Here is a 52,820-nt window from a genome sequence, read left to right on the forward strand (position 1 = left end):
TACTTCCAGTTGTCGGGGGAGTTCCACACGTGGGGGTCGTGGCCCTCGATCTTGCCGTCCTCCTCCCAGGGGAGCAGATCAGACTTGGGGATGGATTCAGCGGCGGGGACCTGCTTGTTTCCGAGCTTGTCGAAGTGGTCCATCATGTGGTGTTCCATGTCATGGCCGGTCCAGACCACGGCGTCGGCCTTCTCGATGGCCTCGATGTCACCGGTGGAGAGCTCCTGGGTGTGGGGGTCGCCGCCGGGCTTGACGAGCACCTTGACCTTGGCGTCAGGGGCGATGTTGTGGACGGCGTCTCCGAGGTATCCGGTGGAGGCAACGACGTTGAGAGCCTTCTTGCTGGAATCGCCGGATCCAGAGTCGGACTTCTCGGTGGAACAACCACCGATGCCGGCGGCCATGGTCAATGCTGCGACGACGGCAGCCGCCGATCGAAGGATGGAGGACTTCATGAGCCTGGCTCCTAGGTTGTGTGAAATGTCTGCTCGTGCGTTTACATGAGCAGACGAGACCCTAGCAAAGGTGAGCCTTACCTAATAGCAAGGGGTGGGGGTTTCGTCAGGTAAGCCTCGGTTGTCGTTCGCGCTCGATGTCGTGGTGAGGGTGGACAATGGACCCGCGGCGACGACAGGAGGCCAGGTCAGTGACGGTTCCAGAGCTTTTCGGAGATCCGGATCAATGGCCTGACGATGACCTCATCGCGATCACCGGGGCTCTCAGTCCCCACCTGGTGCTGGCGGCACTCCATGAGGGTGTCTTTCCCATGCCCATCACTGACGAGGAGGTGCCCCGGGAGTTCCAGGGGGCGACAGCGTGGTGGTCTCCCATGTATCGAGGTGTTCTGATTCCCGGTCATCTCAAGGTCGCTCGCAGTTTGCGCAAGACGACCAAGCACCAGACGACGACCGTCGATCGCGCCTTTGGTGACGTCATCACACGATGCGCTGACCCGGATCGCCCCTACGCCTGGATCGATGACCGCGTCATCGAGGCGTATGGCTACCTCCATGAGCGAGGCTGGGCTCATTCGGTGGAAACCTGGGACGACAAGGGCCGCCTCGTGGGCGGGCTCTACGGCGTCAGTGTGGGCGGATTGTTCAGTGGGGAATCGATGTTCCACGACCCTCGACACGGGCGCGACGCCTCAAAGACTGCTCTGTTGAGGTTGGTGTGTGAACTCGGTTCGAGATTGCTGGACGTGCAATGGAGCACCCCGCACTTGGCCAGTCTCGGCGTCACCGAGGTTGACCGGGCGGAATACCTTGACCTTCTTGATGATGCCCTGGATCGTCCGGCTCCGCAGTGGACGAGTCCCGATGATCCGGCGTGGAATGGCGTCCAGCTCCTCGATCGGCTGCGCGAAATGCCCGCCTGACGGAGTCGGGGCCACTGTGACGACCACGTGGATAGTCTGACGGCGTGTACGGATATTTCGGCCCCGCAGGCACTTTCACCCATCAGGCCCTCAAGACTCTCGGCCGCGTCGACGCTCGCCCGTATGCGACGGTTGGCGCCGCATTGCAGGGCGTTGTCGATGGCGACGTCGAGGCGTCGTTGGTTCCCATTGAGAACTCCGTCGAGGGTGGTGTGAGTGCGACCCTGGACACTCTCGCTGCTCTGGGTGGTTTGCAAATCGTTCGCGAGGTCGTCATTCCGGTGCAATTTAATCTTTACGTTCGACCTGGGACGTCGTTGTCGTCGATCCGTCGCGTCGTGACCCACCCTCATGCCGCGAATCAGTGCCGGGACTGGCTTGCCGCCAACCTCCCGGAGCACGCCGAAATCACCCAGGGTGGGTCGACTGCCTCCGCGGCGAAGGAGGTGTCGGATCCACGGTCCCGTTTCGATGCCGCCGTCTGCGCCGAAGTTGCCGGAACGATGTACGGATTGACAGCTGTGGCACAGGGAATTGCGGACAATCCGGATGCCGTCACGAGATTCATTTTGGTTGCGAGAAGTGGGCAGATGATTGCTCGAACGGGGGATGATCGCACCACTGTTGTCGTCGTTCCCCCGAGCGATCACCCAGGTGCCTTGTTGGAGATCCTGCAGCAGTTCTCTTTCCGCAAAATTAATTTGTCGAGAATTGAATCGAGGCCAACCAAGGATCGTCTCGGTGAGTACTGCTTCTCCATTGATGCCATTGGCCACGTCGCGGATGGGAGGATGGCTGCTGCGCTCAAGGGGTTGTACCGGATCAGCCGTCAGGTGATCTTCCTCGGGTCCTATCCAAACGGCTCTACAAGGGGTCTTGCGTCGCCTGAGGGCCCTGACGTCATCCGCGGCTTCAGCGATGAGGATTACGTGGCGGCGGAGAAGTGGTTCCAGGGGGTCATCGGGAAATGGTGACGTATGCGTCCTCGCCGCGGTCAGGGATCGTAACATACCTAGGTTGCCAGAACAAGAGTTTTGGTTAAAAGCGATTAACGCAACATGAGCCGGTTTGATTGTGGCCCTCAGGTTCGTATCGTTGAAGACATCAACCGATTCTGCTCGGCTCTCCGAATGGGATTTGGTAGAAATCTAAACGAAAGGAATTAAGAATGCCGACTGACAAGACGCCTACGAACGCCAATATCGACGCTCTTTACGACCGTACCGTTGTAGACCAGTCTGGTGACAAGATTGGCGAGATCGGCCAGGTCTACCTCGACGACGCCTCCGGCCAGCCGGCTTGGGTGACCGTCAAGACCGGTCTCTTCGGACGCAACGAGACCTTCGTCCCGTTCAAGGGCCTCGAGACTTCCGGTGACGAGATCCGCGCTCCCTACACCAAGGACAAGGTGAAGGACGCCCCGAACGTTGACCCGGACGGCCACCTCTCCGAGGATGAGACCGACGAGCTGTACCGCTACTACTCCGATGCCTTCGCCTCCGAGAAGGACACCACCAAGGACGCCAACCCGGGTTACGCGGGCAACGGTGTGTCCGGTGGAGCTGCTGGTGGCGTTGCCGGCCAGAAGGTCGTCGACAAGGAGGGCAACCCGGGCGTTGCTGGAAATGGTGTTTCCGGTGATCGTATTGCCGACGCCAAGACCGAGAAGGTCGCCGACACCACGCCGCAGACCACTGCTGACCAGAAGTCCCCGGTGGCCGAGGATGGCTCCGTCGTTCGCCACGAGGAGCGCCTCAACGTTGGCAAGGAGCGTGTCGAGACCGGTCGTGTGCGCATCCGCAAGCACATCGTCCATGACACCGAGACCGTCGAGGTCCCGGTCGAGCGCGAGGAGATCCACGTCGAGCGCGTTCCTCTCGACGAGAAGGTCGCCGGTGACGACGTCAAGCTCTCCGAGGGCGCCCAGGACATCGTGACCCACGAGGAGCGTCCGACCATCGACAAGGAGACCGTCGCCGCCGAGAAGATCAAGATCGGCAAGGAGACCACCCAGGACACCCAGACCGTGTCCGGCAAGGTCGCCAAGGAGCAGATCGACATCGATCAGGCCAAACAGCCGAAGAACAAGTGACGTCGAGGACTCAAGCGATGGCGTGATCGCTTGACGACAACGTCGGCAGGGCCCGGGTGGAACCACCCGGGCCCTGCCGCGTCTCTTGGCCTCTGACTCCTCGCAGGCTCCCGACCGGTAGGATCGGCGACATGATCGATCCCAAGCTCCTGCGAACGGATCCGGATGCCGTTCGCCGCTCCCAGGTCGCCCGCGGCGAGGACCCCTCGGTCGTCGACGACATCGTCGCCGCTGACGAGGCTCGTCGTGAGGCCATCGCCGCCCACGAGAACCTGCGCGCTGAACAGAAGGGGCTGGGCAAACGCATTGCCAAGGCGTCCGGAGACGAGAAGACCGAGTTGCTGGCTCGCACCAAGTCGATTGCCAGCGAGGTCTCCGACCTCAAGAAGGCCGCTGACGAGGCTGACGCCAAATTCATCGAGCTCGCAAGGACCCTCGGCAACATCGTCATTGACGACGTTCCCGCTGGTGGCGAGGACGAGGGAGTCATCAAGGAGACCGTCGGCACCCCACGTGACTTCGTCGCGGAAGGATTCGAGCCCAAGGACCATCTCGAGATCGGCGAGGCCCTCGGCGCGATCGACATGGAGCGAGGCACCAAGATCGCCGGCTCTCGCTTCTATGTCCTCACCGGCGTCGGCGCCCAGCTGGAATTCGCCCTGCTGAACCTGGCGATGTCCAAGGCGGCGCAGTGGGGATTCACCCCGATGATCCCGCCGGCCCTCGTCAAGCCCTCGGCGATGGAGGGAACCGGGTTCCTCGGCCAGGCCGCCGACGACGTCTACTACCTGCCCAAGGACGACCAATACCTGGTGGGAACCTCCGAGGTTGCCCTGGCCGCGTTCCACTCCGACGAGATCCTTGACGACGCCGAGCTCCCGAAGCGCTACGTCGCCTTCTCCCCGTGCTACCGACGCGAGGCCGGCTCCTATGGCAAGGACACCCGCGGCATCTTCCGCGTCCACTGGTTCGACAAGGTCGAGATGTTCGTCTACTGCCTGCCCGATGAGGCGGAGGGCTGGCACGAGAAGCTGCTGAGCTTCGAGAAGGACTTCATCTCGGCCCTGGAAATCCCGTTCCAGGTGCTTGACGTTGCCTCCGGTGACCTGGGCCTCTCGGCTGCTCGCAAGTACGACTGCTACGGCTGGTTGCCGACTCAGAGCCGTTACCGCGAGATCACCTCGACCTCGAACTGCACCACCTTCCAGGCGCGTCGTCTCTCCATCCGCCATCGCGGACCTGACGGGGTCGAACCGCTGGCCACCCTCAACGGCACCCTGTGCGCGATGACCCGTATCATCATCATGCTGCTGGAGAACCACCAACAGGCTGACGGTTCGGTGCGCGTGCCCGAGGCGCTGCGTCCCTACCTTGGTGGGCGTGAGTTCATCGAGCCGGCGAAGTGAGCGACGAGCCGTACTACCGGGAACTGCCCGACGGCACCATCAAGCAGGTCAACCCGTTCACGGGTACGAAGGTGTGGACGGTGCCTGGTCGTGGGGCCCGCCCGCTGAGCAAACCGGCCACGCAGACCCGGGAGCTGACCGAGCACGATCGTCATGCGGCCTGCGCCTTCTGCCCGGACAACCTGCTGTCGACCCCTCCGGAGAAGACTCGGTTGGTGAAGCGGGAGGGCGGTCTGGTGCGGGGCCATGACCTCATGCGTCGTGTCTCGGCTGATCAGCTCGGTGACACCGTCCCGGAGTTCCGACGGATCCCCAATCTCTTCGAGATCCTGTCCTGGCAGTACTGGCAGCTCAACTGGGGAATGGACCTTCCACGGGCCTCGCGCGACTGGCAGGAGGAATACCTGTCAAACCCGGGGGGAGAGGCTCATGTCCGGTCGGTCCTCAACGCCAAGTTCAAGGCTGTGGGGTCGGACCAGCGCGGTGAGGACCTCGGCCCGAAAGAGCTGCGGGAGGCCTCTGCAGCCTTCTTCGCCGGGGGACACGACGTCATCGTCGCCAGGCGGCACTACACCGACGAGGGGACGACGACGGCCGACGTCGCCGGATCGGCGAGCCTGACCGTCGACGAACACCGGGCATTCATGGCCCTGACCGTCGACTCGATGGTCCAGCTGCACCGACACAACGAGCACGTCCGATACGTGGTGGCCTTCCAGAACTGGCTCAAGCCGGCCGGGGCGTCATTCGATCATCTGCACAAGCAGCTGGTGGCCATTGACGAAGTGGGAGCCGACAACGAGTCGGTGCTGCCCAAGGCCGTCCTAGACCCGGGCATCTTCAATCGCTGGGGGCCAGATTTCGCGGTCGAGCACGGACTGGTGCTGGCCCGTAACGAGGGCGCTGTCATGACCGTCGGTTTTGGTCATAGGTACCCCTCGGTCGAGGTGTGGTCGACGGGCCGCGCCGACCAGCCGTGGCGCGTCGACGATGACGGGATTGACGCCATGTCGGACCTGTTGCACGCTGCCCACGTCGCCGTCAGCGATGATGTGCCGGCCAATGAGGAGTGGCATTACCGTCCGATAGGGACCGGGGTACCGGTGCCGTGGCGGATCATCCTCAAGTTGCGCATCTCTACCCTGGCCGGGTTCGAGGGCGGGACGAAGATTTACGTCAACACCATCTCACCGACGACTCTGGCCGCGATGCTGTTGCCGAAGCTCTTCGAGGCGCGGGCGGCCGGACGGATTGCCCCGATGGACCTCGGGGCGGAGTGTCACGTCGAGCCGGGGGTGCTGCGGGCAGGGCGGATCGACTGAGGTCGGTTCCCGATGATCGAGGGCAGCCGGCCTGAGTGACCGGGAGACGATTTCAGAACCAGCGCTCCAGCTCAACCGCGGTGCCACCGTCGGCAAAGCAGGGAGCGACGTCATCGGCAATGGCCTTGACGGAGTCGGGCGCATCGCCGACAGCGACTCCGCGTCCGGCCCACTGCAACATCTCGACGTCGTTGTTACCATCGCCGATGGCCAGGACGTCCTTGGGATCGATGCCCTTGAGACGGCACAGGGTGTCAAGGGCAGAGGCCTTAGTCACACCCTCCGGAGTGATGTCGAGCCAGGCCGACCAGCCGATGACGTAGGAGACGCTGTGCAGGTCGAGGCTGTGGGCCAGGTCGCGGAAGGAGTCGGCATAACCGTTCGGATCGCGGATGATGACGCGCGGGGCCGGGCGGGAGCGCAACTCGTCAATGGTCTCAATGTGGAGTTCGCCCTGCAGTTCCCCGACGGGGAAGAGCTGGTTGAGGCGGTAACCGACGCCGACCTCCTCGACCGCGATGAGCGCCTGCGGGTAGACGTCCATGACGTGATCGATGATGGGTCGCGGATCAAAGGTGACTTGGGACTCGATCTCGACGGGGGACATCGTCGCGGTGACAGCTCCGTTGGACACCACCGCGTGTCCCCCCTGCAGACCGAGGGCTTCATGGACGGGGATCGCTCCGAAGAGCCCTCGCCCAGTCGCCAGGACGACAGGGACGTCGACCTTGGCGACCGCCTTACGGACCGAGTCCGGAAGTTCGCCCTCAAAATCGACGAGGGTCCCGTCGATGTCGAGGGCCACCATACGAGGATTGAATGTCATGTCAGCCAGCCTGCCACCGTGCGATGATCATGCGGTGAACAGAGCGTGACTTTTTCTCAGGCAGCCAACCTCGCGCGGCTCGGGTACGGGCGCCCGGTCACCGACTCGTATGCGGCGGCCAGGCTGGTTGTCTTGACCTTCGCAGGAGTCTTGCGGCGCGGGGCCGAAGAGGTGTCGCGAGCCCGACGCAGGTGCCGCTTCACGGTGGACAGCGAGCAACCGAGACGGTCTGCGATGAAGCTCAGTGGCTGATCGGGGTGAGCCTGATGGAGGCTGACGACGTCCTGGGTGGCCACCTGATGCCCGCGAGCGATGACCCCGGCGAAGGATTCGAAGTCGTCGGGACGAACCCGAACTCCCAGGCAGGAGCGAATGCGAGAACGCTGACGCGGGGTTGTGCCAGCAGCGAATCCAGCGACGTCGTGGTCGAGGATGGCGTTCTCAAGGCACTGTTCGAAGAGAGAGCAGGCGGAGCAAGCAGCTCGAGCGCGAGCCTGCAGAGCGCGTTCCAGGCGCTGTTCGTCGGGTGTGGCGGCAGTGCTGTCACCCTCGAGCAGGGGATGCTGGAAGACCGTTCTGAGGTTGGCGCAGGACGGGAGGGCGCAATCGTTCGTCCGATTCACGATGGCTCCTTTCCAATGGGCCAAGGCGGCGTATTTCAACGTCAACTGGCTGTGATGTTACAAGTGCTTTTCAGGCCTCGATCTGACGTTGACGGTGACCAAATTGGACGTCCAAAAAGGCTTGTCAGGCGGATGTTCACGTACTCATTTCAGGGTTATTCGTCGTTGGGGATGGATCGCGGAGGAGATTTCCGGGACAGCCAGATCTGTACTTTCGGACAGCTTGTCGTCGATCCATTCGACTTTCGTCTACATCCCCACGGCATCCACGGAGTTGCTGGCCCCGGCGCTCAGTGCCCACGCTTCCCGCGTGGGAAAACCGGCACTGTGCCGGTTAGAGTGCCCGGGTGGATGCAGCAACATACATGGCGCTCGTACTCGCACTTGCGGTCGGTGCCCAGTGGCTCGGATGGCGGTTACGCCTCCCCGCGCTGCTGTTCCTCCTGGTGATCGGTTTCGCACTCGGACAGTGGGTTACCCCCGATGAGATCTTCGGAAGACAACTCCTGTTTGACGGTGTCAACCTCTCAGTGGCAATCATCCTCTTCGAAGGGTCACTTGGGCTCAAGCTCCGCGAAGTTCGTGACCTGGGACGGCCAATCCTTCGGCTGTGCACCGTCACCGCAGGGATCGCGTGGGTTCTCATCACCCTGGCTGCGATGGCATTGGGGTTCGACGGTCGTGTTTCCTTGCTGCTGGGCGCGATCCTCATCGTCACCGGTCCGACGGTCATCAACCCGATCCTGCGTCAGTTGAGGCCCACCCGACGGGTGAGCGCCCTGCTGAGGTGGGAGGGCATCGTCGTCGATCCGCTGGGCGCGATCCTGGCCCTGTTGGTCTACCAGGCCATCAGCAGCATCGGTGGGTCCTCGATCGGACAAGGTGTGCTGGACCTGGGGCTGACCCTATTGGTTGGGCTGCTGTTCGCGGCACCGATCGGGTGGCTCCTCACAGCGATGATGAGGCGACACCTCATCCCGGACTTCCTGCAGGGCGTGATCTTTGTCGGCGTCGCCGTCGGTACCTGCGTCGGGGCGAACTTCCTGCGCGAGGAGTCCGGGCTGGTCGCCGTGACGATGCTGGGCATCTACCTCGCCAACCAGCCTCATCTTGAACTCGAGCCCGTCGTCGAGTTCAAGGAGCATCTGCAGGTGCTCCTCGTCGGGGTGTTGTTCATCATGCTGGCCGGACGAGTGACTCCGTCCCAGATCGCCGACATCCTGCCAATGGGCCTGATCTTCGTCGCCCTGCTCGTGCTGGTCGTCCGGCCTGCGTCGGTGATGTTGGGCCTGATGCGAACCGAGACGACCCGGCAGGAACGGATCCTGATGGCTTTCATGGCTCCGCGAGGAATCGTGGCCGCGTCGGTGGCGTCGATCTTTGCGATGGAGTTCAGCGAGTCCGCCAACCATGTCAGGGAGCAGGCCAAGGAGATTGCCGAGTCTGACCCCGAGCGGGCGAAGCAGCTGGTGTCGTTCGCTGACCAGATTGCGGGGATGGCGAGTCAGGTCGACCGGCTCGTGCCGCTGGTATTCCTCGTCATCGTCTGCACCGTGGCTATCTACGGCCTGGGCATTGGTCGGCTCGCCGAGAAGCTGGGGCTTGCGTCGGCAAGTCCGCGCGGCGTCATGTTTGCGGGGTCGCCGGCCTGGAGTATTGACACCGCGAAGACCCTGCGCGACTTGGACGTCCCCACCCTCATCGTCACCCGGAGGGCCTACGACCTCTACGCGGCCCGGAAAGCGGGGCTCCGGTGCGAGGCGGCGGACTTCTTGTCCGAGTACGCGACCGAGGACATGGACCTTGCGGGGATCGCGTCGATGGTGGCATGTACGCCTGACGACGACACGAACTCCATCGCGTCAGTGCATTACCGGCGCGCGTTGGGGCGGGCGAACGTCTTTCAGCTTGAGCGTCTGGATGAGGGTGACGCCGGGGACTCGACGACCGGCACCGCGCAGATCCTCAAGGCGAGGACCGCCTTCGATCCGCCGACAACCCACTCGGCGATGGACAAGATGTGGCGCAGCGGCAAGCGGGTGCGTCAGATTGAGTTGGACGAGAATCACCACACCTGGGAGCAGTTCCGTCAGGCCATGCCCGAGGCTGTCGTGATGTTCGTCGTCAGGCCGTCGTCGGTGAACGTCGCGAACGTTGACATGAACGAGCCGAAGGAAGGCGACACGATCATTTACCTGGGCGACGAGTGGAAGGACACTCCGGAACCAGCTCCCGCTGAGGATGTGGAGCCGAAGCGCCAGACGATGTCTGTGCCGTCGTCGGAGGAAGCCGTCCGGGATCGCATCGACGCCGATCACAAGGCGGCCGTGGAGAAGGCGGCTTTGGGCGTGGACGAGGGCGTCCCTCGTCCTGCTGGTGCCGCAGCCGTTCATGCGGAGAGGGCTGGGCTCAAGCCAGAGGTGCGCGACGAGGAACCCGTTCGACCGCATTTCGACGAGCTGAGTCCGGGAAGGCCGTCGCCCATGTCGGCGGATTCGCCGAGCGAGTGGTAAGAGGAAGGGCCTGAAGGCGATGGTGTCGCTTTCGGGCCCTTCTTCGTTGTGGCGATTGCGTCAGCGAACCAAGCGATTACGCGGCCTGACGCTTCCGCACCATCCTGACCGTCGTCCACACGATCGCTCCGACGACGGCGCTGGCGATGCCAGCCACGAGGAACCCCCACTGCCACCCGTGAGAGTCCATGATGGCGCCGATCAACGGAGCGGCCATGGCCGTGCCGCCGTTGAGGCATGACCCCTGCCACCCGATGATGGTTCCTCGAGAATCCGCCGGCACCAGATCGGTCAGGGCGTCGATGGACGACGTGATCGTCGGGGCGCAGAAGACGCCGCCCAGGAACAGCAGGATGGCCGCCGAGCCGGGGCCGCTCGACAATGCCGGCAACGCGGTCAGCGCGCCAAGGAAGACGAGGAGAAGCGCCGTGGACGCCCCTCGCGGCAGGGCGCCGTACAGCACGCCACCGATGGCCGACCCCAAGCCGGAGGCTGCGAGCACCCATCCGATCATCTCGGGACGGCCCATCGACCTCATCGCGGCGACGGTCGTCAGCTCAATACCGCCCAGGCAGAATCCGGTCGCGATGACTGCTAACAGGATGGACGCCGACCGGGGAGACAGCCATGCCAGTTTCCGGTTGCGAGGGGCCTCGACGACCGGGGCCGCCGACGCTGGGGTATGTGTGGCGGGTGGCACCGGGTCGACTGCGGACGGCTCTGTGGTCGCCGGGTCCAGGGTCATGAGCCCAGCCGCGCCGATGGCAGCGATGAACCCACACGCGGTGATGGTGATCCGGGTTCCGACGGTCGTCGCTGCGATGATGGCGACCGTCGGGCCGATCATGTAGCAAATCTCCACGCTCACCGAGTCCAGTGACAGTGCGGCCCGACGTCGGGACGTGGGCACGGCGACCATCAAGACCTGACGTGGGATGGTGAAAATCGGGTAATTCCACAGGCCGCCTATGGCACACAGCACGAGCAGCGGGAAATACCCTAGCCAAGGCGATAATCCCCACGTGATCGTCGTAATGATCAGAGAGGGGAGCATGGTTCGCCGCAGCCCTTTGTGGTCGACCATGCTGCCTCGCCATGGCCCGGAAATCATGGTTGCGACGGTGACGACGGTCGTGACGGCTCCAGCTCGCACGTAGTCCAGATGTAGCGAACTGACGACGTGGACACTCATGACGATTCCGAGGCTGAAAATCGGAATCCGGATGAGAGCCGACAAGAGGAGGGTCGTCCACACCTCCCGGATGGCGATGACATCCCGGTAACCGCGCATTAGAGCAGTCTATAACGTCCTCGCTGGCTTGCAGCGGTTGCGAGTCCGGGCGTGAAAAGGGCCGCACACCGTCAGCGATGTGCGGCCCGTCGAGGCTGAGTCAGCGGGTCAGCCTCTTGCGGAGGATGGAGGTGTTCTCACTGGTCTTGATGAGGGCGATGATGAACTCGATCTGCATCCTCACGCCAATGATGAACAGGAACGCCGGGATCCATCCCAGCAGGATTGCGAGCACGGCGAGCAATCCCTTGCCACCGGAATCGCCGCCGCCCAAACAACCAGCGATCATGCCTAGCCACATGACGGCGGCACAAATGATCGCGAGGATGTAGACGAACTTCGCAATCTTCGGCGTCACGTAGTAGTCGAAGGACATGTCAAAAAGGGATCCGAAGAATCCCTTCTTGTCGTCGTCGGACGGCGAGGGGCTGGAGTAGACAGACCCATAGGGGGACGTCGGCTCGTAGCTCTGAGGGTAGGACTGCGACGAGGGACTCGTCGGCTGGTAGGGAGAGTCTCCGTCCGGGCTATTCCAGTCACTGGGCGGCGTCGTGTTGCTACTCATAGGAGCAGTGTGCCAGCACGCGAGGTCATTGTGAATAAGATCTCATTCTGCGCAACGGGTAACGGGAGGGGAACTCATTCGGGCCGCCCGGTGCATCCCGGACGGCCCGAACTCAAGGACTGATGATCAGTCGACGCCGAACTCCATTGCGGCAGCGTCAAGAGCCTTCTGGCTGTCGTCATCATCGTCATATCCACTCGATGCGATGGCCGCAGCACCGCCAGACTCCAACTGCCCGACGAGGTCGGCATGGCTGGTGAGCTGCCCCTGGTCGGAGTAGAGCTCCAACTTCTCGCGGGTGTCGGCGATGTCCAGGTTGCGCATGGTGAGCTGGCCGATGCGGTCGGTCGGGCCGAATGCGGCGCCTTCGACGCGCTCCATCGACAGCTTCTCGGAGTGGTACGAGAAGTTCGGGCCGGTGGTGTCGAGGATGGAGTAATCCCAGCCGCGACGCAGCTTGAGGGTGACCGATCCGGTGACGGCGCTGGCGACCCAGTGGGTCAGCGACTCGCGGATCATGAGGGACTGCGGGTCGAGCCAGCGGCCCTCGTAGAGCAGCCGTCCGAGACGACGCCCCTCGTTGTGGTACGTCGCGAGGGTGTCCTCGTTGTGAATGGCGTTGACGAGCCGCTCGTAGGCGATGTGGAGCAGGGCCATGCCGGGGGCCTCGTAGATGCCGCGGGACTTCGCCTCGATGATGCGGTTCTCGATCTGGTCGCTCATGCCGAGTCCGTGGCGGCCGCCGATGGCGTTGGCCTCCAGGACGAGGGCGACCTTGTCGTCGTATTCCTTGCCGTTGATGGCGACAGGCATGCCCTGCTCGAAGGAGATCGTCACCTCCTCGGTGTCGATCTTGACGTCGGGGTCCCAGAACTTGACGCCCATGATGGGCTCGACGGACTCGATCGAGACGTGCAGGGACTCAAGCGTCTTGGCCTCGTGGGTGGCGCCCCAGATGTTGGCGTCGGTGGAGTAGGCCTTCTCCTTGGAATCGCGGTAGGGCAGGTCGTGGGCGGTGAGCCAGGCACTCATCTCGTCGCGGCCACCGAGCTCGGCGACGAACTTTTCGTCGAGCCAGGGCTTGTAGATGCGCAGCTGCGGGTTGGCGAGCAGGCCGTAGCGGTAGAACCGCTCGATGTCGTTGCCCTTGTACGTGGAGCCGTCGCCCCAGATGGAGACGTTGTCGGTGTGCATGGCGCGGACCAGCAGGGTCCCGGTGACGGCGCGTCCGATCGGGGTGGTGTTGAAGTAGGGGCGCCCGGCGGAGCGGACGTTGAAGGCGCCGCATGCGATGGCGCTCAGGCCCTCCTCGACCAGGGCCGCCTTGCAGTCAACGAGTCGGGAGATCTCGGCGCCGTAGTCGAGGGCGCGGCCCGGCACTGACGCGATGTCGGGCTCGTCGTACTGACCGATGTCGGCAGTGTAGGTGCAAGGGATCGCGCCGTTCTCGCGCATCCACGCGACGGCTACCGAGGTGTCGAGACCTCCGGAGAATGCGATGCCGACGCGCTCGCCGACGGGAAGCTGAGTGATGACCTTGGACACGTCACTCACTCTAGCGCATAGATATGCATGCGGGCAAATGGATATTCGGTTCGGTGTGTGGTGGAGAGGTGCGTGGTGGAGATTCGGGTGCTGACGGTGGGTGGTGCCGCCCGAGATGGCAGGGCCCACACTCATGACCGCGATAACCACACGTGGAGTCGTTCGTCGGCAGGGGGGTGGATTGGGGTGGAGGCGGCACCACATGGCCGCGCGCAAGAACGACTTGCCGCAGCCGAAACAGAGACAGGTCGTTCTTGCGCCGAGGGGTCAGAGGGTCAGCGCGACCTTTCCGAGCACCTCACCGGACTCCAGGCGTGCGTGAGCCTTACCGGCATCGGGCATGGGGAAGGACTCGACCGGGGCGGGCTTGATACTGCCGTTGGTGTAGAGCGGCCAGGCGACCTCACGAACCCGCTGGCAGATCTTGGCCTTCTCCTCAAGAGGGCGGGGGCGGAGGCTCGTCGCGGTGACGAGGGCGCGTTTGGCGAGGAGCTTCCCGATGTTGAGCTCTCCCTTGACCCCGCCCTGCATTCCAATGATGTCGAGGCGTCCACCGGTCGCGAGCACATCGACGTTGAGCCCGAGGTACTTCGCACCCATGACGTCGAGGATGACGTCGACGCCGCGGCCATCGGTGGCTTCCTTGACGCCGGCAACCCAATCGTCGTGATAGTCGAGGGCGACGTCGGCGCCGAGGCTGCGGCAGAACTCCTGCTTCTCGGCGGTGCCGCAAGTCGTGATGACCGTGCAGCCGAGCGACTTGGCGTACTGGATTGCGAACTGTCCGATGCCGCCGGTGCCACCGTGGACGAGGAAGGTCTCGCCCTTGGCCAGGCCGACGTGATCCATATTGGAGATGACGGTCGCCGAGACCTCGATGAGGGTTGACGCCGTAACCGGGTCGATGCCGTCGGGGATGGGGAGAAGCTGGCCGGCTGGGACAATGACGTACTCGGCGTATCCGCCGCCGGCGAGCAGGGCGACGACCTCGTCACCTTCGGCCCAGCCATCGACGTCGGGGCCGAGGGAGGAAACGGTGCCGGTGACCTCGAGGCCCATGGTCTCGGAAACGCCCTTCGGCGGCGGATAAAGGCCCTGGCGCTGCAGGAGGTCGCCACGGTTGATGCCTGCTGCCTTCACCTTGACGAGGACCTCGCCCTGTCCGGGCTCGGGAGTGGGGATTTCGGTCCATTCGATGCACTCGGGACCGGGACGATGACGGCCCTTGGAATCTGTCTTGTCGGTTGGGCGGACGGTGATCGCATGCATACTTCAAGCCTGCCACAGGGCGGGAGTGATGCTGGGATTCCTCACATCACCCAGAGGTCGTATCCACAGAGTTTCGGGGTTATCCACAGATTTTGGATGCGGGGGTTCTCAACGGTTGTGCTGACCTTCAGGATGGTCCCCATGGTGATGAATGGTGAGCACGGCGGACGCTGTCGACGGCATGTGGCGACGACAACAGCTCTTGTCGTGGCGGTTTTGGGGACGGTTTCCTGTGGTGGTGCTGGGGACACTCCGGGCTCGATGGGCGGAGTGACGCCAGCCCCGAGCGTGGTGACGACGAATTCGACCGCGACTCCGAGTTCGGATGGGCCGAGGTTTGTGAAGGCGACGGCGACACCGGTCCCGGGGACGAAAGAGGATGCGTTGTTCCTGGAGGCGAAGAAGGTTTATGAGACGTACTTGGACGAGATCTACAAGCTCGAGGTGGAGGGTGTGGGTGATTCCTTGTCACCTGAGCTCAAAGAGATTCTGAGTGAGGACGGCGCAGATGCTACGTTCAAGGCGTATATGGAGGCGGAGAAGCGAGGACATCGAGCTTTACCGCTCGATCGTCCGTTCCGTGATGTCAAGATTTCGAGAGTCGCGGGAGAAAATGATTTTGGTATCACAATTTTGGGGTGTGCTGACTTCTCTGCTTGGAGATTTAAGGACTCGAAGGACGACAAAGTGATATCGGGTCGTATTCGAAGAGATAAGCTTTCAATGGACGATGAAGGCCATGGCCTAATTGTGACTGATGCTGAGTCGGGAGAGGTCGATTCATGTCACGCGTAAAAAACGTCTTTGCGATAGTGATCCTCTCGATTCTGTGTACTGGAGCTCCTGCGTTTGCGGAGAGTTCTGGTGGAGTCAGCGAGGATTCGAAACGGGGATCAATCAGCGTCAGGTACAAAGGCGGAGGTTCCCACCGAAAGCCTGGCATCAATCTCGATCGGGGCTCCAAGCACGGCACCCCAGGTCACCGGGGCTCCCATCACAAGCGCCGTCATCCCCATGTCGACAAGCACCGTGGTTCCACCGCACCAGGATCGCCCGAGCCACGCAAGCGGTGGGGGAGTGACGCATACATTGATTCATCCATATTGAATCTCAACCGAATACCGTATTTGCCAGGGTTCAATACACGTGACGACAAGCCGACGCCTGGTCGTCGACCCCCGCGTCCTGCACCGAAGAGACCTGCTAGCCCCACACCTGACGAGATCAGAGCCTGGTCCATTGACATCGCGACGGGCATTCGATTGGCGAAACCCGTCATCGACATCGAGCCGCGTCCCTCGGCCAACAAGTGGAACATCACGGCCGTAGGGCAGCCGTTGTGGTTCCATAACCCAGGGGCTGAGCGTCACACCGCGAGCGACTCCGCACATGGAATCGTCGTATCACTCGACGCACAGCGAGTGGATACCGTTTACGAAACCGGCGAGAAGACCATCCGCTGCACCCACTCGACCCCTCGTCCCGCAAACGCCGATCCGCGCGCCCAATCTCCAAATTGCGGCTACATCTACCAGCATCCGGGCAATTACACCCTTCGCATGACTGAGGTCTGGAAGGTCGGATGGCAATCGGGTGACCATTCAGGAGAGATCGTCACGACGCGGTCGTCCTCCAAGCCACTCAAGGTCAACGAACTCATTGGGGTGCTGACGAAACCGGGAGTGCGGTGAGAGCAGGCCCAGGGGCTCGCGGTTCCGATACCTGCGCCAGTGTCCCGATGGCTGGATGCCACCGGAGGTGGGCTTGTTGGGGGCAAGTGTTCCGTGTGTGGGGGAGGAGGGGAAGGAGGAGCTTCCGAGCCGGACGTTCCCGAAGGTGGATGTTGTCACCGTGAATGCTCCGGGCAGCGCCGGAGAACCAAAGCGCACATCAACGGCCATGCGCGGGCCTCATATCCCGCCCTTGCCCGAGACGGTGGGTAGTACCGCCGAATCATGGCTAAGATGTGACCACCGGGTAGAGCTCGGTTGGCGAGATCGCATAGTGGACGAGTGCAGCCGCCTTGAAAGCGGCCGAGGGCAACCTCCGTGGGTTCGAATCCCACTCTCGCCGCCAGGAGGGTCCGTCCCTCACATCTGACACCTGGGGGCGGAGTCCTCACAGATCAACCTTGCAGCGACGGGAGATGGGGATGGCCAAGAAGGACCTTACGGATCTTCCACCAGGCACGACCCGGCACGTCATGTCTCCAGAGCCTCCGATCCGTGGCTTCATCGTCGCCGGCCTCCTCTCGATCATTGGCGCTGTTCTCATGATCGTCAGCATCGCCAACAACTGGCATGAAGCCGTGACCATCCTCTTCATTGCCGTTCTCGCGTGTGGCATTGCCCTGGCGGTTACCGCAGCTTGGTCGATGGCCCACATGAAGCTGTACGTCGACCTCGATGACACGGGCTACCACATTCATGGTGCTGGGCAGGATCGCCGCGGCACCTGGGACAAGGTCACCAAGGCAGCCCTCACGGAGTCGCGTTCCCGTCTCACCCTCTACCACGGCCAAGTCGGACGCACCCACATCGTTCGTCCCGGCGTCGGGGACCCTCAGGAAATGGATGACCTGGCCGTCGACGTCGCACACCGCCTCGACAATTCGCGCGGATACCATCAAAGCGTCTGACCCCAATCACCGCCCAAGAAGGCCGTGGCATTCCAGAAGTAGTTCGGTATGCCGCGGCATTCTTGCCTGTTCAACGTGTATGTGGCGAGGAGGGGACGGGGACGTGCGGTGCATGCCCTGGACCAGGACGGGGTCGGTGGTGTGCGAGGAAAGCGATGGTGAATGACGACGTGGCCAGACCGCGTCACCCACGGCCCGGCCACACCTCAGCACGAAGTTCAACCAGCTGACACCAGCTGGCACCTGCGCCAGCTGGTGTCAGCTCTCCTCATGCTTGCCAGCATCTGCCTTGCTGAGATCCTCCGGCACCTCGATGGGGCGAACCTTCACCCACAACAAGAACGCTGCCCCGGCGATGAGCAGGCAGATCCCCGCCCACACGTCGGCTCGAGCGTCTGCCCCCCTGACCAGGCCAGTGATCGTCAGAATGGCTCCGTAGAGCGCAAGCAAGTCACCAATGACGGTACGAATATCCATCGCGCGGGCGACCTTGCGACGATTGCGACGGGCCGTGGAAGTTCCGTTCGACATGACAACCCCCTCAGAAAATGATGTTGAGAACAACGGTGATGGCAAGCACGGTCATGCCGAGCGGAACCGTGCGTCGATACCACGGGAGGCTCTTCTCGTGCGGATCGACGAGGCTCTCCTTCGGTGTCTCGGAATACACCAGCCCGACGAGTTCCGCGGCCGGCTTCGGCGTCGTGAACAGCGAAACCACGACACTGACAATGATGTCGGCGAGGAAGCCGACCGTGGCAGCAAGGAACGCGGTTCCCTGACCTGGCAAGGTGAACACACCAGTCAGGCTCATGACCCACACCGTCACAGCGCTGAGAGTACCGACGACGAGTCCCGACCAACCGGCGTGAGGCGTCGATTTCTTCCAGAACATGCCGAGGATGAACGTCGCGAACAGCGGAGCGTTGAAGAACCCGAAGAGGGTCTGGAGGTAGTCCATGATGTTGGAGAAGCCGGACGCCAGGAACGCGGTCCCAATCGCAACGACAGTGGCGGCGACCGTGGCGATTCGGCCAACCTTGACGTAGTAGACGTCAGCCTTGTCCTTGATGACGTAGTGCTGCCAGATGTCCACGCTGAAGACGGTGTTAAACGCCGAGATGTTCGCGGCCATACCGGCCATGAACGCCGCCAGCAGGCCCGTGATCGCGACACCCGTCAGGCCGGTCGGCAGCAGGTTGCGAATGAGGAACAACACCGAGTCGTTGTACTGGACGACGTTGCCCGACGCGCCACCGGCAATCTTCTCGCCCGCCTTCATCCGAGCGATCTCCGGCACGAGCACCGCAGCCAGCATGCCTGGCAGCACGGTGAGGAACGGCACCAGCATCTTCGGGAAAGCGCCGATGATCGGAGTCTTGCGCGCCGACGACAGCGAGTCGGACGCCATGGCGCGCTGCACCTCGACGAAGTTCGTCGTCCAGTAGCCGAAGGACAGCACGAATCCGAGGCCCAAGGTGATGCCGATGACCGACATCACCGGGTCGGTGAATCCCGACAGCGCCTGGCCAGGCCAGGAATGCAACTGTTGGGCAGCCGGGGTCACGGCGTCAGGATGGGCCTGCGCTGCGGCGGTGATCTTGGCCTTGAGTCCATTCCATCCGCCGACACGGTGCAGACCAATGATGACCAGCGGCAGCAGGGAGGCGACGATGACGAAGAACTGCAGCACCTCGTTGTAAATGGCTGCCGACAAGCCACCAAGGCTGATGTAAGCAAGTACGATCACCGCAGCAACGATGAGGGCAACCCACAGCGGCCATCCCAGTAGGGCGTGGACGATCGTCCCGAGCAGGTAGAGGTTGATACCGGCAATGAGCAACTGGGCGAGTGCAAAAGAGATCGCGTTGACCAAGTGCGCAGCCGGCCCGAATCGTTTGAGCATGAACTCCGGCACCGAGCGCACCCCAGAGCCGTAGTAGAAGGGCATCATGACGATGCCGAGGAAGACCATTGCCGGGATGGCTCCGATCCAGAAGTAGTGCACGGTCGGGATGCCGATCTGGGCTCCATTTGCCGACATACCCATGATCTCCACGGCACCGAGGTTGGCTGACACGAATGCCAACCCCGTTACCCACCCGGGCAGGCTTCGCCCGGACAAGAAGAAGTCAAGGGAGTCGGACACCTGGTGTCTGGCAGCCAGCCCGATTCCGAGAACGAACACGAAATAGATGAGCAGGATCAGGTAGTCAACGAATCCCGCGTTGATGAGCGTCTCCAACGGCATTGTGTGGGGTGGTCCTTTCTGTCATTACGAGGGCAGTGACGGCGTTGTGGGGCACCGCCCCCTCGGGGAACCATAGGCTCCCGACGTGGCAGGGTCACACCCCGACCCGCTATTTTTGAGTACGTAAACATTATGAGTGAGCGAAGTGCCCACCGAGCCGTTGCCATCGTCGGCAGCGGCGGTACGGTCTTCCTTACTGACAACGGTTTTGACGGGCAAAGGAGCCACTTATGGCGCAGACAACCGACGCCTTCGCGGCGGATCCCGAGGCCACCACGATCGGCACGGCATGGTCGACTGAGGATGGCGCAGGCCGTGCCCGTGGCCTCTTCGCTGAGCACATCGGCGGTACTCCCGACGGCGTCTGGGCCGCTCCCGGACGTGTCAACGTCATCGGCGAGCACACTGACTACAACAATGGCTTCTGCCTGCCGATCGCCCTGCCTCACCGCACCTACGTCGCCGCCCGACGTCGAGACGACGACAAGGTTGTCCTCGTCTCCCAGCTTGCCGACTCCATCCTCTCCTGGGAGGGAACCCTCGACGAGATCGCTCCCGGGTCGGTCAATGGCTGGCAGGCCTACACCGCCGGCGTCGCATGGGCCCTGCGCGAGGCTGGCTACGAGATCGGCGGGTTCGAGGCTGCTCTCGTCACCTGCGTCCCGCTGGGGGCAGGTCTGTCCTCGTCGGCAGCTGTCGAGTGTGGTGTCGGGCTGGCCCTCGCGGATCTCTACGACCTCGGCCTGTCCGACTCTGACGCTGGCCGCACCGACCTCGTCAATGCCGCCCGCGCCGCGGAGAATGAGGTCGCCGGAGCTCCCACCGGGGGCCTCGACCAGACGGCGTCCCTGCGTACCACCGACGGCCACGCCCTCCTCCTTGACTGCGACGACTGGTCGGTTCGTCAGGTTCCCTTCGACCTCGACGCCGCCGGCCTGGAACTCCTCGTCATCGACACCCGAGCCTCCCACCGCCTCGTCGACGGTCAGTACGAGGCACGACGTCGCGCCTGCGAGAGCGCCTGCCGCATTCTTGGCGTCGCCAGCCTGCGTGAGGTCGGCGACCTCGGCGCCGCATTGTCAGCCCTCGACGACGAGGAGATGGCCAGCCGCGTCCGTCACGTCGTCACCGAAAATGACCGCGTCACTCAGTTCGCCAAGCTCGTCGACGCCGGACGCATCCGCGAGGTCGGACCGCTCATGGACGCCTCCCACGACTCCTTGCGTGACGACTACGAGGTCACTTGCCCCGAGCTGGACACCGCCGTCGACGCAGCCCGCGCTGCCGGGGTCCTCGGTGCGCGGATGACCGGTGGTGGATTCGGTGGTTGTGCCATCGCCCTGGTCGACCGCGATGTCCGCAACGACGCTGCCAGGCAGGTCGTCAAGGCTTTCCGCGACGCAGGATTCACCCACCCTGATCTCTATGTCGTCACCCCGGGTCCGGCCACGCTCCGGGTGCAATGATGTGGGCCAGAATTCGCCAGTTCCACGCCCGTCCGACGGTGGACGCGGTGGCGAGCCGGATGCGGGCAGATGGCCCACTGTCGTGAAGGGCGTTGTGATGACCGAGCAACAGCGTCGTGGATCGTCCCGACCCTCGATGGGCGATGTCGCCGCAGCTGCCGGAGTATCTCAGCAGACTGTGTCACGCGTCGTCAATCACTCTGACGCGGTCCGACCGAAGACCGTCGAGAAGGTTCTCCAGGCCATGGCCGAGGTGGGGTACTCGCCCAATTTCGCCGCTCGCAGCCTCCGCTCGGGGCGCACGAGTGCCATTGGCGTCCTTGCCACGGATCTTTCTCGCACCGGCGAGCTGCGCACTGTTCAGGCCATCGTCGACGCCACCCGGCGTAGTGATTTCGCCGTCGTCCTGGATCGCCTCGAACCCACCGATGACCTCGTCGGGGCCTACGGGCACGCCATGAAGCGGATGTCGGGGCGGGTCGACGGTTTCATCATCGAGGGTCTTGAGCTCGATCGACTTGACGAGCTCGAGGTGCCGCCAGGCGCGCCGGTTGTCGTGGCCGGTCCGACGTGCAGCCGATTCTCGACCGTGGGGTGCGACCAAGCCGCTGGGGTGCGCGCTGCTGTCGACTACCTCCTGGCGTTGGGGCACCAAACCGTCCACCTCGTCAGCGGGCCGACCTACTCCCGCCAGGCCGCGGTGCGTCGTCAAGCCTGGCAGGAGTGTTTGGAGACCAACGACTGTGATGTTCCCGACGTCGTCGTCGGAGACTGGACGGCTTCGTCGGGATGCGAGGCCGCTCGCCGCCTCAAGGCCGCCGGCGCGACCGCAGTGGTGGCCAGTAATGACGAGATGGCGGCAGGCCTCATCATCGGTCTGCTGGACATGGGGGTCCGGGTGCCTGAGGACGTGTCCGTGGTGGGATTCGATGACATCCTGGGCAATTTGGTGTGGCCGACGTTGACGACGGTGCGTCAGGATTTTGCCGCAATCGGTCAGCGTCTTGCCGAGGAACTCATGGCCCAATTGCAGGGGGCTCGTCATGAGTCCACCTCGGAGATGGTGTCGGCTCCGCTGGTCGTTCGAGGGAGTACTGCGGCCCCACACCACTGACGACGGCGGGCCTCACCCGCTCAGGTCACCCGCCTGCGGGGCTCTAGCCGGCTCACCCGCCTGCACGGGGGCAGCCAGCGAGGTGCAACCCAGGGAGATCCCTTCCCAAGCGCCGCTCGTCAGGGTTCCTGAGGGTTGTAGGCGCAGGCGTCAGTCACCGACTGCGAGACGTCGTGGCTGGTCGGCGAGGAACTTGGGGTGGCGCTGTGCGACGACTTCTTCGACGCGCTCCGGGTCGGTTTCGGCGTGGCCGTCTTGCTGGGCTTGGCTGCCGAGGCTCCCGTCACCGGCTTGTTCTTGTTCCTAGTCTCCGAGACGCCATGGATGGCGGCATCCACCTGCTTGCGGACGAGGTCGTAATCCGGATTGGCCGAGACGAACCCGTGCTTGCCATTGGTGAAGACGATGCGGTTGATGTTGGCGTCACGCATGTTGATGGCCAGGTCGACGAAGGCCGGCAGCATGCCCTGCGGGATGTCGGAGACGACCATCTGACCGGAGGCGTCAGCAATCGACTCGAAGCGCGTCAGGACGGTTTGCGGGCTGGCCTGGTCGAGAACAGCCTTCATGAGGCAGGACTGACGTCCCATGCGGTCGTAGTCGGTGCTCTCCGACCGTGACCGGGCGTACCACATGGCGTGGTAACCGTCGAGGTGCTGGTCAGGGCCAACTTTGAGGTAGCCGTCGGGCTTCTTGCCCTCGGTGTTGCCAGCGATGGGCAGACGCTCGTTGACGTTGACGGTCACGCCGCCAAGGGCGTCAATGAGCTTCTGAAGGCCGTCGATGTCGAGCATGACGAAGTAGTCGATCTTGAGGCCGAGAGCCTCACCGGTGGCCAGCTTGAGGGCGTCAGCTCCGGGGTAGTCGGTCTCGCCCATGCGATCGACGTGGTGGGCCGACACCGTCGACCAAATCTCGTTGGCCATGTAGTCGGGGTTGCTGCCGTCGCCGTCCTTCCCGACAAAACCATCAGGGAAGTCCTGGTGGAGTGGCGAATCAGCCGGGAAGGGCATCTTCGCGGTGTTGCGGGGGATCTGGAAGATGGAGGTGTCACCGTTGGAGGTGTTGATCGACGCCACCATGATCGTGTCGGTGTTCATGGAATTATCGGCGCTGTAGTTGCGCGCCTTGGTGTCGTCAGCTCCGACGAGCAGAACGTTGACCCGTGGTTTGGAGGCCCAAATGGCCTTGACGTCCTGGTTGTAGTCGATGGAGGGACGAGTGCCGGAGCGCTGGTCGGTGAAGATCCGACCGAGCATGTGTGCCTCGTCGTAGGCATAGCGCCCGGCGACGGCCAAGGGGGTCGCGATGATGGTACACAACGCGGTGACGAGGACGGTCGAGAGCCATCGCTGGCCCTGGGTGATACCGCGGGGGCGGAGGTCCAGGTGGGAGAAGGTGAGCAGAGCGACCAGGACGATGGCCAGGATCGGCAGGCCCCAGGTCAGCGCGGTCAGCAGCTTCGGACGTACGACGACGGTTGCTGCGACCGTCGGGTTGGTCAGGATGAAGAAGACGGCGATGGTTAGCGCGATGAGGAGGAAGCCGGTGACCGTCAGTCCCGCGACCCGGCGACGTGGGGTGCGACTGCGAGACAGGGTAAGGCCCGGAACGATCGCTCCGAGAACGGTCCATCCCAGACAGGTGCGGAAGGCGTGATTGAGTCTGGCCTCCTCGTTCCACCGCGACGGGGTGTGCCGACCTCTGCTTGCCGGTGATGACGACGCGGCACGACGGGCCGGGGTGGGACATGGTCGTGGCTCGCTGGGCGGCTGCGGGGCGGTGATGGGTGGCTCGGTGGCTGAGCGACGTGGACGGGGGGAGGACACGGGTCCTCGCGCTGCGGCCTCGAGGTCCGCGCGACGCAGGACATGGGTGTCCTCGTTGGCCTCCGGGTCGTCCATCCAGTCCGGTCTGGCGGCGTGACGTGGAGACGGCGAGTTGGCGCCGTGTGACTCGTCAGCCATGCTCGTGCCTTTCCGCAAATGTCGATGGGGCGGACCCCATCGTAACCGCTGGCACCAATGGGACGTGGGACCGGCTGGCCAAGGGTCTGCAAATCGCGACACGCGGGGAGACAGCCGCGAGCGGCTGTTCTTGTCTGAGCCGCCGTGGTGTTGACGCGGATGCGAAAGGGGGCCGGAATTGGAGGGATGGGGGTTGAGACGGTAGGCTGACACGGCACTTGGAGGTGTCGCCTAGTCAGGTCTATGGCGCCCGCCTGCTAAGCGGGTTTGGGAGGTAATCCCATCGCGGGTTCAAATCCCGCCACCTCCGCGGATGCCCGGTGACTCCTTTTTGGAGGGTGCCGGGCGCGGTGCTTTCCTGGAGTGCTACCGCCAGGTGTCCATTGGGGCGCCAGACGGCGGCTCGGGTGCCGATGGCTCTCAGATCCGCTGCTCAAGCGGGTTGGACGGGGTTGGAGGTCCTCAAGTTTGCATTGCAGGATCGAGCGTTGTAACGTTTAGCAACGCGCGCAGCGCTAAGCGCCCGTGGCTCAACGGATAGAGCATCTGACTACGGATCAGAAGGTTGGGGGTTCGAATCCCTCCGGGCGCGCAAGATCGAAACCCTGCCCTCGTGGCGGGGTTTCGTGGTTCTTGGAGGAGTGTGGCAAAGACGCAGGATCAATGCTCTACGGACGTCCGTTGGCACGACGTGTGCACCATGTTCCCTGGTTGGGAACTCAGCTCAACGCCATGTTCTTCCCGGCGATGAACCACACGATCGGCCCGATGATCGGGAAGCAGAAGCACACCACGATCCAGATCAGCTTCCCGGCTCCCGTCAGCATGTCCGAGCTGAGGATTGACAGCAGGGCGAGGATGAACAGTGCGAGTGGGACAGCGACAGCCAGGATGCACAGAATGGTGAACACGATACCGGTCATGACCATGCCATCCAGCGTACTGGCGCAGGCACGCCGGTCAATGCCCGTGGCATCATGACCTCATGACCACCGTGTGGGCCCACCGCGGCTCCAGCATGCAGTTCCCGGAAAACACCCTTCCCGCCTTTCAGAACGCCATCGACCTCGACGCCGACGGCATTGAACTCGACGTCCAACTCACCAGCGACGGCCACGTCGTCGTCTGTCATGACGAAACCGTCGATCGCACCACCGACGGACACGGCCCAATCGTCTCCATGGCCCTTGACCAGGTCCGTTCCCTCAACGCGGCCGCCCACACCGACCATCCACGCGCCCAGGTCCCCCTCCTCGACGAGGTCCTTGACCTGCTCGCCCACACCACCCTCGGCCTCAACATCGAGCTCAAGAACAGCGTCGAGCGCTACCCGAGCCTCATCGAGGCCGTCGCCCGTGCCATCGACGCCCACCACATGGCCGACCGCATCGTCATCTCCTCGTTCAACCACCGCTGCATGGCCGAAGTCGCCGAGCGCACCCACAACCGGGTCGAACGCGCCATCCTCTACGCCGACGACATCGTCGATCCCTGGGACTACGCCCGCCACCTCGACGTCCAGGCCGTCCATCCAGGAGCCCATCTCCTCGCCGACCGCGATGACGTCCCGACGTTCCACGACGCCGGCCTCACGGTGCGCACCTGGACTCTGGACACTCCCGACCACCTGCGTGCTGCCCGGGCCCTCGACGTCGACGCCGTCATCACCAATGACCCGGCAACAGCCCAGCGGGTCCTGGCGGAGGACTGACTTCAACACCAACGCGCCAGAACCGGGGACTCCTCCGACACGTCACGATCCGCACACGGTTCGCAACAGCTCTGACACACGACGGTGACAGAAAATCCGTAGTCTTTCCGTCATGACACGGATCCTGGTCATCGTCCACGAGTCCTCCTGCAACCCCGGCAGGCTCGGACAGCTCTGGCGCGACGCCGGCGCAGACGTCGTCGAGGTCAATGCCTGGGACCACCCGGTGCCACCCACCGTTGACGCCAACGCCCTCGTGGTGCTGGGCGGATCCATGGGCTGCCAGGATGACGTCCAGGCTCCCTGGCTCGCGCCCACCCGAGAACTCATCGTGCGCACCGTCCACGCGGGCATCCCCTTCTTGGGTGTCTGCCTGGGCCACCAGCTCGCCACCGTCGCCCTGGGAGGCCGGGTGTGCACCTCAGACCATCTCTGCCTCGGACCGACTGAGGTGCACCTCACCCCGGACGGGGAGAAGGACCCGTTGCTGTCGGTCTACTCCGGCCACCGTGGCATCCACTTCAACAATGACGTCGCCGTCGTCCTGCCCGAGGACGCCGTGCTGCTTGCCCGCGATCCTTCCGGACAGGTCGAGGCGGTCCGATTCGCCGAACGCGTCTGGGGAGTCCAGTTCCACCCGGAATGCACCCCGGAGATTTTCGACGGCTGGACCATCGGCCACACCGAGAAGGAGTGGAAACAGCGTCTCCCCTGGTCAGAGGCCATCGCAGCTGCCGAGGCGGTGCGTCGCGACGAGGACGTTGTCACCGCCGAGAAGGCCTTCGCGGCGCGGTTCCTGGAACTCATCGCCCCCACGACGGTGTGATTCCCGAGGCCCTCGAGCCCCGGGAATCACACCGTCGTCAGCGCCGCCGGATCGTCACAGATCGACGGCCTCACCCATGACCACTGCACGGGTGCGCGGAATGCGGAACACTCGCGTCCGGTCGGCCTGGTTGCGTGCTAGACCCACGTAGAGCACCTTGCGCCAGGCGGTCATCTTCGCCCCCTGCTTCGGCTCGGAGCGCTTCACGTCGACCAGCGACAGATAATAGATCGCGTCGTCAAGGTGCTCCTTGAGCACCGGGTACTTGTCTGCCGCCAGGGCCAGTGCTTTCGGGACGTCCTGGGAGTCGGCGAATCCGACGTGACAGGCGATGTAGACGATGCCGTCGGTCGGCCTGCCGAGATCGACCTTCTCGATGCGATTGACGTGACGCACGTGTGGGACGTTCTCCACCACCATCGAGATGATGACATTGTGCTCGTGGAGCACATGATTGAACTTGAGGTTGTTCAGCATGGCCAACGGGGTCGTCGCTCGTCCCGGATGCGGGTAGATCGCCAGTCCGGGCACGCGGGTCGGCTCCGTCTCATGGACCCAGTCGAGGAAGTCGTCCAGCGGACCCTCGTCGTTCTGCCGCTGTTTGGCGATGTAGGCGGTACCGCGTCGCCAGGTCGTCATGATGGCGATGATGATGGCCGCGAAGAGTAGCGGAATCCAGCCGCCGGACGCGATCTTCAGCAGGTTGGCGGCGAAGATCGACAGCTCGACGCCACCGACGATGACACCGAAGAGGATGAGAGCCCACATGGGCCAGTGCCACGCCCGGTGGGCCAGCACCAGGAACAGGCTCGTCGTCAGCAAGAAGGTGCCGGTGACGGCCAGGCCATAGGCGGTGGCCAGCTTCGTCGAGGTCTGGAAGATGAGGATGAGCGCCAGCACGCCGACGAAGAGGATCCAGTTGATCTCCGGGATGTAGATCTGGCCGCCCTCGGACTTCGAGGTGTGACGCACGCTCAGACGTGGCAACAGTCCCAGACGGGTCGCCTCTGAGCTCATCGAGAAGGCGCCGGAGATGACGGCCTGGGAGGCGATGACGGTGGCCATCGTGGCAATGACGACGAGCGGGATCGTCGCCCAGCCGGGTGCCAGCCGGAAGAAGGGATTGTCGATCCAGTCGGGATGCTCGAGGATCATCGCTCCCTGCCCCAGGTAGTTGATGAGCAGACACGGCAGCACGACGGCGAACCAAGTCAGTCGGATCGACGGGGCGCCGACGTGACCCATGTCGGCGTAGAGGGCCTCGGCACCCGTGATCGTCAGGACGACAGCGCCCATCGCGATGAAGGCCATTCCGGGTCGCTCGACGGCGAAGAGGATCGCCCAATGCGGGGACAGGGCCGTGATGATGAAGGGCTTGCTGATGATCCACGGGATGCCCAGGGCCGCCAGGGTGAGGAACCAGATACCCATCACCGGCCCGAAGGCCTTGCCGATGACTGCCGTCCCTCGTCTCTGCACGATGAACAGGATCGTCAGGATGACGACCGAGGCGGGCAGAACGATCATCTCGGCGCCCGGATTGGCCACCGTGATGCCTTCCACCGAGCTCATCACCGAGATCGCTGGGGTGATGAGGGAATCTCCGTAGAACAGGCCGGCGCCGATGATGCCGAGCAACATTGCCGTCATGCCAGTGCCCTTGCGGCTGGCCATGAGACGACGCACCAAGGCCATCAGCGCGAGGATACCGCCCTCACCGTCGTTGTCAGCACGCATCACGAAGATGACGTACTTGACGCACACCACCAGCAGGATCGACCAGAAGATCATCGAGATGATCCCCATGACGTCACCGTGGGTGGGTCGAACGGCATGGTTCTCCATCGAGAACATCGTTTGAAGGGAGTAGAGCACCGAGGTTCCGATGTCACCAAAGACGATTCCCAACGCAGCCAGGGCCAGCCCCGGCTTCATGGCTCGGATCGGTTCAGGATCAGTGATCGGCTGGGTGGCCTTGGCCACCGCGTGCCGTCCATGTCTGCGACTCACTCCAGAAAGTATGGACCTCATGGTCTCAACTGCAAGTCGAACAGAGAAGGAAGTTCGGATGTGAGAGGAGCGGGGGAAATCGTCCTGACTTCCCCCGCTCCGGTGGCGCTGTTCTCGTCACACGTGTCGGTACGTCGGCGACCTCAGGCGCGCGACAAGATGACCGCACTGTAAGGCGGCAGAACAAGGGTCGCGGAGGCCGGGTGGCCGTCGTAATCATCCTCGGCTGCGACAAACCACTCGGGAACGTCGACCCCGGCGAAGGCATCCGAGTACACCTTCGCATCGGAATTGAACCTGGTCACCCAGCGGCCGGCGGCCGGCATCCCGATGGTGTACTCACCCCAGGCCTTGGAATCGAGGTTCACCGCCACCACGACGTCGTCGTGCGGGCCACCGTCAGCCCAGCGATGGAAGGCGTAGACGTGGTTGTCCGGGTGCAGGTGCAAGGTTTCGACGTGTTGGCCGGTGAGGCCCTGGGTGTGGCCCTCCTCGTTGAGACGCAGACTGACGAGATCGCGGTACATCCGGAAGATGCCCTTGAACTGAGCGCCCTGATCCCAATGCAGCGGGACGGTGTCGCGGAACCATTCGCCCTCCAGAAGCTCCTGGCCCTGGAAGATCATCGGCAGACCCGGCGAGGTGAGTACCAGGGCCGCTCCCAGGGTGGAGCGCTTCTGGGCGTAGTAGCCGGTCGGATCGTCGTCGTCGACCTCCTGGGGGACGCGGGCCGAACCGTTGGCGACCTCGTCGTGGGACTCGGTGTAGATGACGCGGGAGAAGGCGTCACCGTAGGAGAACTCGACGGCATCGCGCACGGCGTCCATGTCGCGGGCCTCGTCGGAGGCGGCGACGACGGCAGCGCGGATCGGGTGGACGAAATGGTTGTCCCACTGGGCGTGGAAGGCGGCACCGTCGTCCTCGGTCGAGACGACCTTGGGCTCACCGTGCAGGTCCTCGGCGATGGTGATGGCGCGCGGGAACTTCTCGCGGATCTCGGTGTTGATCCAGTGGGTGAGGCTCCAGCCGTCGGGGATGTTCATCTCACCGGCATCGACGCTGCGCATGTACGGGGTCATGTCGTAGCGCAGGCCGTCGGCGTGGAACTCCTCCAGCCACATCATGGCGTTGTCGCGAATGAACTCGCGGACCTCGCCGCGGCCGTAATCGGGGCGGGTGTCGCCCCACGGCGTCGAGGACTTCCAGTCGTTGTAGAAGTAGATGCCGCCCTTGTCGTTCTCACTCCAGCCGTCGAACTGCCACAGGTCGAGGTCCGAGGGGCCGAAGTGGTTGTAGACGACGTCGATGATGACCGCCAGGCCGTGCTTGTGGCAGGTTTTGACGAGGTCGCGCAACTTCTCCGGGCCGCCATAGGCGCTCTCGACGGCGAAGATGTGGGCCGGGTTATAACCCCACGAATAATCCCCGGCGAACTCCATGAGAGGCATCAGCTCGACGGCGTTGACGCCCAGGTGGACGAGGTGGTCGATCTTGTCCTCGACGTCGCCCAGGTCGGCGGGCTTGTCGTCGTCAGGGTCCTTGTCGAAGAAGGTTCCGACGTGCATCTCGTAGATGACGAGCTCGTTCAAGGTCGGGGGAGTGAAGTCGTCACCCTCCCAGTCATAGGCGTCGGGATCGGTGATGATGCCGTTGCCGACCGAGCTCGTCACGTGGCGGGCGTAAGGGTCGATGCGGGAGATCACCTGGTCGCCGTTGATGATGACGAAACGGTACTCGTCGCCCACCGTGGCACCGGCGGCCTGGCCGTACCAGTAGCCGTTGTTCTCGCTGACGAGCTGGAACTTGGTCGAGCGAACCTTATCGGCGTCGTCCTTGTCTCCCCTGGGCTGGGCTGCCCAGTCGTCGAAGGTTCCGGTGACGGCGACGGCCTCGGCGTGCGGGGCCCACACTCGGAACGCGGCACCACCGTCGATGACCGAGGCGCCCATGCCCTTGGCGCGGTCGGCGTAATCGGTGGGGATCGGATCGTTGGCATTCGGGCGGGATTCGCCGGTCGCTTCCTTCGTATCGTCGGTCATCGTTCTCCTCGTCGTCGAAACAACCACGGTCAACGGTATCCGTCCGCGGTGTGAGAGACAGTCCCGGCGTGTGATCGACGGTGACTACGGTGGGTCGCATGTACGACTCCGTTGAACACCTGCCCGCTGCCGATCACCCCGAGCTGCTGGCCGCGACGGTCGCCGGTCGAGCCGCCGAGTTGTCGTCGGCAGTCGTCTTCAGCATTGACCCCGAGATCGCCGACACCGACGCCTTGTGTGAGGCCTTCGGTGAGGGTCCCGAAACGTGTGGCAACTGCGTCATCGTCAAGGGCAAACGCGGTGACGTCGAGAAGTACGTCGCCTGTCTGGCCCTCGCAACGACGAGGGTTGACGTCAACAAGGTGGTGCGCAAGAAGCTCGACGCCCGCAAGGCGTCCTTCGCGCCCATAGACGAGGCCGTCAGCATGTCCGGAATGGAATACGGCGGGATCACCCCAGTGGGCCTGCCCGCTGAGTGGCCGATCTGGATTGACCCGCGCGTCGCCGAGGCCCAGGCCGTGTGCATCGGATCGGGATTGCGCAGCTCAAAGCTCATCGTCAGTGGTGCTGACCTGGTGTCCCTGCCAGGAGCTGAGGTCGTCGAGGGACTGGCGAACTGAGTTCGCTCCCTGCCTCGTGAGACTGCGGCCCAGGAAGTCCGAACGGGGCGCCTGGGTCAGAACTCCTCGAGGGTTGCTGTCGCGGTGACCGTACCGTCGGGGCGACGGACTTGTGCCTCGCCGTCCTCGATGCCGACCGTCAGTCGGGTCGGGGCGGTCACGGAGGCGCGGAAGCGGTAGGAGAACTCCTTCCCGACGTAGGTCTCGCCTGGGAAGGCTTGCGCCATGAGGAGGGCCTGCAGCGGTCCGTGGACGACCAGTCCATCGTGACCGTTGTGACGGCAGAAGTCGCGGTCCCAGTGAATGCGGTAGGGGTTGGCCGTCAGGGCCGAGAAGGTCACCAACAGAGGCTCGGTGGCCAGGAACCCGTCGCCGTCGGTCTGCCCGGCACCCGCGGGTGAGGGATCGGAGGACTGGGTTGGCAGGAAGACGTATTCCTGCTCGTCGACCAGGCAGTCCTGGCCGTCCTGTGCCCAGGTGGATCTCATCGTCACGAAGTGAAGAGGGCCGCGACGCCCCTGCTTGTCGGTGACCGAGGCGACCTCAGTGGTGCGAGTGGTCTCGCGGTTGAGGGCCAACGGGGTCGTGGTGCGCACCCGACCGCCGGCGAACATCCTCGTCATACCCGGTTTCGGGGTGATCGGGGAGCCGATGGTGTACCCGTCCTCGTCGAGGCTGGCGGGGTCGACCGGGTCAAGGAGGAGGACCCAGTGCCAACACGGCGGGACGCCCCTGCTGGGTTCGGGGGAACCCAGCAGGGTCGCCAGACCGCGCAGGTCTTCGGGGCGCAGTTGCGTCATTCGGCCAGGCCGTACAGACGGTCGCCGGCGTCACCGAGGCCGGGGACGATGTATCCGTGCTCGTCGAGGTGGTCGTCGACGCCGGCCACGACGAGGTGGCAGGGGACTTCGAGATCGCTGACGAGCTTGCGGAAGTTCTCGATGCCCTCTGGAGCGGCCAGGATGCACAGACAGGTGATGTGGTCGGCGCCGCGGCGAACCAAGAACTCGACGGTGCCGCCCAGGGAACCGCCGGTGGCCAGCATCGGGTCGAGGACGTAGCACTGACGGCCGGAGAGGTCCTTGGGAAGACGCTCGGCGTAGGTCATCGGCTGGAGGGTCTCCTCGTCACGGGCCATGCCGACGAAGCCGACCTCGGCCGACGGGACGAGGCGCATCATGCCCTCGAGCATCCCCAGGCCAGCGCGCAGGATCGGGACGACGAGCGGCTTGGGGCGGGCCAGGGCGACACCCTCGGTGGTGGTGAGCGGGGTGGTGACGGTGGTCGGCTCGATGCGCACCTCGCGGGTGCCCTCGTAAGCCATGAGGGTGACGAGCTCCTCGACGAGCTGACGGAACACTGGGCTGGGGGTGTCCACTGAGCGCAGCAGGGTCAGCTTGTGGGAGACGAGGGGATGATCCATGACATTGAGTTCCACGAAACCAACCTTCGCACATGACGAGTAACTGGCGGCACTCGGCCACCAGATTCGGGGGCCGAGGAGTGAATGGGTGGGGGATGTGCGGCGCCGGTGTACGGAAGTAGCTGCTGTCGGGGAGCCTGTCGGTAGGGGTGGTGACGTTGCCATGGCCTGATTCGGCCAATACTCGGCGAATTTCGCCGATAACGGCAGGTACAGCACCGTCCACACTGCCTCGACTCCTCCTTCCGTCGAGAAGTTCGCGCTCAAATCGGCCCTGCGACTGTTTCCGCGGCCAGATGTCTGCAACGATGGAGACGTTCGCCCCCAAGGAGGTCGTCATGTCCCGGTTCAGCGATGACGAGTTTGTTCCCGACGATGACGTCGATGACTACGACAATCTCGATGAGTACGACGAGTTGCCCGATGACGAGGACGACTACGACGACGATGATGACGATGACTATGACGACGATGATCTCGAGGACGCCGGCGAGGACGAGATCGACTTCGTCGTAGCTCTCTACAACGATGATGGCGAGCGGACCGCGGTCCCCATGGAGCCGATGCTCGCCAACGATCTCGACGAGCTCATCACCCAGCTGCGCCGTCTCCCTGGCGACGCAGGAGCCGTCGGCATGGTCTCGATCGACCACCAGTTCTATGTCATCGTCCGGGTTCGCGGTCGCAACGTGCAGGTCTTCCTGTCCGACTCCACCCAGGCCAATGACTGGCCGATCGCTCGCGACGTCGCTGACTTCCTGGGCGAGGACATTCCTGACCCCGACGACGACCCCGAGACGATGGGCGATGGCGACATGCTTGCCGACGCCGGAGTGGGTGAGTTCGACATGGAGGCCTTCGCCGAGGCCGACGAGGACTCCGACGAGATCCTGGCCGACATCGCCGCCCGGGTTCACTTCGGACCGCAGTTCGAGCGGGCCGCCAACACCTCGGTGCGCTGATCCGTGGCTGGCCCGATGCCGGGTTGGCGTCAGGCCATGGCCCAGGCTCTCGTCGTGGCACGTCGTGCTGCGCAGTGGGGTGACGTCCCCATTGGTGCGGTGATTCTCGGCCCTGACGGCGAGGTCCTCTCCGAGGCGGGCAATGAGCGCGAGCTCACCGGTGACCCGACCGCTCACGCCGAGGTGCTCGTCATCCGCCGTGCTGCGGAGGTCAGGGACGGGTGGCGTCTGGATGACTGCACCCTCGTCGTCACCGTGGAACCGTGCACCATGTGCGCCGGGACGATCGTCGCCGCGCGGATCCCGAAGGTGGTGTTCGGAGCCTTCGATCCCAAGGCCGGAGCCGTCAGTTCCCTCTTCGACGTCATGCGCGATCCGAGGCTTCCGCACCGTCCCGAAGTGGTCTCCGGTGTCATGGCCGACGAGTCGTCCGCCCTGCTGCGCGAATTCTTCGGCGGTCATCGGGCCTGTACCGTGGATGGGTGACCAACACCCCAACGGAATCGACGCCGTCGGAATCCGGGGAGCAGACGCCTTCCGGAAATACCGCGGCGACCGAGGAGAATCGAGTGCGCTTCCCACGCGCTCACGCCTACATCCAGCGCCATGAGTTTCTCGCCTCGGTGACGAAGGTCATGAGTGGGACTGGCCTGGCTCAGTTGATTGCTGCCCTGGCCACCCTCTACGTCACCCACCACATTGACCCGTCTGACTGGGGTATTTATGGCGCCATCATGGCCGTCTCCCAGTTCGTCATCCCTGCCGCAGCCTTGCGCTACGAAATGGCCATCGTGCTGCCGCGGGACAACTCCGAGGCCAAACGGGTGCTCCGGTTGGCGACGCGGATCAACGCAGTCGTCTCGACGTTGGCGATGCTGTCGATGATTCCCCTGGGCGGATTCCTCAGTGGGCTGCTCGGCAAGCCGCAGGCCCGGTGGTGGTTGTTGGCGGTCGGCCCGATCGTCTTCGCCTACACCCAGGTCAACGTCGTCAATTACTGGGCGAACCGACGCAAACAGTTCGGCATCATCGGCACCAACGCGCTGTGGTGCCAGTCGACGACGGCGGTCGGACGTATCACCTCGTGTGCCATCAATGCCGCCGCCTTCGGTCAGGTCGTCGCGACCTTCCTGGGCAAGTGCTTGGCGCTCAACAACTTTCGACGCCGTTTGGGTCCTGACCTGCGCGCCATCGAGGAATCCGACATGCCGATGCGTGCGGTGATGCGCAAGTATCGGCAGCTCCCTCTGCTGACGGCTCCGAACGCCATTGTCGACGCCATCCGGCAGCAGGGCGTCAACATGATCATCATGGTGAAGTTCTCGACGGCTGGCTACGGTCGATTCAACATCGCCTGGACGTTGATGCAGATGCCGGCGTCGGTCATCAACCAAGCACTGTCCCAGGTGTTCTTCCAGAAGCTGTCGGTCTCCGACGCCGGGAAGTTCTACCAGACCGTCAAGAAGTCGGTGGTGAGGTCGTTCCTCATCGGCATTGTGCCTTTCGGGTTGCTGTATGTGCTCATCCCGCCGGTGTTGCCGTGGCTGTTGGGCGCGAAGTTCCAGCAGTCGGCTGACATTGCGGTGGCTCTGGTGCCGTGGCTGTACGTCAACTTCGTCACGTCGCCGATCTCGAACATGTTCATCGTGACCCGCAACAACGGGATCGCCTTGGTCTTCGCGATCATCTACGCGGTCGTGCCGCTGACTTACCTGAACCTCAGCGACCTCTCGATGGTCGGGACGATCTACCAAATGTCCTTCATCATGGCTGGGTTGTTGGTGTTCTACATCGGGCTGGCACTCGTGGTCGCCAAGAGATTCGACAAGAAGAACACGAAGGTGGACCCGGCGGTCGAGACGGCCGAGGAGGCTGAGGTCAGCAGTGAGGACGAGGACAGCCGCCCCTGACACACTCTGACACCTGATCGTCGTGTCCCTGACACCCGAATTTTGGCCAGAGGTGATGGATTCGCTACCGTTGTTCATGGTGACGTGTCTGAGCGGCCGAAAGTGCCCGCCTCGAAAGCGGGTGTAGCGAGAGCTACCGAGGGTTCAAATCCCTCCGTCACCGCCGAGAAGGTCCCGGGAGCTGAGAGGTTCCCGGGACCTTGTGTTTAGCGGGTTGGGGCATAGTCCGAAAGAGAGACCGCCCCGGTCGGCTTCGGGAGCAACCCACCACCGGAGCAGTACCCTCCGGAGTTCACGACCTTCAACGGACCCTTCTGATGTCCGCTTCTCGCGAGACGGCGTTCCCCATGGTGTCCAGATCCATGACGGACGTCGTCCTGCTGGAATAATGACCTCGTGCAACCCTCTGACCTCGCCCTGTTCATCGGCGCCGTCGTCGTGTTGATGGCCGCCTTCGCGGCCCGGATCGGCACTCGTCTGGGACTGCCTGCTCTGTTGCTGTTCCTCTTGGTCGGTATGTTGCTCGGCCCCATCGGTTTCGGCATTGACTTCAACGACCTAGGTGCCGCACACGCCATCGGTTTCGCTGCCCTCGTGCTCATCCTTGCCGATGGCGGATTATCGACCAACTGGAAAGACATCCGACCGGCCCTGGGCTCAGCGGCCTTGCTGGCGACCGCCGGGATAGGCGTCTCCTTCGGCGTCATGGCTCTGCTGGGCCACTACGCGCTCGGCCTGCACTGGAGCGTTGCAGCCCTTCTCGGCGCGGCCACCGCCCCGACTGACTCTGCTGCCGTGTTCTCTGTGCTTCGAGGGGTCTCCCTGCCCAATCGTCTCAGATCCGTGCTCGAGGCTGAGTCGGGCCTCAACGACGCCCCGACCGTCCTCGTCGTCATCGCACTGACCGGGGTCGCAACCGGGGAGTCGACGATCGGCGTACTCCCTCTTCTTGGATCCATTGCCCTTGAGCTCATCGGTGGTATCTGCGTCGGTCTGGGCGTCGGGTGGGTGGCCGTCAGGATCGGGCGACGCATCAACCTGCCATCCGGAAACCTCTACGCCATCGCTGCGATGGCATGGGCCGTGACCGCCTACGGTGTCGGTGTGTGGATCGGCGTGTCCGGATTCGCCGCGGTCTACGTCGCCTCCGTCATGATTGGCAATGGCGACCTGCCCTATCAGCACACCACCCGATCCTTCTCCGAGGGCATCGGCTGGATCTGTCAGATCGGCTTGTTCGTCATGCTCGGTCTGCTGGCCAATCCCGACCGTCTCACCTGGGCCTCCGTTGGCTCCGGTGTTGCTGCCGGCCTGCTGTTGACCTTTGTCGCGCGCCCCTTGGCAGTCCTTGCCTGTACGACATGGTTCGGGTTCCGCCGCAACGAGCGGTTCTTCCTGTCCTGGGCCGGCCTGCGCGGGGCTGTGCCGATCATTTTGGCGACGATCCCGATGGCGTCCCACATGGAGCGCGCCGACAAGTTCTTCGACGTCATCCTGGTGCTCGTCGTCGTCTTCACCTGTATCCAGGGCCCGACCTTGCCGGGCGCGGCGAAGCTCCTCGGCGTCGTCGATCCGCAGATGGCCAAGGACGTGACGATCGAGGTTGCGCCCCTTGACGAGATCGCTGCCGACCTCCTGCAGGCTGACGTTCCCGAGGGGTCGAGGCTGTCCGGGGTGACGGTCCGCGAGCTGCGGCTGCCGCGTAACTGCGTCGTCTCGCTCATCATCCGTGGCGACCGGTCCTTTGCTCCGCGCGCGGAGACCAAGCTGGAGCAAGGTGACGAGCTGCTCATCGTCGTCCCCCAGGGGCAACGGCGGTACGTTGTCGAGAGGCTGACCGAGATAGGCCGGGGAGGCCGGTTGGCGCGCTGGCACGGGCTGCGCGTCCAGGCCGAGTGACCACACTGACGAAGTCGCTGAGCAAGCTGACCAAAACCGACTGGGCAGGCCAACCAACCCGGCTGACTAAGAAGACGAATGGGAAGGCCACGGACCCAGATGGATCCGTGGCCTTAACGGGGCTGGTTGATGGTCAGGGCTGCTTTTCCCCTGGCGTCGCCAGCATCGATGGGGTCGGTGACGGTGACGGCAGACACACGGGCTCACCAACCTTCACGAACTTCGGTGCATCCGTCTTGAAGTTCGGGTCGCGATCGCCGAGCACTACTTCAACCTCATGATCGACGCGCTTGGGATCCGACTTCAACACTGCTGCCGGGAAGTAGCCGGCAACCAGCTTCACCTCAGGATCCTTGGCGTTGTGGCCGATGACCGTCACCTCCTTGACCATGGGCTCACGGTTGGCCACCGAATCAATGACGAACCCGACGTTGGCAAGCTGCTTCGACACGCTACCCGCCAGGCCACGGGTGTGACCGGAGTTGTACACCGAAACCGTGACGTCCTTCGTTGTCAGCTTGCCCTTGACGTCCTGATTGACGCAAGGGGTGATCGGTGGCGGGGGGACGGGGGCACTGACGGCCTTCCATCCGGCGCGGATGGCCACCGCGATGAGGATGACGAGGGCCAGCAGGGTGATCGGGGTACCTGCCATCCTCAGATAGTGGCGACGTTCATCAGGAGTCATGACGGGGCATCAGTCCAGTTCGAGGACACGGGCATGGAGGGTCTGACGCTGCTGAAGGGCAGCACGAAGCGCGCGGTGCAGGCCGTCCTCAAGGTAGAGGTCGCCATGCCAGGCCACGACGTGGGCGAAGAGGTCCCCGTAGAAGGTGGAGTCGTCCTCGAGAAGGTTCGCCAGGTCAAGGTTGCTCTTCGTCGTGACGAGCTGGTCCAGGCGCACCTGCACGGGTGCCAGCTGGGACCACTGCTTCTGCGTGTACCCGTGGCCAGGGTATGGGCGGGAGTCACCGACACGTTTGAAGATCACATGACGATCCTACAAGCTTCTCGACGGCAATCCCGGCAGACGTGCCCGGTGGTATGTGACAAGCTGAGACGAAAGGGCATGTGGTTGCATGTCACCGACCTGCAGCCACATATCCGGTGAACGGGCGTTGCACCGGGGCAACGCCCCGGTCGAGGACTATGGAAGGACGGCAATGACTGGTTTCGACTTCGACAGCCCCACTGTCGAGTGGTTGCGTTCACGCGGAACGGCCAGGTGGGAAGACGTCGCCGAGGAGGTCATCCCGCTGTGGGTGGCCGAGATGGACTTCCGGGTTGCCCCGCCCATCCAGCAGGCCATCGAGGACATGGTTGCGAAGCACGCCTACGGATATCCGCGCGACAACGGACTGCGGCACTCATGGGCGGCATGGGCGAAGAAGGTCCAGGGCCTGACGGTCGATCCGCTCAAGGTGCGTTATCTGCGCAATGTCCTGTCCGGAGTCCAGCTGGCCATCCGCACCTATAGCGCTCCCGGAAGCCCCGTGATCGTCCCTTCCCCGGCATACATGCCGTTCTGGAAGGTGCCGGGACTGGAAGGACGCGAGATCATCTCGGTGCCGATGGTCGACTCCGACCTGGGCTGGACCCTCGACCTTGACGGCATCGACGCGGCCTTCACCAAGGGTGCCGGGTCGATCATCCTCTGTCAGCCCTACAACCCGCTGGGTCGCGTCTTCACTGCGGACGAGCTGCGCGGACTGGCCGAGGTCGTCGAGCGTCACCACGGGTTCGTCATCTCCGACGAGATCCATGGACCTCTCGTCCCGGTCTGCGAGAAGCGCAAGGCCTCGGTGCCCTACGCCAGCATCAGCGAGCAAGCGGCCGCTCACTCGGTGCTGGTGTCCTCGGCGTCGAAGTCGTTTAACATCCCCGGGCTCATGACGGCCTTCATCTCCCTCTTCACCGATGAGCAGGCCAAGCTGTGGGATCAGAAGGTCCATCCGCTCGACGCCGAAGGGGCCACCACGATCGGCATGGCTGCCAACAAGGCCGCCTTCGACTCCGGTCAGGAATGGTTGGATGCCGCCAACTGCTACATCCATGACAACGCGGTGTGGCTGTCGGAAACCTTGGCCGATCAACTGCCGGGAGTGTCCTACCGGATTCCTGAAGGCACCTACCTGGGCTGGCTCGACTTCTCCGCCTACGAGCTTCCGGCCTCGCCAGGGGAGTGGCTGCTGCGTCACGCCCGTATCCGTCTCAATGACGGTCCCACCTTCGGGCCCGGGGGTGAGGGGCACGCACGTATCAATTTCGCCACCCCACGCTATCTGCTCGAGGAGGCCGTCGACCGGATGGTCAGCGCGATCAACGACCGTTGACTCTCGGACTGCTGATCGTCAGACCATTGGCTTGACGAGCTCTGATCCTCAGGCCAAGGCATGTCGACCCGATCCGGGCAGGTGCTCAGTTCGAGACGCGCCCGGATGCATTGCGCCAGTTGGCGCCTGCACTGTGAAAAGCTGAAGCGAAGAGTGCGTGTATGCGCGTACGTTCCAGCCCCCTAGCGAGAGGTCGATACATGGACATCAGCGCCATGGATCCCAAGGACATCCCCGGACTGTTCGACGCCGAGGTCGTCGGACCGGATGGTGAGAAGGTCGGGACGATCCAGCAGATCTTTGCCGACGAGGTCACCGGTGCCGTGACTTTCGTGACCGTGCTTTCGGAGGGCCACGAACACTTCATTCCGGTACGCGGCGCCGATTACTCCACGAGCCACGTCAGTGTGCCGTTCAACCGCGACATCATCGAGACCGCCCCTGAGGCGTCCGAGGAGGACGATCTCTCGCGTGACCGTGAGGCCGAGGTCTACGGCCACTACGGCATGGAGCCCGCTCGTCGTTCCGGACTGGAGATCGATGATGACGACATCATCATCGCCCAGCCAGGACGCGGTGCCGACAGCGATCCTGACATCGTCGACGCCGCAGAGGTTGACGACGACTCCCCCGAGGAGGTCGGCGAGACCCAGCCCGTCGACGATGACGAGGTCGGCCAGGACACCACCGTCACTCCGGTCATCGTTCCGGCGGCTCCCCGTGACGAGGACAACGTGGGCTCCCCGGTTGCTGAGGATGGCGAGGAGGACGACGAGAACCGTCCTGAGGCGCTCAGCGATGATCACTCCGAGGAACACTCTGATGATGAGGTTCTCCCGGTCGCCGAGCCCGTGCCCGCCATGGGTCTGCCGGCTGGTGCCAAGCTGCGCCGCTACGTCGTCACTGATCTGGTGACCGTGCAGATCCCGGTGCGCCGCGAGGTGGTGTGCTGGGAGGATGCCGAGGGCAATGTCCACGAGCTCGACAAGGTCGAGGCACCGGAGGAGGCCAAGAAGGCCGGAGTTCCCGGACAGGCCACCTGGTGGTTCAACGACGGCCCGGAGGCTCCTGCCGGTTGATTCCTGGGCCAGAGATCTTTGGCCTGGCCTGAGAAGTCTTGAACATGACGTCAGCCCCCGATCCGCAGTGGATCGGGGGCTGACGCTGTCATGATCGATGTCTGGTGAGCTCAGGAGACCTTCTCGTAGGTGACGTCGGCAACGCCAGCGCTGGGCGACGAGATCTGGTTGAAGGCGGCCGGAGTCAGGTCGAGGCAGCGACCGGAGACGTAGGGTCCACGGTCATTGATGCGCACGACGGTAGAGCGTCCGTTGGCCCTGTTGGTCACCTTGAGGCGGGTGCCGAAGGAGTAGGTCTTGGAGGCAGCCGTCATGGCCGAGGAGCTGAAGGGCTCACCGGAGGCGGTCTGCGAATCGGTGTAGAAGGAGGCCCCGCAGCTTCCGGCGACGCCACTGGTGGAGACGTCGGCGGCGCTACGGTCCGAGCGCTCGGAGGAACGGGAGGTGCGCGAGGACTCCTCGGAGTGACGCTGCGTCGGCTCCGGAGCGGCGGCCTTCTTCTGAGCTGCCTTCTCGGTCTCGGCAGCCTTCTCGGCCTCGGCGGCGCGCTTGTAGCTGGCCTTCGAGCGCAGCAGGCTCATGGTGACGGCGTCGGTGACGCCGGTCTGCTTGAGAGCATTGGCCTTCTGGAACACCTTGACGGCGTTGGTGGTGGATGGGCCGTAAGGCAGTCCGACCCACTTGCCCGGGAAGTAGCTGAGGGTCGAAAGGTCGCGCTGAACAGCCTTGGTGCGGGCATTGTGGTCGCCTCGCTGGGCGAAGATGCCGACCGGGCGGGTGACCTTGTTGATGTAGCGGGTGGCGACCCAGGAGGTCTTGCCGCGGTAGTTGACGGGGGTCCAGCCCTGGACGTCCTTGCCAACGATGAGGAGACGGTCGCCGGGGTGGATGAGACCGTGACGCTTGTACGCGGTGCCACGTCCAGAACGAACGTTGAGGTGGGCACGGGACTGCGCGAACTGGGTGGTGTACGGGGTGGCGCGCTTGGCCTGCTTGGTCGGCGCCTTCTTGGTCTGCTGGGTGGGAGCCTTCTCCGCATGGGCCCCAGGGGTACCGGTGGGGGCGGCGTGGGCCTCCTCGGCGATGGTGCCCATGACGACGAGTCCGGCCGCAGCGGTCAGAGCGACGGTGCGCTTGAGAGCCGTCCCGGCGTTGGTCGAGGTGTTGGTCATGTGATGTTCCTTCCGAGCGTTGCCGCAGGTTCAGGGGCTCGTTGAACTGTACGTGTTCCTGAGAGATTCTCAAAATCTGTTCAGTATAGGTGAGTGGGTGTCACCTCGGGGATGCGCTGTTGATGGACCCCCAAATCTACGGGACAAGCCGTGACGATAGTTGCGGAGGATGGAGGAACATCATGGGAAGGCTGAGAAAATACTGAGGGTTCTGGATATGGCAAGCCTCGCGCCGCTGGGCGAGGAGTGACGGAGTCGACTCGGTTGGTGTCCGGGCCTCGTAGGCTGATGCTATGACGTGGAACCGCAACATTCCTGGCCTGCTAACAGATGACATTCGCCTCAGGGTCCCGTTGGACCACAACAACCCCGAGGACCTGCGCACCATCGAGATTTATGCGCGTCTGGTTGCTGCTCCTGACGGCACCGACAAGCCGTACCTCGTCTTTTTGCAGGGCGGCCCGGGGTGTGAGTCTCCGCGGCCGACGCTGAGTGATCCCGGATTCCCGGGCTGGCTGGCCCGGGCCCTGCAGGACTACCAGCTCGTGCTGCTGGACCAGCGCGGCACTGGACTGTCCTCGCCAGTGAGCGAGCCGGTGGGGGATCCGGCCAGCCAGGCGGAGTACCTCACTCACCTGCGTGCCGACGAGATCGTCGAGGACTGCGAGGACATCCGTCGTCACCTCGGTGTTCAGAGATGGGCGGTGCTGGGCCAGTCCTTCGGCGGATTCACCCTGCTGAGGTACCTGTCCACCTACCCGGAGTCGCTGTCGGCGGGTTACTTTACGGGTGGTCTGTCGGCGGTCGGACGTTCTGCTGACGAGGTCTACACCGCCTGTTACGACCAGCTGCGCGCAAAGTCGCTGGAGTACTACAAGCGATTCCCGGAGGATCGGGTGCGGCTCGCAGAGCTCATGGCGCTGGCCGAGAAGGGCGATGTCACCATTCCGAACGGTGACATCGTGACGCCGTCGCGGCTGCGGTCGTTGGGACACCTGCTGGGCGCCTCGGGTGGGGCTGAGAAGCTGCACTACCTGCTGGAGTATCCGCACACCTCACGGTCGTTCCGCCATGATCTTGCCGGGCTGCTGCCTTTTGGCGGACGTAACCCGCTGTACGCCGTCATCCACGAGTCATCCTATGCCGACGGTGTGGTCACCGACTGGTCGGCCGCGCGGATGCTGCCCGAGGACTTCCAGCAGGATCCGACCCTGTTGACCGGTGAGCACGTCATGCCAGAGTGGTTCGACACCGACCAGGAGCTGCGGCCGTGGAAGGAGGTTGCCAATCTCATTGCGAACCATCCGTGGCCGAAGCTGTATGACGCTGACACCCTCCGGGCTGCCGAGGTGCCCTGTGCTGCGGCGGTGTACCACGACGACGCCTATGTGCCGCGCCAGTTTTCCGTCGAAACGGCGGCCTTATTGCCGCAGATGCATGCCTGGGTGACGACTGAGTACGAGCACAACGGGTCGAATGCCTCGGGTGGTGCGGTTCTCGACCGTCTCATCAAGCTCGTCAAGGGAGAGCTCGTCAGGTGAGGCTGCGGGGCGTCCGGGGTACCGGGCGCCCCTTCTTTCCGTGACCTTCATTGTCAGCTGTGCCAGCTGTGTCCCCCCTGTCAAGATCTCTGGCGCAGGGGACACAACTGGTACGGGTGGACGTGGCAGGGGCGGGGATTGGTCCAGGTGGCCCAACTGTGATCCCAGGGGCGCATTCCTCTCGCAGCCTTGCTGCACGGCCTCCACCACACGGAGCTGCCAAAAAACGCTCCGAAAACCCGATGGCAACGTCACCATCCCGGTTTTCTGGCAGCTCCGTGTAGTACTAGCCGGTATTCGAGGTTCAGGGGATGCCTTCATGCTCTCCCGATACCGTTGATCCCATGACTGACCACTTCGCAGGGGACCCCCGCACGAACCGGGAACGGATGCTCGCCGGGGACCTCTACATCGCCGACGACCCGGAGAACTCCCGGATAGCCGACCGCGGGGCCAGGCTGGCTGACGCCTACCACCGGGCCTTCCTCAACGATCCGGACAGCGCCAGTCCCCTGCTGGCCGAACTCCTCGGCGAACTCGGAGAGGATGCCGTCATCAAGCCGCCGCTGTACGTCGACTACGGTGAGAACATCCACTTCGGCGCGCGCAGCTTCGCCAACTACAACCTGACGGCTCTCGACGTCGCCGAGATTCGCATCGGCACCGACTGCCAGATCGGCCCGAACGTCCAGTTGCTGACTCCCACCCACCCCATCGACCCGGACCTGCGTCGGGATCGCCTGGAGGCTGCCAAACCCATCACGATCGGCAACAATGTCTGGCTCGGCGGAGGTGCGATCGTCTGCCCCGGTGTCACCATCGGCGAGGACAGCGTCATCGGAGCCGGAGCGGTCGTCACCAAGGACATCCCGGCCGGATCCATCGCCGTCGGCAATCCGGCGCGCGTCATCGGATCGGTCTATGACAGGAAAGGCGAATGACCATGAACGACATCCCGGAGATCCCGGCCAACTGGTGCGATCCTGACTCCGTCGGCGCTGAGCTCCCGGAGGCCGACGACGTCGAGGCCGACCCGCAATCCGTGCAGATTCCGCCGGCCGAGTCCTTCGAGGTGTTGCGCCGGGCCAGCGAAGAGGAGCTGCGAGCCCAGGAGCGTGGTGAACAGATCGACCCACTCGAGTCCGGACGAGCCGCTATCGCTATCGCCCTCACCCCGCTCTGTCAGCTCGAGGGTGCGATCATGCTCGGTGTCAGCCTGCTCGACGCCGTGGTCAAGCGGGTCGAACAGGTCGACGACGACGCCGTCGAGGTGTACCTGCCCGACTGGCTCTTCGACCACAAGGGGCTCACCTCCGACGAGGTCCCCGGCCTGCTGGTTGAGCGGGTTCGTCGTGACATGGCCGACCCGGTCGTCGTCTCCACCATGGGGGAGGAGGCCGTTGAGCAGCTGCGCAGTGGTTTGTCGGCGATCCTGGCGGCCCAGCAGCACGACGCCGCCGAGTTCTCCCGTCACGTCAACCCGGGCGTCGACCCCGAGTGGATCATCGACGGCTGTCAGGAGATTTGCGTCGCCCTGGCCGCCCACGCCGCGACCATCGGCTGGCAGCGTCCCGAGGTGGATGTCTCCAACGTCTTCGCCACCCTGGACATGGCCGACGATCCCGACCGCGTCCGCACCCTGCTGAGGAAAGCTCGCCGATGACCGGGCCGCTGGCGACCGCCGCCCGGTGCCTGGAGGACCCGCCGGCAGACCTCACTCGGTGGCGATGGCCTTGAGGATGTTCGTGCGGGCCGCCCGGTGCGCCGGCCACAGCGCAGCGAGCACCCCGACGAGGGCCGCGGCCACGAGGAAGGCCACGAGTTGCAGCCACGGGATCGAGAGTTTGTCGATGCCCTGGTCGGCGAGCAGACGTTGCAGCACCATGCCGAAGACGGTTCCCAGACCGACTCCCACCACGGCTCCGAGCAGGGCGATGACGACCGACTCCAGGGTGATCATCCGGCGCACCTGCGGGCGGGTGAGGGCGATGGCACGCAACAGGCCCAGTTCCCGGGTGCGCTCGATGATGCTCAGACCCAGGGTGTTGACGATGCCGAGCACGGCGATGACGATGCTGAGTCCCAGCAGTGCGTAGAGCAGTGCCATGGTCCGGTTGACGTTGACGAGGATCTGGTCGGTGTACTGGCCAACGTCCATGACGCTCACCAACGGCATATCGGCCAATGCCGCGTCGAGGGCCCTGTGGGCCTGCTCGTGGTCGGTGCCCGGCTTGAGGTAAATCGACAGGAAGGCGTCCTTGTCGCCCAGACCGGCCGAGGTGAGGGTGCTCGTCGAGACCCACATGGTGGCGATGGGCTGTCCCTTGCCGGTCGTGTAGATGCCGACGACGGTGAGCGTCATGGGACGCTGGGCATCCACTGACCACAACCGGTAGGACGACCCCACCTTCAGGTGATTCTTCTCTGCCGCCTTCTCGTCGACGATCATCTCGCCGTCGGTGCGGAACATGCGTCCCTTCGTCACCTTCTGGGGGAACATCTTGTCCAGCGAGGTCGCCTCCATGCCCGCGATGCCGCGCATGTGACGTCCCGTGGCGTCGGTGAAGTACTCCTTGGGCGGGGTCGTGTGGCCGGCGGGGATCTCGAGCATCTGCGCCATCTTCATGGCGTGGACGTCCTTGACCTGCGGGACGGCGGCCACCTTGGTGCGGACCTGGTCGGGAAACCCCTCGAATCCCTGTCGGCCGACCATGAAGTCGCCACGGAGCGTGTCGGTGACCTGGCTGGTCACCGAGCGCGTCGAGGAGGCCCCGAAGACGGCCATGAGGGAGACCAGGGTGAGCCCGATCATGAGGGCCGATGCGGTCGCGGCGGTGCGTCGGGGCTGACGGATCGAGTTGAGTTCGGCCAATTTGCCGACCTCGCCGAAGGTCGCTCGGTACACCTTGCCGACGATCCAGATGACCGGACGGCCGAGCAGGGGCGAGGCCAGGGCGACGCCGATCATCGTCAGGGCCATGCCGGCTCCGGCCCAGGCCACTGGCTTGCCCACGACGTCGAACACCCCCAGAACGATCCCCACGACGCCCACGGCGGCCATGACGGAGCCGATGACGGCCCGCTTGCCCAACCCGACCTCGGACTCGGTTCGGGCCGAGGTCATGGCCTGGACCGGAGAGATGCGGGTGGCCCGGGCAGCCGGCAGCAGGGCGGCGACGAGCGTGACGAGGATGCCGGTGACGAGCGAGGCCACGATGGCCTTGACGCCCAGGGTGAGCGTCGTCTGCCCGATGTCCCATCCGGTTGCGGCCATGATCGCCTTGATGGCCACGGCCAGACCGAGGCCGCCGAACAGACCCAGGACTGACCCGACGGCGCCCACGACGAGGGCCTCGACCAGGACGGTCGCCCTGATCTGACCGCGACTGGCCCCCATGGCCCGGTACAGCGCCAGCTCGGAGGAGCGTTGGGCGACGAGAATGGTGAAGGTGTTGACGATGAGGAAGCTCGCGACGAGCAGGGAGATGCCCGCGAAGACGAGCAGGAAGATGTCGACGAAGCCGAGGGCCTTGCCGATGACGCTCATCTGCTCATCGGCGACGACCTTGCCGTCCTTGGCCTGGTATCCCTTCGGCAGGACCTTCTGGACGGCCTTGGCGACGGTCGCCCGGTCGGCGCCCGGTTCGACGACCGTGGCCACACCGGTGAACGCGTCGTGGCCCTTGAGGAAGAGCTGCTGGGCGCGGTGCGTCGTGAAGAACACGTAGCTGGCCCCGGCGGACCCACTCTGACCGACGGTGGCGGTGCCCACGAGCTTCGCCTGGACGGTGCCGGCTCGGCTCGTGATGACCTTGACCCTGTCGCCGACATGGTGGCCGGATTTGTCGAGGGTTTGCGGATCGACGACCACCTCGTCGTCGGCACGCGGTTCGTGGCCCGACACGACGTGGACGCCCTGCTGGCCGCCGAGGGCCGGGGTCGTCTGCCAGCTGAAGCCCAGTTGGGGCGGCCCGAAACTGGTGATGGCCTTGCCGTCGCGGTCGATGAGGACGGTTCCCGTCTCGGTGACGGTGCCCTGGGCGTCCTTGACACCGTCGATCGTGCGAATCCTGTCGACGACGGCCGGTGTCAACGGGTACGGTTTCGTCGCGTCGCCCTGCACCGCGTCCTCAGTGTTCTTGGACACCTCGACGTCCGAGACGGACCCCGAGACGATGGAGTTGAAGGTGGACCGGAGCATGTCGCCGAAGACGAACGATCCCGAGACGAAGGCGACGCCAAGGACGATGGCCAAGGTGGACATGAACAGCCGAAGCTTGCGGCTCCACAGGGAGGTGAAGGTGGCCTTCCACATGGTGGTTCAGGGCCTTTCGACACGGCGGGCGGCCGGCACGTGCTCGCCACCGGTTGTCTTCGCCCGGTGCGGGGACGGGCCGTCATCCGGCCCGGAGTCGGTCGACGGGTGGCGGCGCGGGTCCAGGCGGCCCATCGTCGTGAGCACGGCGTCATGGGTGGGATGACAGATGTCGTCGACGATGCGCCCGTCGGCAAGGAAGAGCGCCCGGTCGGCATACGAGGCCGAGACGGGGTCGTGGGTGACCATGACGATGGTCTGGCTGAACTCGTCGACCGACCGGCGCAGGAAGCCGAGCACCTCGGTGGCACTCATGGAGTCCAGATTGCCGGTGGGCTCGTCGGCGAAGATGATCTCGGGTCGGCCCACGAGGGCGCGCGCACAGGCGACGCGCTGCTGCTGCCCACCTGACAGCTCGGAGGGCTTGTGGTCGAGCCGGTCGGCCAGGCCGACGACGTCGATGACGGTGTCCCACCACTGCGGGTCGGGCTTGCGTCCGGCGATGGCCAGGGGCAGGAGGATGTTCTCGCGGGCCGTGAGGGTTGGCACGAGGTTGAACTGCTGGAAGATGAATCCGACCCGTTCACGTCGCAGCAGCGTCAGCTTCATGTCGGTGAGGGTGGCGACATCGGTCTGGCCGATGAAGGCGCGGCCTGAGGTGGGGCGGTCGAGCCCGGCCATGCAGTGCATGAGCGTCGATTTGCCCGATCCCGACGGACCCATGACCGCGGTGAGGGCACCGACCTCGACGGTGACGCTCACCCCGTCGAGGGCCTTGACGACGGCATCTCCGGTTCCGTAAGTCTTGACGAGTTCATCGGCGGCAGCGGCGGTCGGCGCCATGACGGTCTCCTGTGACTGGATGAATACTGGATGAATGACGTGGAGTGACGTCAGATCACAGTGTATACGTGTGCCACGATGAGCCCGCACATCTCCGTGTTCACGCTCCCATCAACGCTGTAACTATCGGCGAGAGCGGGGAGTGCACTAGGTCGATTCCCGCAACCGGGTGAGTGACACCATTCTGGGTCTGCTCGTCATCACCGAGGATGCCACTGCGCTCGTCCAGTGGCTACTGGGGCACCGCGGGCGCCTATGGCCTCAAGAAGGAGAAGTACGAGATCGCCAAGGCGGGTCGGGCATCCGGTTGAGCTGGTGCGCTACGCGCTGGAACTGTCGGACAACCTGAAGCTCTGAGGACCTGTCCAGAGCACGTGCTGGGCACTTGACTTGGCTGGGGATCCATAGCTGAATACTACCGAGAATCATTCTCAATAAGAATGGATGTCTGTCCATGCGTAAGTTCCTCCCCGTCGTCGGTGCCCTCTCGCTGCCCCTGGGGGGTGGGGTGGCCCAGGCGGCGACCGGCGGTGAGTCCACTACCAACCGGGGCATCGTCGCTCTGAGTGCGCCCGATGGTGAGCACCGCTGCAGCGCGGTCCTGGTTGCCCCCGAATGGGCGCTGACCTGGTCCGACACCGCTCGGTGCGGGAAGAGCACCGAGGTCGTCGACGGATCCGGTCATCGGACCGCGATCACCGAGCGCCACTACTTCACCCCCAATGATCCGTCCAAGAGCCAGGCCATGTTGATTCACTTGGCCACCCCGGTCAAGGACACTCCGGTGGCGAAGCTCAGCCCACAGGCCCCGCGCGAGGGTGAGAAGCTCAGCGTCGTCGCCTTCAGTGGCCCGCGTGGTGCGGGCCACTTGGCATCAGTGGGCTGTGCCGAGGCCACCGTCGAGGGCCATGGTCACTGGATCAGTTGGTTCTCCGCGCCCCAGGGCATGGAGTTGCAGAAGTCCGACGCCGGTGCCCCGCTCATGCGTGGTGACGAGGTCGTCGGCTTCCTCGGCATCGCCGGTGCAGACGGGGGCGATGCCGAGGACATCGCCAACGTCCACCAGTGGGTGAAGCAGCTCACCCAGCAGGGCTGAGGCGCCAGGAGGGCGAGAGCCGCGGGCCGCCAGGTGCGCGGCTCTCGTGGTGCCGTCGGCCCTGGCTGCGTCCTCTGTCAGGACTCGGTCTCCAAGAGCTCCACCACAATGCTGGCGGCGCGCTCACTCGCACCCTCGACGCGTTCAGGGTGCTCCTCGTTGGCAGCCGGCCCGCACAGGTCGGACATGCTGCGGGTCGATACGAAGTCGACATCGAAGGAGCGGCAGATCTGAGCGATCGACGTCGACTCCATGTCAACGGCGACCGTATCGGGGGTAATCGGTCAGCATGGCATCGAGTCGGTCGCCCGGCACGAAGACGTCATCCGAGGCGAAGGGTCTCACGACCGCGCCGCGTAGGCGGGGAAGCCCCGGTTCTGAAAGATGCACCTAGTGCGACGAAGGGCTCACCCCCGCGTAGGCGGGGAAGACGTGCCCGCAAGGATTGGGCGAGGGAAACCGAGGAAGCCCCGCGGCCCTATGCCGCCAGGATTTGAATGAGTACCTACGGCGATCTGAAGAAAGCGTGGGCTCGAGAGTGGACTCGCCTCCGCCGCGAATATCTCGATGGCAAAGTGCTCGACGCTGTGGTTCTACCCTCCCGCACTGGCGTGCGGGGGGAATGCCCCGTGTGTGGCGCCGTCGGCACCGACGTGACCAGCAGCCGACTCGCTACGACAGCCGGACGCAACCACATGCAGAATCCACATCAGCGCCGACGACCGCGCCGCCCTGGACGCCCTCAAGGTCACCTATATGCCCGAGGCACTACTGACGCCCTCCCAACGCGCCCTCCGTGACCAGCTCACGTGAGGAAGGACGCCCAGAGGCTTTTAGAGGGCAAGCGGCCCCGAGGGCCGCGCGGCAGTTTAGGGCTCAGCTGGCTTTGAGGGTCTGGGTGACCTCGCGGGTCAGCGCTTGACGGGTCCACGCGGATACGGTCATGCCCTGCCGAGACGCGTCCCGTTCGATCAGCCTCCACACGCTGGGCTGGCACTCACTCGGATCGTGCGAGGCTCCAGGGGCTCAGTCTCCACTTCCTCCCAAGCTCGGCCCTCGAACGGCTCGACCTGCAACCCCTCAAAACCGGACTCGGCTTCACTCGCCCACTGGCGAACCATCTCGTCGGTCACTTGAACACCATTGTCGGCAACAAACTCACTCATCTCGCCCTCCTCATCTGAGTGAGAAACCCGGCTTACCCCCGCGTAGGCGGGGAAGACCGGCTGGCGGGGTTGCCTCCACAGAATGTGTCAGGTTGATTATTCTGGCTGGTAGGACCGGAAGGGGATGTCGGCGCTAATACTCACTCTTTTACTCACTCTTTTCAACTTTATTGGCTTTGTTCTACAGCAGGTATGGAACTTTATCGCTGGGTTCTTCCATGCCCTCTTCCTCTTGGTCGTGTCGCCGCGTGAGGGGGCGATGCACCTGGGAATGTGGTTCTGCCGCTACGGGGGGTTGGTCTGCATCGGCTATGGGGTCTGGGTGATTGGCCGTCACGCGCACCTGTCCGAGATTGCTACACGAGAGTGGGTCTTGGCCGGTGTGCTGGTCGGCGGTGGCTTGCTGCTGCGGTTCATTGCAGCTGGTATTGACGGTGAGCTGGAGAACCGGGCCGAAGAAGAGGCTTTGGAGAGGCAAGCGCGCAAGCTGAAAGAAGTCATGCTCAGAGATGATCTGTGAAGTGCTGTGGCGGCGGGCTTTGTTAGCGCGCCGCCGCGGTGCTTATGCAGATTTGAGCCCGTAGAGGTTCAGGTGCCCTTGGTCGTCGTCGCTGATGACGATCAGGTGGTTTTGGGCGAGGCCGAGGGGGCGTGCCGGGGTTGCGGTGACGGGGCTGGTGGTGGTTCCGGTGCCAAGGTCGATCATGGTGGATGTGTGGGCTTGGGGATCGTGAGTCCATGCCCAGTGGTCGATGACGGCATCAAGGTTTCCGTCGATGGGGACCAGTGATCGGTTTTGCCAGTCGATGATGACGCTTCCGGCTGCGGTCCATCGGCCGCGCTGGGGGTCTGTGAGGCGGTGATGCCGGCTCACCCCCGCGTAGGCGGGGAAGACATCTCTGCAAGCCGATTTGTTCCAGCAGTAATGGGCTCACCCCCGCGTAGGCGGGGAAGACATGAGCTGAACAAACTCACCGCGCGTCGCGGCCGGCTCACCCCCGCGTAGGCGGGGAAGACTCAGTGTGCTCGGAAATTGACTTCATACGGTAAGGCTCACCCCCGCGTAGGCGGGGAAGACTCATTCTAAAGGGCTGTTGAAAGACCCGAATTAGGCTCACCCCCGCGTAGGCGGGGAAGACGAGCGTACCCGGCGTGGGTTTAAGGTGCTGACACGGCTCACCCCCGCGTAGGCGGGGAAGACCGGCTCCACTGGCCCGGATTGTTGGGCGTGAACGGCTCACCCCCGCGTAGGCGGGGAAGACTGCGTAGCGCCATTTACACCATGTATCTCGCTCGGCTCACCCCCGCGTAGGCGGGGAAGACCGTCGATTGTCGGATCCAAAGGAAACGGATTTCGGCTCACCCCCGCGTAGGCGGGGAAGACTGTTCCGGTGGAGGCTCGCCAGGCTGCGCAACCGGCTCACCCCCGCGTAGGCGGGGAAGACGGAAGACTGTTCCCATGGACAATGCGGCACAGCGGCTCACCCCCGCGTAGGCGGGGAAGACATCTGGGCCGAAAACGACGAATTGCGCGACAGCGGCTCACCCCCGCGTAGGCGGGGAAGACATCTGGGCCGAAAACGACGAATTGCGCGACAGCGGCTCACCC

47 protein-coding genes, 4 tRNA genes, 1 pseudogene and 1 CRISPR repeat array (1 of these 53 cut by a window edge) are annotated in these 52,820 nt (G+C 64.1%); of the genes and pseudogenes, 29 read left to right on the plus strand and 23 right to left on the minus strand.

Features of this window, described 5'->3' with window-relative positions:
* Nucleotides 1–455: the start of a metal ABC transporter substrate-binding protein gene (locus tag PALO_RS11245; RefSeq protein ID WP_015583641.1), read on the minus strand. The gene continues 496 nt to the left of window position 1, outside the view; 455 of the gene's 951 nt are visible here — the first part of the coding sequence; its start codon is at nt 453–455; its stop codon lies beyond the left edge, outside the window.
* Between the two features lie 191 nt (nt 456–646).
* Between PALO_RS11245 and aat the strand changes: the two genes are divergently transcribed.
* From aat to PALO_RS11270, 5 genes are all read left to right on the plus strand, one after another.
* Nucleotides 647–1,378: a leucyl/phenylalanyl-tRNA--protein transferase gene (gene aat, locus PALO_RS11250; RefSeq protein WP_015583642.1), complete on the plus strand. Its 732-nt coding sequence runs from the start codon at nt 647–649 to the stop codon at nt 1,376–1,378.
* 44 nt (nt 1,379–1,422) lie between these two features.
* Nucleotides 1,423–2,352 (plus strand): prephenate dehydratase, encoded by a 930-nt coding sequence (gene pheA / locus PALO_RS11255; RefSeq protein WP_004809749.1) that lies wholly within the window; start codon nt 1,423–1,425, stop codon nt 2,350–2,352.
* 194 nt (nt 2,353–2,546) lie between these two features.
* Nucleotides 2,547–3,470 carry a DUF2382 domain-containing protein gene (locus PALO_RS11260; protein ID WP_004809748.1) on the plus strand — a complete coding sequence of 308 codons (924 nt, stop codon included), beginning with the start codon at nt 2,547–2,549 and terminating at the stop codon, nt 3,468–3,470.
* Nucleotides 3,471–3,601: 131 nt separating this feature from the next.
* Nucleotides 3,602–4,876 (plus strand): serine--tRNA ligase, encoded by a 1,275-nt coding sequence (gene serS / locus PALO_RS11265; protein ID WP_015583643.1) that lies wholly within the window; start codon nt 3,602–3,604, stop codon nt 4,874–4,876.
* Nucleotides 4,873–6,198 carry a DUF4921 family protein gene (locus PALO_RS11270; RefSeq protein WP_015583644.1) on the plus strand — a complete coding sequence of 442 codons (1,326 nt, stop codon included), beginning with the start codon at nt 4,873–4,875 and terminating at the stop codon, nt 6,196–6,198. The genes serS and PALO_RS11270 overlap by 4 nt, the downstream gene beginning before the upstream one ends.
* Before the next feature lie 52 nt (nt 6,199–6,250).
* Here PALO_RS11270 and PALO_RS11275 read toward each other — a convergent pair whose 3' ends face one another.
* Together PALO_RS11275 and PALO_RS11280 are read right to left on the minus strand one after the other, a co-directional pair.
* Nucleotides 6,251–7,006 (minus strand): HAD family hydrolase, encoded by a 756-nt coding sequence (locus PALO_RS11275; protein ID WP_004809741.1) that lies wholly within the window; start codon nt 7,004–7,006, stop codon nt 6,251–6,253.
* A gap of 74 nt (nt 7,007–7,080) precedes the next feature.
* Complete coding sequence (locus PALO_RS11280; protein ID WP_015583645.1) at nt 7,081–7,647, minus strand: WhiB family transcriptional regulator; 567 nt, start codon at nt 7,645–7,647, stop codon at nt 7,081–7,083.
* A gap of 365 nt (nt 7,648–8,012) precedes the next feature.
* On the opposite strand from PALO_RS11280, the gene PALO_RS11285 reads away from it, so the two are divergent.
* On the plus strand, nt 8,013–10,160 hold the full coding sequence (locus PALO_RS11285; protein ID WP_015583646.1) for a cation:proton antiporter: 2,148 nt from the start codon (nt 8,013–8,015) through the stop codon (nt 10,158–10,160).
* A gap of 76 nt (nt 10,161–10,236) precedes the next feature.
* Here PALO_RS11285 and PALO_RS11290 read toward each other — a convergent pair whose 3' ends face one another.
* The 4 genes from PALO_RS11290 to PALO_RS11305 all read right to left on the minus strand — a co-directional run bounded on the left by PALO_RS11290 (nt 10,237) and on the right by PALO_RS11305 (nt 14,830).
* Nucleotides 10,237–11,451, minus strand: a complete 1,215-nt coding sequence (locus PALO_RS11290; protein WP_015583647.1) for an MFS transporter — start codon at nt 11,449–11,451, stop codon at nt 10,237–10,239.
* 100 nt (nt 11,452–11,551) lie between these two features.
* The gene (locus PALO_RS11715) at nt 11,552–12,016 is read right to left on the minus strand and encodes a DUF4282 domain-containing protein (RefSeq protein ID WP_023033223.1); all 465 of its coding nucleotides are present in this window, start codon (nt 12,014–12,016) and stop codon (nt 11,552–11,554) included.
* Nucleotides 12,017–12,142: 126 nt separating this feature from the next.
* Nucleotides 12,143–13,570 (minus strand): argininosuccinate synthase, encoded by a 1,428-nt coding sequence (argG, locus tag PALO_RS11300; RefSeq protein WP_187290325.1) that lies wholly within the window; start codon nt 13,568–13,570, stop codon nt 12,143–12,145.
* A 258-nt stretch (nt 13,571–13,828) separates the two neighbouring features.
* The gene (locus PALO_RS11305) at nt 13,829–14,830 is read right to left on the minus strand and encodes an NAD(P)H-quinone oxidoreductase (protein ID WP_015583650.1); all 1,002 of its coding nucleotides are present in this window, start codon (nt 14,828–14,830) and stop codon (nt 13,829–13,831) included.
* A 141-nt stretch (nt 14,831–14,971) separates the two neighbouring features.
* On the opposite strand from PALO_RS11305, the gene PALO_RS11310 reads away from it, so the two are divergent.
* The 4 genes from PALO_RS11310 (at nt 14,972) to PALO_RS11325 (ending at nt 17,468) form a co-directional block, all read left to right on the plus strand.
* Nucleotides 14,972–15,625, plus strand: coding sequence for a hypothetical protein (locus tag PALO_RS11310; RefSeq protein ID WP_015583651.1), 654 nt, complete (start codon nt 14,972–14,974; stop codon nt 15,623–15,625).
* Between the two features lie 428 nt (nt 15,626–16,053).
* The gene (locus PALO_RS11315) at nt 16,054–16,521 is read left to right on the plus strand and encodes a hypothetical protein (protein WP_036910097.1); all 468 of its coding nucleotides are present in this window, start codon (nt 16,054–16,056) and stop codon (nt 16,519–16,521) included.
* Between the two features lie 299 nt (nt 16,522–16,820).
* Nucleotides 16,821–16,906 (plus strand) — tRNA-Ser (locus tag PALO_RS11320).
* A 70-nt stretch (nt 16,907–16,976) separates the two neighbouring features.
* Nucleotides 16,977–17,468 carry a hypothetical protein gene (locus PALO_RS11325; protein ID WP_036902106.1) on the plus strand — a complete coding sequence of 164 codons (492 nt, stop codon included), beginning with the start codon at nt 16,977–16,979 and terminating at the stop codon, nt 17,466–17,468.
* 258 nt (nt 17,469–17,726) lie between these two features.
* On the opposite strand, the gene PALO_RS11330 is transcribed toward PALO_RS11325, so the two are convergent.
* Nucleotides 17,727–17,999 (minus strand): hypothetical protein, encoded by a 273-nt coding sequence (locus PALO_RS11330; protein ID WP_015583654.1) that lies wholly within the window; start codon nt 17,997–17,999, stop codon nt 17,727–17,729.
* Nucleotides 18,000–18,009: 10 nt separating this feature from the next.
* Nucleotides 18,010–19,719: a sodium:solute symporter family protein gene (locus tag PALO_RS11335; RefSeq protein WP_015583655.1), complete on the minus strand. Its 1,710-nt coding sequence runs from the start codon at nt 19,717–19,719 to the stop codon at nt 18,010–18,012.
* Between the two features lie 230 nt (nt 19,720–19,949).
* On the opposite strand from PALO_RS11335, the gene galK reads away from it, so the two are divergent.
* Nucleotides 19,950–21,185: a galactokinase gene (gene galK / locus PALO_RS11340; RefSeq protein ID WP_015583656.1), complete on the plus strand. Its 1,236-nt coding sequence runs from the start codon at nt 19,950–19,952 to the stop codon at nt 21,183–21,185.
* 136 nt (nt 21,186–21,321) lie between these two features.
* Nucleotides 21,322–22,299: a LacI family DNA-binding transcriptional regulator gene (locus PALO_RS11345; protein WP_041710340.1), complete on the plus strand. Its 978-nt coding sequence runs from the start codon at nt 21,322–21,324 to the stop codon at nt 22,297–22,299.
* Nucleotides 22,300–22,418: 119 nt separating this feature from the next.
* Here PALO_RS11345 and PALO_RS11350 read toward each other — a convergent pair whose 3' ends face one another.
* On the minus strand, nt 22,419–24,266 hold the full coding sequence (locus PALO_RS11350) for an LCP family glycopolymer transferase (RefSeq protein WP_015583658.1): 1,848 nt from the start codon (nt 24,264–24,266) through the stop codon (nt 22,419–22,421).
* A 220-nt stretch (nt 24,267–24,486) separates the two neighbouring features.
* On the opposite strand from PALO_RS11350, the gene PALO_RS11355 reads away from it, so the two are divergent.
* Both PALO_RS11355 and PALO_RS11360 read left to right on the plus strand, forming a co-directional pair.
* A tRNA-Ser gene (locus PALO_RS11355) sits at nt 24,487–24,576 on the plus strand.
* Between the two features lie 209 nt (nt 24,577–24,785).
* Nucleotides 24,786–24,858: transfer RNA gene (locus PALO_RS11360), tRNA-Arg, on the plus strand.
* 127 nt (nt 24,859–24,985) lie between these two features.
* On the opposite strand, the gene PALO_RS11365 is transcribed toward PALO_RS11360, so the two are convergent.
* On the minus strand, nt 24,986–25,195 hold the full coding sequence (locus PALO_RS11365; RefSeq protein ID WP_004809707.1) for a PLDc N-terminal domain-containing protein: 210 nt from the start codon (nt 25,193–25,195) through the stop codon (nt 24,986–24,988).
* Between the two features lie 56 nt (nt 25,196–25,251).
* Between PALO_RS11365 and PALO_RS11370 the strand changes: the two genes are divergently transcribed.
* Nucleotides 25,252–25,977, plus strand: coding sequence for a glycerophosphodiester phosphodiesterase (locus PALO_RS11370; RefSeq protein ID WP_015583659.1), 726 nt, complete (start codon nt 25,252–25,254; stop codon nt 25,975–25,977).
* A 112-nt stretch (nt 25,978–26,089) separates the two neighbouring features.
* Complete coding sequence (locus PALO_RS11375) at nt 26,090–26,803, plus strand: type 1 glutamine amidotransferase (protein WP_015583660.1); 714 nt, start codon at nt 26,090–26,092, stop codon at nt 26,801–26,803.
* Nucleotides 26,804–26,857: 54 nt separating this feature from the next.
* On the opposite strand, the gene PALO_RS11380 is transcribed toward PALO_RS11375, so the two are convergent.
* Nucleotides 26,858–28,738, minus strand: coding sequence for a potassium transporter Kup (locus PALO_RS11380; protein WP_041710342.1), 1,881 nt, complete (start codon nt 28,736–28,738; stop codon nt 26,858–26,860).
* 218 nt (nt 28,739–28,956) lie between these two features.
* Complete coding sequence (locus PALO_RS11385; RefSeq protein ID WP_015583662.1) at nt 28,957–30,852, minus strand: alpha-amylase family glycosyl hydrolase; 1,896 nt, start codon at nt 30,850–30,852, stop codon at nt 28,957–28,959.
* A 98-nt stretch (nt 30,853–30,950) separates the two neighbouring features.
* Between PALO_RS11385 and PALO_RS11390 the strand changes: the two genes are divergently transcribed.
* A complete protein-coding gene (locus tag PALO_RS11390; RefSeq protein WP_015583663.1) occupies nt 30,951–31,472 on the plus strand; it encodes a YbaK/EbsC family protein in 522 nt (173 codons plus the stop codon).
* Nucleotides 31,473–31,528: 56 nt separating this feature from the next.
* Here the strand turns inward: PALO_RS11390 and PALO_RS11395 are convergent, their stop codons facing one another.
* On the minus strand, nt 31,529–32,272 hold the full coding sequence (locus tag PALO_RS11395; RefSeq protein WP_015583664.1) for an HTD2 family dehydratase: 744 nt from the start codon (nt 32,270–32,272) through the stop codon (nt 31,529–31,531).
* Entirely contained in the window at nt 32,269–32,895 is a 627-nt protein-coding gene (upp, locus tag PALO_RS11400) for a uracil phosphoribosyltransferase (RefSeq protein ID WP_080634327.1), read from the minus strand. The genes PALO_RS11395 and upp overlap by 4 nt, the downstream gene beginning before the upstream one ends.
* 338 nt (nt 32,896–33,233) lie before the next feature.
* Between upp and PALO_RS11405 the strand changes: the two genes are divergently transcribed.
* The 5 genes from PALO_RS11405 (at nt 33,234) to PALO_RS11425 (ending at nt 37,666) form a co-directional block, all read left to right on the plus strand.
* Nucleotides 33,234–33,857, plus strand: a complete 624-nt coding sequence (locus PALO_RS11405) for a tRNA adenosine deaminase-associated protein (RefSeq protein WP_041710344.1) — start codon at nt 33,234–33,236, stop codon at nt 33,855–33,857.
* A 36-nt stretch (nt 33,858–33,893) separates the two neighbouring features.
* Nucleotides 33,894–34,343 (plus strand): nucleoside deaminase, encoded by a 450-nt coding sequence (locus PALO_RS11410; protein ID WP_187290361.1) that lies wholly within the window; start codon nt 33,894–33,896, stop codon nt 34,341–34,343.
* A complete protein-coding gene (locus PALO_RS11415) occupies nt 34,340–35,767 on the plus strand; it encodes a lipopolysaccharide biosynthesis protein (protein WP_041710174.1) in 1,428 nt (475 codons plus the stop codon). The genes PALO_RS11410 and PALO_RS11415 overlap by 4 nt, the downstream gene beginning before the upstream one ends.
* 78 nt (nt 35,768–35,845) lie before the next feature.
* Nucleotides 35,846–35,930: transfer RNA gene (locus PALO_RS11420), tRNA-Ser, on the plus strand.
* A 233-nt stretch (nt 35,931–36,163) separates the two neighbouring features.
* On the plus strand, nt 36,164–37,666 hold the full coding sequence (locus tag PALO_RS11425) for a potassium/proton antiporter (RefSeq protein ID WP_015583669.1): 1,503 nt from the start codon (nt 36,164–36,166) through the stop codon (nt 37,664–37,666).
* 133 nt (nt 37,667–37,799) lie between these two features.
* On the opposite strand, the gene PALO_RS11430 is transcribed toward PALO_RS11425, so the two are convergent.
* Together PALO_RS11430 and PALO_RS11435 are read right to left on the minus strand one after the other, a co-directional pair.
* Nucleotides 37,800–38,354, minus strand: coding sequence for a LytR C-terminal domain-containing protein (locus PALO_RS11430; protein ID WP_015583670.1), 555 nt, complete (start codon nt 38,352–38,354; stop codon nt 37,800–37,802).
* A gap of 9 nt (nt 38,355–38,363) precedes the next feature.
* A complete protein-coding gene (locus tag PALO_RS11435) occupies nt 38,364–38,657 on the minus strand; it encodes a type II toxin-antitoxin system VapB family antitoxin (RefSeq protein WP_015583671.1) in 294 nt (97 codons plus the stop codon).
* Between the two features lie 88 nt (nt 38,658–38,745).
* Here PALO_RS11435 and PALO_RS11440 point away from each other — a divergent pair, with 88 nt between their 5' ends.
* On the plus strand, nt 38,746–39,999 hold the full coding sequence (locus PALO_RS11440) for a MalY/PatB family protein (RefSeq protein ID WP_235044065.1): 1,254 nt from the start codon (nt 38,746–38,748) through the stop codon (nt 39,997–39,999).
* A gap of 200 nt (nt 40,000–40,199) precedes the next feature.
* Nucleotides 40,200–41,078, plus strand: coding sequence for a PRC-barrel domain-containing protein (locus tag PALO_RS11445; RefSeq protein ID WP_015583673.1), 879 nt, complete (start codon nt 40,200–40,202; stop codon nt 41,076–41,078).
* A gap of 110 nt (nt 41,079–41,188) precedes the next feature.
* Here the strand turns inward: PALO_RS11445 and PALO_RS11450 are convergent, their stop codons facing one another.
* A complete protein-coding gene (locus PALO_RS11450) occupies nt 41,189–42,250 on the minus strand; it encodes a septal ring lytic transglycosylase RlpA family protein (RefSeq protein ID WP_015583674.1) in 1,062 nt (353 codons plus the stop codon).
* Nucleotides 42,251–42,543: 293 nt separating this feature from the next.
* Between PALO_RS11450 and PALO_RS11455 the strand changes: the two genes are divergently transcribed.
* The 3 genes from PALO_RS11455 (at nt 42,544) to PALO_RS11465 (ending at nt 45,454) form a co-directional block, all read left to right on the plus strand.
* On the plus strand, nt 42,544–43,791 hold the full coding sequence (locus tag PALO_RS11455; RefSeq protein WP_015583675.1) for an alpha/beta fold hydrolase: 1,248 nt from the start codon (nt 42,544–42,546) through the stop codon (nt 43,789–43,791).
* Nucleotides 43,792–44,135: 344 nt separating this feature from the next.
* Nucleotides 44,136–44,732, plus strand: coding sequence for a sugar O-acetyltransferase (locus PALO_RS11460; RefSeq protein ID WP_143045239.1), 597 nt, complete (start codon nt 44,136–44,138; stop codon nt 44,730–44,732).
* Nucleotides 44,729–45,454 (plus strand): hypothetical protein, encoded by a 726-nt coding sequence (locus PALO_RS11465; protein ID WP_015583677.1) that lies wholly within the window; start codon nt 44,729–44,731, stop codon nt 45,452–45,454. The genes PALO_RS11460 and PALO_RS11465 overlap by 4 nt, the downstream gene beginning before the upstream one ends.
* Nucleotides 45,455–45,505: 51 nt before the next feature.
* Here the strand turns inward: PALO_RS11465 and PALO_RS11470 are convergent, their stop codons facing one another.
* A complete protein-coding gene (locus PALO_RS11470) occupies nt 45,506–48,106 on the minus strand; it encodes an ABC transporter permease (RefSeq protein ID WP_015583678.1) in 2,601 nt (866 codons plus the stop codon).
* Nucleotides 48,107–48,112: 6 nt separating this feature from the next.
* Nucleotides 48,113–48,949 carry an ABC transporter ATP-binding protein gene (locus PALO_RS11475; RefSeq protein ID WP_015583679.1) on the minus strand — a complete coding sequence of 279 codons (837 nt, stop codon included), beginning with the start codon at nt 48,947–48,949 and terminating at the stop codon, nt 48,113–48,115.
* Between the two features lie 454 nt (nt 48,950–49,403).
* Here PALO_RS11475 and PALO_RS11480 point away from each other — a divergent pair, with 454 nt between their 5' ends.
* Complete coding sequence (locus PALO_RS11480) at nt 49,404–50,045, plus strand: hypothetical protein (RefSeq protein WP_015583680.1); 642 nt, start codon at nt 49,404–49,406, stop codon at nt 50,043–50,045.
* A 77-nt stretch (nt 50,046–50,122) separates the two neighbouring features.
* Here the strand turns inward: PALO_RS11480 and PALO_RS12195 are convergent, their stop codons facing one another.
* Both PALO_RS12195 and PALO_RS12200 read right to left on the minus strand, forming a co-directional pair.
* The gene (locus PALO_RS12195) at nt 50,123–50,299 is read right to left on the minus strand and encodes a phosphorylase family protein (protein ID WP_015583681.1); all 177 of its coding nucleotides are present in this window, start codon (nt 50,297–50,299) and stop codon (nt 50,123–50,125) included.
* Nucleotides 50,300–50,921: 622 nt separating this feature from the next.
* A pseudogene (locus PALO_RS12200) lies at nt 50,922–51,166 on the minus strand (hypothetical protein).
* A gap of 169 nt (nt 51,167–51,335) precedes the next feature.
* Here PALO_RS12200 and PALO_RS11490 point away from each other — a divergent pair.
* Nucleotides 51,336–51,731 carry a hypothetical protein gene (locus PALO_RS11490; protein WP_015583683.1) on the plus strand — a complete coding sequence of 132 codons (396 nt, stop codon included), beginning with the start codon at nt 51,336–51,338 and terminating at the stop codon, nt 51,729–51,731.
* Between the two features lie 42 nt (nt 51,732–51,773).
* Here the strand turns inward: PALO_RS11490 and PALO_RS12550 are convergent, their stop codons facing one another.
* Complete coding sequence (locus PALO_RS12550) at nt 51,774–51,917, minus strand: hypothetical protein (RefSeq protein WP_161493739.1); 144 nt, start codon at nt 51,915–51,917, stop codon at nt 51,774–51,776.
* Between the two features lie 161 nt (nt 51,918–52,078).
* Nucleotides 52,079–52,778: a CRISPR direct-repeat array (repeat unit 28 nt; unit sequence GGCTCACCCCCGCGTAGGCGGGGAAGAC).
* Nucleotides 52,779–52,820 lie beyond the last annotated feature (42 nt).

The sequence above is a fragment of the Cutibacterium avidum 44067 genome, from assembly GCF_000367205.1.
GTDB lineage: Bacteria > Actinomycetota > Actinomycetes > Propionibacteriales > Propionibacteriaceae > Cutibacterium > Cutibacterium avidum.

Bases quoted from the DNA above. Each gene is read 5' to 3' on its own strand.
- PALO_RS11260 (WP_004809748.1), top strand. From the start codon at position 2,547: ATGCCGACTGACAAGACGCCTACGAACGCCAATATCGACGCTCTTTAC.
- serS (WP_015583643.1), top strand. From the start codon at position 3,602: ATGATCGATCCCAAGCTCCTGCGAACGGATCCGGATGCCGTTCGCCGC.
- PALO_RS11275 (WP_004809741.1), bottom strand. From the start codon at position 7,006: ATGGTGGCCCTCGACATCGACGGGACCCTCGTCGATTTTGAGGGCGAA.
- PALO_RS11285 (WP_015583646.1), top strand. From the start codon at position 8,013: ATGGCGCTCGTACTCGCACTTGCGGTCGGTGCCCAGTGGCTCGGATGG.
- PALO_RS11290 (WP_015583647.1), bottom strand. From the start codon at position 11,451: ATGCGCGGTTACCGGGATGTCATCGCCATCCGGGAGGTGTGGACGACC.
- PALO_RS11715 (WP_023033223.1), bottom strand. From the start codon at position 12,016: ATGAGTAGCAACACGACGCCGCCCAGTGACTGGAATAGCCCGGACGGA.
- PALO_RS11305 (WP_015583650.1), bottom strand. From the start codon at position 14,830: ATGCATGCGATCACCGTCCGCCCAACCGACAAGACAGATTCCAAGGGC.
- PALO_RS11310 (WP_015583651.1), top strand. From the start codon at position 14,972: ATGGTGATGAATGGTGAGCACGGCGGACGCTGTCGACGGCATGTGGCG.
- PALO_RS11325 (WP_036902106.1), top strand. From the start codon at position 16,977: ATGGGGATGGCCAAGAAGGACCTTACGGATCTTCCACCAGGCACGACC.
- PALO_RS11330 (WP_015583654.1), bottom strand. From the start codon at position 17,999: ATGTCGAACGGAACTTCCACGGCCCGTCGCAATCGTCGCAAGGTCGCC.
- PALO_RS11335 (WP_015583655.1), bottom strand. From the start codon at position 19,719: ATGCCGTTGGAGACGCTCATCAACGCGGGATTCGTTGACTACCTGATC.
- galK (WP_015583656.1), top strand. From the start codon at position 19,950: ATGGCGCAGACAACCGACGCCTTCGCGGCGGATCCCGAGGCCACCACG.
- PALO_RS11345 (WP_041710340.1), top strand. From the start codon at position 21,322: ATGGGCGATGTCGCCGCAGCTGCCGGAGTATCTCAGCAGACTGTGTCA.
- PALO_RS11350 (WP_015583658.1), bottom strand. From the start codon at position 24,266: ATGGCTGACGAGTCACACGGCGCCAACTCGCCGTCTCCACGTCACGCC.
- PALO_RS11365 (WP_004809707.1), bottom strand. From the start codon at position 25,195: ATGGTCATGACCGGTATCGTGTTCACCATTCTGTGCATCCTGGCTGTC.
- PALO_RS11370 (WP_015583659.1), top strand. From the start codon at position 25,252: ATGACCACCGTGTGGGCCCACCGCGGCTCCAGCATGCAGTTCCCGGAA.
- PALO_RS11375 (WP_015583660.1), top strand. From the start codon at position 26,090: ATGACACGGATCCTGGTCATCGTCCACGAGTCCTCCTGCAACCCCGGC.
- PALO_RS11380 (WP_041710342.1), bottom strand. From the start codon at position 28,738: ATGAAGCCGGGGCTGGCCCTGGCTGCGTTGGGAATCGTCTTTGGTGAC.
- PALO_RS11385 (WP_015583662.1), bottom strand. From the start codon at position 30,852: ATGACCGACGATACGAAGGAAGCGACCGGCGAATCCCGCCCGAATGCC.
- PALO_RS11390 (WP_015583663.1), top strand. From the start codon at position 30,951: ATGTACGACTCCGTTGAACACCTGCCCGCTGCCGATCACCCCGAGCTG.
- PALO_RS11395 (WP_015583664.1), bottom strand. From the start codon at position 32,272: ATGACGCAACTGCGCCCCGAAGACCTGCGCGGTCTGGCGACCCTGCTG.
- upp (WP_080634327.1), bottom strand. From the start codon at position 32,895: ATGGATCATCCCCTCGTCTCCCACAAGCTGACCCTGCTGCGCTCAGTG.
- PALO_RS11405 (WP_041710344.1), top strand. From the start codon at position 33,234: ATGTCCCGGTTCAGCGATGACGAGTTTGTTCCCGACGATGACGTCGAT.
- PALO_RS11410 (WP_187290361.1), top strand. From the start codon at position 33,894: ATGGCCCAGGCTCTCGTCGTGGCACGTCGTGCTGCGCAGTGGGGTGAC.
- PALO_RS11430 (WP_015583670.1), bottom strand. From the start codon at position 38,354: ATGACTCCTGATGAACGTCGCCACTATCTGAGGATGGCAGGTACCCCG.
- PALO_RS11440 (WP_235044065.1), top strand. From the start codon at position 38,746: ATGTCACCGACCTGCAGCCACATATCCGGTGAACGGGCGTTGCACCGG.
- PALO_RS11445 (WP_015583673.1), top strand. From the start codon at position 40,200: ATGGACATCAGCGCCATGGATCCCAAGGACATCCCCGGACTGTTCGAC.
- PALO_RS11450 (WP_015583674.1), bottom strand. From the start codon at position 42,250: ATGACCAACACCTCGACCAACGCCGGGACGGCTCTCAAGCGCACCGTC.
- PALO_RS11455 (WP_015583675.1), top strand. From the start codon at position 42,544: ATGACGTGGAACCGCAACATTCCTGGCCTGCTAACAGATGACATTCGC.
- PALO_RS11460 (WP_143045239.1), top strand. From the start codon at position 44,136: ATGACTGACCACTTCGCAGGGGACCCCCGCACGAACCGGGAACGGATG.
- PALO_RS11465 (WP_015583677.1), top strand. From the start codon at position 44,729: ATGACCATGAACGACATCCCGGAGATCCCGGCCAACTGGTGCGATCCT.
- PALO_RS11470 (WP_015583678.1), bottom strand. From the start codon at position 48,106: ATGTGGAAGGCCACCTTCACCTCCCTGTGGAGCCGCAAGCTTCGGCTG.
- PALO_RS11475 (WP_015583679.1), bottom strand. From the start codon at position 48,949: ATGGCGCCGACCGCCGCTGCCGCCGATGAACTCGTCAAGACTTACGGA.
- PALO_RS11480 (WP_015583680.1), top strand. From the start codon at position 49,404: ATGCGTAAGTTCCTCCCCGTCGTCGGTGCCCTCTCGCTGCCCCTGGGG.
- PALO_RS12195 (WP_015583681.1), bottom strand. From the start codon at position 50,299: ATGGAGTCGACGTCGATCGCTCAGATCTGCCGCTCCTTCGATGTCGAC.
- PALO_RS11490 (WP_015583683.1), top strand. From the start codon at position 51,336: ATGTCGGCGCTAATACTCACTCTTTTACTCACTCTTTTCAACTTTATT.
- PALO_RS12550 (WP_161493739.1), bottom strand. From the start codon at position 51,917: ATGATCGACCTTGGCACCGGAACCACCACCAGCCCCGTCACCGCAACC.